This window comes from Marinomonas algarum, assembly GCF_020532605.1.
Taxonomy (GTDB): Bacteria; Pseudomonadota; Gammaproteobacteria; order Pseudomonadales; family Marinomonadaceae; genus Marinomonas; species Marinomonas algarum.
Window position 1 is genome coordinate 1 of sequence record NZ_JAJATW010000025.1, and the last position, 40707, is coordinate 40707.

39 protein-coding genes, 1 tRNA gene and 1 rRNA gene are annotated in these 40707 nt (G+C 44.7%); 31 read left to right on the forward strand and 10 right to left on the reverse strand.

What is annotated here, in order from left to right; translation table 11 throughout:
* Positions 1-6: 6 nt before the first annotated feature.
* A 5S ribosomal RNA gene (gene rrf / locus LG368_RS13145) occupies positions 7-121 on the forward strand.
* Positions 122-537: 416 nt separating this feature from the next.
* Here rrf and LG368_RS13150 read toward each other — a convergent pair.
* The 5 genes from LG368_RS13150 to flgA form a co-directional block, all read right to left on the reverse strand.
* Positions 538-614 (reverse strand) — tRNA-Arg (locus LG368_RS13150).
* Positions 615-759: 145 nt separating this feature from the next.
* Positions 760-1206 (reverse strand): methyltransferase family protein, encoded by a 447-nt coding sequence (locus tag LG368_RS13155; RefSeq protein ID WP_226755188.1) that lies wholly within the window; start codon positions 1204-1206, stop codon positions 760-762.
* A 16-nt stretch (positions 1207-1222) separates the two neighbouring features.
* Complete coding sequence (locus LG368_RS13160) at positions 1223-1702, reverse strand: flagella synthesis protein FlgN (protein ID WP_226755189.1); 480 nt, start codon at positions 1700-1702, stop codon at positions 1223-1225.
* A 39-nt stretch (positions 1703-1741) separates the two neighbouring features.
* A complete protein-coding gene (flgM, locus tag LG368_RS13165) occupies positions 1742-2056 on the reverse strand; it encodes a flagellar biosynthesis anti-sigma factor FlgM (RefSeq protein WP_226755190.1) in 315 nt (104 codons plus the stop codon).
* A gap of 111 nt (positions 2057-2167) precedes the next feature.
* Entirely contained in the window at positions 2168-2860 is a 693-nt protein-coding gene (gene flgA, locus LG368_RS13170) for a flagellar basal body P-ring formation chaperone FlgA (RefSeq protein WP_226755191.1), read from the reverse strand.
* A gap of 143 nt (positions 2861-3003) precedes the next feature.
* On the opposite strand from flgA, the gene LG368_RS13175 reads away from it, so the two are divergent.
* From LG368_RS13175 to pseG, 23 genes are all read left to right on the forward strand, one after another.
* Positions 3004-3936: a chemotaxis protein CheV gene (locus LG368_RS13175; protein WP_226755192.1), complete on the forward strand. Its 933-nt coding sequence runs from the start codon at positions 3004-3006 to the stop codon at positions 3934-3936.
* Between the two features lie 73 nt (positions 3937-4009).
* Positions 4010-4846, forward strand: a complete 837-nt coding sequence (locus LG368_RS13180; RefSeq protein ID WP_226755193.1) for a CheR family methyltransferase — start codon at positions 4010-4012, stop codon at positions 4844-4846.
* 223 nt (positions 4847-5069) lie between these two features.
* Complete coding sequence (gene flgB / locus LG368_RS13185) at positions 5070-5462, forward strand: flagellar basal body rod protein FlgB (RefSeq protein ID WP_226755194.1); 393 nt, start codon at positions 5070-5072, stop codon at positions 5460-5462.
* A 5-nt stretch (positions 5463-5467) separates the two neighbouring features.
* The gene (flgC, locus tag LG368_RS13190; RefSeq protein ID WP_226755195.1) at positions 5468-5917 is read left to right on the forward strand and encodes a flagellar basal body rod protein FlgC; all 450 of its coding nucleotides are present in this window, start codon (positions 5468-5470) and stop codon (positions 5915-5917) included.
* A gap of 10 nt (positions 5918-5927) precedes the next feature.
* Entirely contained in the window at positions 5928-6632 is a 705-nt protein-coding gene (locus LG368_RS13195; RefSeq protein ID WP_226755196.1) for a flagellar hook assembly protein FlgD, read from the forward strand.
* A 13-nt stretch (positions 6633-6645) separates the two neighbouring features.
* Positions 6646-8349: a flagellar hook-basal body complex protein gene (locus LG368_RS13200; protein WP_226755197.1), complete on the forward strand. Its 1704-nt coding sequence runs from the start codon at positions 6646-6648 to the stop codon at positions 8347-8349.
* 149 nt (positions 8350-8498) lie between these two features.
* A complete protein-coding gene (flgF, locus tag LG368_RS13205) occupies positions 8499-9242 on the forward strand; it encodes a flagellar basal-body rod protein FlgF (protein WP_226755198.1) in 744 nt (247 codons plus the stop codon).
* Positions 9243-9338: 96 nt separating this feature from the next.
* Positions 9339-10124, forward strand: coding sequence for a flagellar basal-body rod protein FlgG (gene flgG / locus LG368_RS13210; protein ID WP_226755199.1), 786 nt, complete (start codon positions 9339-9341; stop codon positions 10122-10124).
* Between the two features lie 14 nt (positions 10125-10138).
* Positions 10139-11002, forward strand: coding sequence for a flagellar basal body L-ring protein FlgH (locus tag LG368_RS13215; protein WP_226755200.1), 864 nt, complete (start codon positions 10139-10141; stop codon positions 11000-11002).
* A 54-nt stretch (positions 11003-11056) separates the two neighbouring features.
* Positions 11057-12145, forward strand: a complete 1089-nt coding sequence (locus LG368_RS13220; RefSeq protein WP_226755201.1) for a flagellar basal body P-ring protein FlgI — start codon at positions 11057-11059, stop codon at positions 12143-12145.
* Positions 12146-12149: 4 nt separating this feature from the next.
* Positions 12150-13136, forward strand: a complete 987-nt coding sequence (gene flgJ, locus LG368_RS13225; protein ID WP_226755202.1) for a flagellar assembly peptidoglycan hydrolase FlgJ — start codon at positions 12150-12152, stop codon at positions 13134-13136.
* Positions 13137-13253: 117 nt separating this feature from the next.
* On the forward strand, positions 13254-15233 hold the full coding sequence (flgK, locus tag LG368_RS13230; RefSeq protein ID WP_226755203.1) for a flagellar hook-associated protein FlgK: 1980 nt from the start codon (positions 13254-13256) through the stop codon (positions 15231-15233).
* A gap of 4 nt (positions 15234-15237) precedes the next feature.
* Positions 15238-16548: a flagellar hook-associated protein FlgL gene (gene flgL / locus LG368_RS13235; protein ID WP_226755204.1), complete on the forward strand. Its 1311-nt coding sequence runs from the start codon at positions 15238-15240 to the stop codon at positions 16546-16548.
* 21 nt (positions 16549-16569) lie between these two features.
* The gene (locus LG368_RS13240) at positions 16570-18135 is read left to right on the forward strand and encodes an HD-GYP domain-containing protein (RefSeq protein ID WP_226755205.1); all 1566 of its coding nucleotides are present in this window, start codon (positions 16570-16572) and stop codon (positions 18133-18135) included.
* Between the two features lie 300 nt (positions 18136-18435).
* Entirely contained in the window at positions 18436-19326 is an 891-nt protein-coding gene (locus tag LG368_RS13245) for a flagellin N-terminal helical domain-containing protein (RefSeq protein WP_226755206.1), read from the forward strand.
* 881 nt (positions 19327-20207) lie between these two features.
* Positions 20208-21095 carry a flagellin N-terminal helical domain-containing protein gene (locus LG368_RS13250; RefSeq protein ID WP_226755207.1) on the forward strand — a complete coding sequence of 296 codons (888 nt, stop codon included), beginning with the start codon at positions 20208-20210 and terminating at the stop codon, positions 21093-21095.
* A gap of 66 nt (positions 21096-21161) precedes the next feature.
* On the forward strand, positions 21162-21581 hold the full coding sequence (locus LG368_RS13255; protein ID WP_226755208.1) for a flagellar protein FlaG: 420 nt from the start codon (positions 21162-21164) through the stop codon (positions 21579-21581).
* A gap of 40 nt (positions 21582-21621) precedes the next feature.
* Entirely contained in the window at positions 21622-23274 is a 1653-nt protein-coding gene (fliD, locus tag LG368_RS13260; protein WP_226755209.1) for a flagellar filament capping protein FliD, read from the forward strand.
* 35 nt (positions 23275-23309) lie between these two features.
* On the forward strand, positions 23310-23744 hold the full coding sequence (gene fliS, locus LG368_RS13265) for a flagellar export chaperone FliS (RefSeq protein WP_226755210.1): 435 nt from the start codon (positions 23310-23312) through the stop codon (positions 23742-23744).
* On the forward strand, positions 23744-24037 hold the full coding sequence (locus LG368_RS13270) for a hypothetical protein (RefSeq protein WP_226755211.1): 294 nt from the start codon (positions 23744-23746) through the stop codon (positions 24035-24037). Before fliS ends, LG368_RS13270 begins: the two co-directional genes overlap by 1 nt.
* A complete protein-coding gene (locus tag LG368_RS13275) occupies positions 24027-26135 on the forward strand; it encodes a motility associated factor glycosyltransferase family protein (protein WP_226755212.1) in 2109 nt (702 codons plus the stop codon). Before LG368_RS13270 ends, LG368_RS13275 begins: the two co-directional genes overlap by 11 nt.
* A gap of 2 nt (positions 26136-26137) precedes the next feature.
* Positions 26138-27157: a pseudaminic acid synthase gene (pseI, locus tag LG368_RS13280; RefSeq protein WP_226755213.1), complete on the forward strand. Its 1020-nt coding sequence runs from the start codon at positions 26138-26140 to the stop codon at positions 27155-27157.
* On the forward strand, positions 27154-28125 hold the full coding sequence (pseG, locus tag LG368_RS13285; RefSeq protein ID WP_226755214.1) for a UDP-2,4-diacetamido-2,4,6-trideoxy-beta-L-altropyranose hydrolase: 972 nt from the start codon (positions 27154-27156) through the stop codon (positions 28123-28125). The genes pseI and pseG overlap by 4 nt, the downstream gene beginning before the upstream one ends.
* On the opposite strand, the gene pseF is transcribed toward pseG, so the two are convergent.
* The 4 genes from pseF to LG368_RS13305 all read right to left on the reverse strand — a co-directional run bounded on the left by pseF (position 28122) and on the right by LG368_RS13305 (position 31711).
* Entirely contained in the window at positions 28122-28820 is a 699-nt protein-coding gene (pseF, locus tag LG368_RS13290) for a pseudaminic acid cytidylyltransferase (RefSeq protein WP_226755215.1), read from the reverse strand. The two genes, pseG and pseF, sit on opposite strands and share 4 nt — an antisense overlap.
* Complete coding sequence (gene pseC / locus LG368_RS13295; protein WP_226755216.1) at positions 28821-30050, reverse strand: UDP-4-amino-4,6-dideoxy-N-acetyl-beta-L-altrosamine transaminase; 1230 nt, start codon at positions 30048-30050, stop codon at positions 28821-28823. It lies immediately after the preceding gene.
* Complete coding sequence (pseB, locus tag LG368_RS13300; protein ID WP_226755217.1) at positions 30037-31032, reverse strand: UDP-N-acetylglucosamine 4,6-dehydratase (inverting); 996 nt, start codon at positions 31030-31032, stop codon at positions 30037-30039. The genes pseC and pseB overlap by 14 nt, the downstream gene beginning before the upstream one ends.
* A gap of 103 nt (positions 31033-31135) precedes the next feature.
* Complete coding sequence (locus LG368_RS13305) at positions 31136-31711, reverse strand: DNA-3-methyladenine glycosylase I (protein ID WP_226755218.1); 576 nt, start codon at positions 31709-31711, stop codon at positions 31136-31138.
* A 69-nt stretch (positions 31712-31780) separates the two neighbouring features.
* Between LG368_RS13305 and LG368_RS13310 the strand changes: the two genes are divergently transcribed.
* From LG368_RS13310 to LG368_RS13330, 5 genes are all read left to right on the forward strand, one after another.
* Positions 31781-32401: an NUDIX domain-containing protein gene (locus LG368_RS13310; RefSeq protein ID WP_226755219.1), complete on the forward strand. Its 621-nt coding sequence runs from the start codon at positions 31781-31783 to the stop codon at positions 32399-32401.
* A gap of 1 nt (position 32402) precedes the next feature.
* Positions 32403-32885 (forward strand): DUF1249 domain-containing protein, encoded by a 483-nt coding sequence (locus LG368_RS13315; protein WP_226755220.1) that lies wholly within the window; start codon positions 32403-32405, stop codon positions 32883-32885.
* Between the two features lie 83 nt (positions 32886-32968).
* Positions 32969-33550 (forward strand): YqiA/YcfP family alpha/beta fold hydrolase, encoded by a 582-nt coding sequence (locus tag LG368_RS13320; protein WP_226755221.1) that lies wholly within the window; start codon positions 32969-32971, stop codon positions 33548-33550.
* Positions 33551-33699: 149 nt separating this feature from the next.
* Complete coding sequence (gene parE, locus LG368_RS13325) at positions 33700-35598, forward strand: DNA topoisomerase IV subunit B (RefSeq protein ID WP_226755222.1); 1899 nt, start codon at positions 33700-33702, stop codon at positions 35596-35598.
* 60 nt (positions 35599-35658) lie between these two features.
* Positions 35659-36273, forward strand: coding sequence for a UPF0149 family protein (locus tag LG368_RS13330; protein WP_226755223.1), 615 nt, complete (start codon positions 35659-35661; stop codon positions 36271-36273).
* Between the two features lie 108 nt (positions 36274-36381).
* Here the strand turns inward: LG368_RS13330 and LG368_RS13335 are convergent, their stop codons facing one another.
* Positions 36382-37578 carry an amino acid aminotransferase gene (locus tag LG368_RS13335; protein ID WP_226755224.1) on the reverse strand — a complete coding sequence of 399 codons (1197 nt, stop codon included), beginning with the start codon at positions 37576-37578 and terminating at the stop codon, positions 36382-36384.
* A gap of 166 nt (positions 37579-37744) precedes the next feature.
* Here LG368_RS13335 and LG368_RS13340 point away from each other — a divergent pair, with 166 nt between their 5' ends.
* Complete coding sequence (locus LG368_RS13340) at positions 37745-38944, forward strand: methyltransferase (RefSeq protein ID WP_226755225.1); 1200 nt, start codon at positions 37745-37747, stop codon at positions 38942-38944.
* A 105-nt stretch (positions 38945-39049) separates the two neighbouring features.
* Positions 39050-40495, forward strand: coding sequence for an HNH endonuclease (locus LG368_RS13345; RefSeq protein ID WP_226755226.1), 1446 nt, complete (start codon positions 39050-39052; stop codon positions 40493-40495).
* Positions 40496-40707: the final 212 nt, after the last annotated feature.

Genomic DNA, 40707 nt, shown 5'->3' on the forward strand with positions numbered 1-40707 from the left:
GAATTGCTTGACGATCATAGAGGCGTTGAACCACCTGATCCCATCCCGAACTCAGAAGTGAAAAGCGCCATCGCCGATGGTAGTGTGGGGGATCCCATGTGAGAGTAGGTCGTCGTCAAGCTTTAAATACGAGAAGCCCTGATAGCATACGCTGTCAGGGCTTTTTTCGTTTTGTACTATTTTTTATGCTGTGACTTATAAATAGCGTGAGAGTTTAAAGTCAGCGCTTTTCAGAAGAAGTGATACAGATGAGTGCTTCGATACTAATAAAATAGGGTTTCAAAGTTTTTACAGAACGTGTATTTTTATTAGTAATGTATTGAAAGAAGAAAATTAAAACATGAGGCAAGGGGACATTTCCGCCGCATCCTTGCAGCTCAGGTTCATCATGAAAGGCGACAGAGCCTCCATCTTGGAGGTAGTGGCAAGTCCTTTTGCCCTCTGTCTGATTTATAATTTAGTATAAAATATGAACGATTACAACCTTAAATGATAAAAAAATGCATTTTTTTAAAAATTTTAAAGTGACATAAAGAGTGGTGCCCCCGAGACGATTCGAACGTCCGACCTTTCGCTTAGGAGGCAAATGCTCTATCCGACTGAGCTACGAGGGCAATTTCATTATTTTATCAGGCGAGTCAGTTAAGTTGAATAGATTTCATCTAATTAATTCAATGAAATTAAGAGGTATTTTAGTAAAGGAGTAGAGTAATCTTTAGCCTTCAGTTTTGATGATAGCCAGTATGGTGAACAACTAAACTAGAACCAGCGACGAACGCTACTACAGTAGCGGTGATAATCATCATTGAATTTTTTGGCCAATATCTCTTCCTCAGGTTTTATTTGAAACTGAGTAATGTATAAAATAAAAGCTATGATTGGCACAAAAGTCCAGAAAGAAGAGAGTAAAAAAGCCCAGCCAATAAGTATGAGAAGAAGGGATAGGTACATAGGGTTACGTGAAAAGTTAAAAATTCCTGTAGCAATCAGCACACTGGATTTATCAGGATGATGAGGATCTACACTAGTTTTACACTTAAAAAAACACCAAATGGACGTAAGTGCAATTGCCATTGCAAGTAGCCAAATGACTAGGCAAATTGTGAGTCTCCATGGAGTAAGTTGCATTTGAAAATCGGATAGTGCGAACATGCAAAATCCTGATGCTGCAAAGATAATTGGTGGTGGGACTTTAAGTGCTAACATATTATTCCTTAAATATTTAAGCGCGCCCTAATGTGTGTTTACTGCTTATTGGGTGGGTTGATCCCTTTGCTGTATAGACTTTGTTTTTGCTGCTATGGCCTTGAAGTAGCTCATAAAGAGACTTGTTTCGTTTTTGAAGAGTGTTTAATACTCTAGCATTGGTGTTGTTTTTTATCTTACAAGCTTTTAAAAGGGTTTCACACTCTTGCATTAATAGGCGAACGTTATCTAGAGAGCTATCTTGAAGTCCTAGCCAGTGTTTAAACGCCTCTTCTGAAGGGGCTTTTTTGTCAAAGATGCCGAATTTGATTAAAATCTTAGTGCGTTTGTCGTTAAGTTGATTCATTTCATCGAGCAGTATCTGCTTTTTTTTAGCGATTTCGATGATAACTTCACTATTAAGTTTTCCATAGGCAGTGCGCTCTTCATCCAAAATGGATGAGAGCTGATGCAAAATTTCTTTATTTCTTTGGAAAATAGGAACGACAGGAATCATAAGGCAGCTGTGTGACGGCTCTATAGTGTTTGCTGTGGATTAGAACAATGAGTCCATCGAAGACATGTTACTCGCTAATTTTTGAGTATCTATCTTATACTCTCCAGCAGCGATTGCATTTTTTATTTGCTCTACTTTGTCCATATCAACGTCTGGTAACTCACTGATTCTCGTTTGCTGGTTCTGTAACGTTTGAGCCGTACCACTGAGTTTCACGGTGTCTTCTGCTAATGAGCCACTATTTTGTACAGAGCTCTGTTTTGTTGCCGTTTTGTTAGAGAGGCTTTCTTGCTGAAGCCGCTCATTCTTGTTGACTGCGCCTTGGTTTGATAGACCTGTAAATTGTATTGCCATTGGGTTTTCCGCCCTTTTAAGATTTGCCTGTCTATGATGTCGGCAAGCTAGAGAGAAACTTTAGTCAAAAGCCTTATAAAAGTCGATTATACGTTGTAATACTACGCGAAGTTAATAGTTTACAAGAACCTCACTGCTGGATACAACTTTAGCATATACGATTCGATCGGAGCTGGTATTTTTAACTCTTATTTGTTGGCCTGCCGTTCCATTTTCTAATGCAACGCCATTCATTTTTACAACAATGTTGCCGCTACTTGCTGTAATCAAGATGGCATCACCTTTTATTATGAGGTTTGGCTGGTCTGTTAGGTTGTCGGTGATAAAAGTGTTAATACGCAGATTTCGTGACGCTATTAGTCCATAAGGAGGATTTTTTTCTGTATAAACATGGCCTCGTAAGCCAGAAACTTCGACTTCACCAATGTCGGTATTTGTTAGGTTTATTTCTTGGCCGCGGTTAATGGGTGTGCGAGCTCTTATCGCTGATATTTTAATGGACTGAGTGATAGGAATGTAAGACTTCCAAACAGGCATGTCACAACGTATTTCATAGTTGGTTCGTCTTGTTGTGCCTGGTCTCTGATTGCGGATTTCAAGCGTTTCACTTTGACAAGTTGGTAAATAATTGAGCGCGGCCAAATTGTTAAGGGATATCTCTATTTCAGCGTCAGGGTAAAGCGCTATTAACCTTGGCTTTTCAACCTGTTCAATGAATTGGTTGATCTGCTCTTCAGTGTCTAGTGCAAAAACTGACGTTGATGTTATAACAAAAAAGGCAACGATGAGCCTTGTGGTGAGCATGATGCGTTCTCTTTGGTGATTATTGCAATGTTCCAAACAAGATAGTTAGTAAAATCCCATAAATCACTTTATCATTGGTTAATATATATTAACAATTCTGAGGTGAACCCTCAGAACAAAGTGAAGAAATTTTGGAGGCGTATATGGCTGGAGTTTTAGACACAGTTAACCAACGTACACAGTTAGTAGGCGAAAATCGGTTAGAACTGCTTTTATTCCGCCTTAATGGTAAGCAAATTTACGGCATTAACGTCTTTAAAGTGAAAGAGGTTCTACAGTGCCCAAAACTTACCACTATGCCGCACAGCTCACCTGTTGTTCGCGGTGTTGCTCATATCCGTGGCGGCACGATTCCTATTCTAGACTTAGGACTAGCGACGGGTGCGACGGGTATGGAAAACATCAGCCAATGTTTTGTGATCATTACTGAGTACAACCGTCGTATTCAAGGTTTCTTGGTGCGAGGTGTTGAACGTATTGTTAACATGAATTGGAGTGATATTCAGCCGCCACCAAAAGGATTACTGAATGACAATTATCTCACAGCGGTCTGCCAAGTAGACAAAGAGATGGTTGAAATTATTGATGTTGAGCAAATTTTGTCAGAAGTTGCGCCAACTCGCCAAGACATTTCAGACGGTATTGTCAATGCTGGTGTGACAGAGAACGCACAAAAGCACCATATCCTCATTGTTGATGATTCCTCTGTTGCTCGTAAACAGATTAAACGTTGTATGGAACAAGTTGGTTTCGCAACGACAGTGTTGTGTGATGGACGAGAAGCGTTAGATTTTCTGTTAGAGATGGTTGCAGAGGGCAAAGATGTAACGAAAGAGTTTTCTATGGTGATCTCTGACATTGAAATGCCTGAGATGGATGGCTACACATTGACAACCGCGATTCGTAATGACAGTCGTTTGCAAGATCTATTTATTTTGTTGCATACCTCTTTAAGTGGGGTGTTTAATGAGGCTATGGTTAAAAAAGTAGGTGCAGATGGCTTCTTGGCGAAGTTCCAGCCAGATGAGCTGGCTAGACTGGCAATAGAAACCGTGCATGTGCAATCGGACGAATAAAGCACTTTTTTGTCAAATAGAGTGTTGGATGTATTAGACCTCATTTCTATGGTCTATCACTTATGGAGTTGTGATGCTCAGTACTACAAATGCAATAACGCCGAATGGGTATATGAGGTTCAGGGAGTATCTGCAGAAAGTTTGCGGGATTTCATTGAGTGATAATAAGCAGTACTTAGTTGCTAGTCGTTTAGGGAAGCTGCTAGATAGAGAAGGCTTTTCACGTATTGAGCAATTGGTTGATAAGCTTGAACGAGGAGGAGGTTCAACGCTCAAGGAAGAAGTCATTAATGCGATGACGACCAATGAGACCTTGTGGTTTAGAGATATACATCCTTTCACAATATTAAAGGAAAAAGTACTGCCTGAAATGACGGGCTCACCTCTAAGAATTTGGTCCGCAGCCTCTTCAACTGGCCAGGAGCCCTATTCCATTAGCATGGTTATTGAAGAGTTTAAGGCTGCTCGGCCCGGCGTACTGAAGTCAGGCGAGAGGATTGTTGCAACAGACATTTGTACCAACATCTTAAAGCATGCTAAACAGGGTGAGTACGACAGTCTGGCGATAGCAAGGGGTTTAGGTCCAGACTTACAGCGTCGTTATTTTGATAAGGTTAACGATTCAACCTGGAAAATTAAAGCCAGTATAGGCGCTCGAGTTGAGTTTAAGTATTTGAACTTGATTGATTCTTTTTCTTCGTTAGGTAAATTTGACATCATTTTTTGTCGAAATGTGCTTATTTATTTTACCGTCGATCTCAAGTTGGATATTTTGAAGCGAATGCATGCTTCACTCAAACCAGGTGGTTACCTCTTCTTGGGCGGATCTGAGGCGCTGAGCGGTCTTTCTGATTATTTTGATATCATTCAATGTCACCCTGGTATTGTTTATAAAGCAAAGGCGCGTTAAAAATATCCTCTCCTTTTATCTTGTTGCTATTCATTTTTTCCTCTAAAAGCTCGCACTATTTTACATAGGCGAGTTTTTATCTTTATATCTCACGTTTTCCTTTGCCGCTTTTTGCCGTTTTCACTTTTAATTTTTTAAGTCTTTGAATTGTATGGGTTTTTTTGTTGGCACTATAATTGCTTTGTTAATGTAAACTTATTTATAGCAATCAGTTGAGGGTTCGATGGCAATTTCTTTTGAAAATGCATTTGCTGGGTACGATAAAACGTTACAGTTTCGCAGTGATAGAGCTGCAGTTCTAGCAAATAATATCGCGAATGCCGATACGCCAAATTTCAAAGCGAGAGACATATCGTTTGATTCTGTTTTCAATAATGAAAGCAATAAGCTGTCTCTTTCCAGTACAGATTCAAAGCATATTTCAACTTCTGGTTCTATGGGTGAACCAGCCGGCTTGTTTTATCGCAACGCCAGCCAGCCTTCTTTAGATGGCAATACAGTGGATATGCAGCGTGAGCAGGCTGAGTACGCACAAAATGCTATGCAGTTTGATACAAGCTTTATGTTGCTAGATAGAAAAATTAATGGCATGAAAAAAGCACTTAGTGGGAATTAATAGTTATGTCTCTGAGTAATATTTTTGCGATATCTGGTTCTGCCATGAGTGCTCAAACTGTGCGTCTTAATACGGTTGCCAGTAATATGGCAAACGTAGACAGTGCCGCAAGTTCCGTTGATCAGACTTATCGAGCGCGTAAGCCTATCTTTTCACAAATGATGAACGACAGCATGCAAGAAAATGGTTGGGGGAATGTACGCTCCGACGGCAGTGGTGCCGGTGTGGGTGTTAAGATCGATGGTATTGTTGAGTCAGACGCTCCGCTGCAGCCAAGATATGAGCCAGATCATCCAATGGCAAATGAAGAAGGCTATGTCTTCTATCCAAACGTGAATCCAATGGAAGAGATGGCTGACATGATGTCTGCTTCTCGGTCGTTTCAAACCAATGTGGAAATTATGAACTCAGCAAAAAGTATGATGCAGAAAATGCTCACACTTGGACAGTCATAGGAGCTGACCCATGGCAAATATATCAGACACGAAGGGGTTGGGTGGATTAATTTCCCAATATGGTACGGAATCAGCTAAATCAAAAGCCGGTATTGAAAAGCCAGAAGCGGAAGAGCAAAGCACAGCGTTAGCGGATCAGAATGTCTTTCTTAAGTTGTATATTGAGCAACTAAAAGGACAAGATCCGACCGCGCCACAAGATACCAATGATATGGTCGCACAAATGTCTCAGTTTAGTTCTTTAGAGCGACTCACCAGTATTTCTGATCAATTGGAAAATATGGCGTCATCGTTGACATCGAATCAAGCATTGAGTGCATCAACCTTGGTGGGTAAATCGATATTGATGGAAGGTGATAAGGCTAAATTAGCCGAGGGCACCGATTCAGTAGAAATACGTACCTTGCTTCCAGAAGAGTCGAAAGCGGCAACACTGAAAATATTTGACGAAAGTAATCGCTTAGTTCGCACCGCAGAGTTAAAAGGCAATGATTATAAGTGGGATACGTTGGATAACGAGGGAAAGGTTTTGCCGCCAGGTGAATATCGCCTTGCCGCCTCTTTTGTAAATGAGAAGGGAGAGACATCGGCTCTAAGTACGCGTATTCCAACGCGGATCCAAGGTGTGACCATTAACGGTGAGAATGGTACAGAGCTCAATGTGGAAAATCACGGCAAAATCAAACTCACAAATGAATTAGAAATATTAGGGTAGTTGGAGAGAAAATATGGGATTTAATACAGCGCTGTCTGGCATTAAAGCGTCGGCTGATTATTTAAGTGTGACAGGTAACAACATTGCAAACTCCGATACCACTGGCTTTAAAAAGTCGCGTATTGAATTCGATGATCTCTACAATACCAGTGTGCTTGGTGCAGGAAGTGGTAACAGTATCGGCTCTGGTGTGAGTGTGAGTGGTGTTTCTCAGCAGTTTTCATCAGGGACGCTGTCTTACACAGACAGTAACTTAGATTTGGCTATTGATGGCGGCGGCTTCTTTGTGATTGATGCGGGTGTTACGAATGCTTATACAAGAGCCGGCAACTTCAAGCTAGACGAAGATGGCTTTTTAGTGACTAACTCCGGCAATAACGTTCAAGGTTTCAATGCCGTAGATGGCGTGGTAGGGGGGAATCTTGAAGACATGAAGATTCCTACCGAGCGTATTCCTCCAGAGCCAACCTCTGATATGAGTCTACAAGTCAATTTAGACTCCAAGACAGAGGATGTTCCCCCTGTTATGCGTATGGATTTTGATCCAGCCGATCCTGATACTTACAATTTTACACAGACTCAGGGTATTCAAGATGCAAATGGTGGGTCACATATTGTGACGTATTATTATGCCAAAAGTGATTTGCCCAATACCTATAAAGTACACGCTACTGTCGATGGTAATGTGACGGATGATACTGGCGCAAAATTTTTAGGCGACACCTACGCAACTTACAATTCGGCTGATGGTGGTTTAGATTACAATGGCGACGGTATTGAAGAAGAGCCTTTTCAACTGCTCTACATAGGAAGTACTGAGCCCAATGCTGTGGATATCTCCACTGGTGTCGGCTTGACAGCTCCTCTTACCGTTTCGGGTACTTTAGGTGGGCAGGCGGTTACGTCGACTTTAGCGCCAGCAGATGTCCGTGATTCTCGTATCTCTGGACGAGAAGCTTTTAGCCCCTTAAATCCTGACTCTTACTCCTATGGCAATACACGAACTGTTTATGATTCGCTGGGTGAGGCTCACACACTTGGATACTACTTTATCAAGCAAGGTGAGAATAATACCTACGAGATGCGTGTGACCATGGACGGTGAGGAAACATTCATTGATCCGTTAAGCGGCGATGAGACTCGATATCTGGAGCGTAATACAGCAGTTACCTTTGATGCGGCCGGTAATCTCATGGGGACTTATCGTGGTATTCCGCCTCTTGGCGAGGAAGAGCCAATCAACTTAGAAATAAGAGGTTTAGACCCGACAAATAGAGGGCGAATCTCTCCTCTGGACCTTGGTGGCTCCACTCAGTTCGCTATCGATAACACAGACTCGTTTGAGCAAAACGGTTTCTCCGCGGGTGAGTTGCAAGGCGTTTCGTTTGATAGCGATGGGTTGCTAGTGGCAAACTACACAAACCAACAAACGGCAACACTTGGCCAGTTAGCTTTGGCTACGTTCGACAGCACTGACGGTTTGGTGCCGAATGGGCATACGGCATGGCTTGCGAGTAAGACATCAGGTCCTGCAGACATTGGTCGTCCAAATTCCGGTACGTTCGGTAAAATTGCCGGTGGTGCATTGGAAGAGTCAAATGTAGATCTGACCTCTGAACTAGTGGCATTGATTGAAGCACAGCGTAATTATCAAGCGAACAGTAAGACGTTAGAAACAGAAAATACGGTAACACAGACCATTATTAACCTGCGTTAACCGCTTAAAAGCAGAATAAATACATTAGCCGATGCTGGTTTCAGCATCGGCTTTTTTGTTTTCTTATTGTTTTTTTACGATTTGGTACGGTTTTTGTATTGATTATAGTCATTAGTATTTTTGGCGATAAATCTGTTGGAGGAATCGTAGTGGATAAGGCCTTATATTTAGCAATGAGTGGTGGTGTACAAACCATGAATGCTCAAACGATACATGCGAACAACTTGGCAAACGTAAGCACCACAGGTTTTCGTTCTGACTTTGAGCAGGCTCGTGCCATGCCGGTTTATGGCAATTACCATCCAAGTCGTGTATATGCAATGACGGAAAACCCTGCTACGCGGTACACCCAAGGCGATATGATTCAAACAGGTCGAGACTTAGATGTAGCCGTTGCAGGTGATGGATTTATTGCTGTTTTCGACGAAAACGGCCAAGAGGCTTACACTCGAGCGGGCGACTTTCAGATCAATGCCGCAGGACAGCTTGTAACAGGAAGAGGTTTGCCGGTGGTGGGTATGTCAGGTCCAATATTTTTACCACCCTCTGACAGTATCACCATCATGTCAGATGGCTCTATCTCTATTGTTCCTCAAGGGGGAGCCGGTAATGAGGTGGCTGTATTAGATCAAATTAAATTGGTTAACCCAGACCAGCAGAATTTACGCAAAGAAGAAGACGGTTTAATACACTCCCGAGACGGCCAAATTTTTCAGCCTGATCTGAATGTTACGTTAGCGACGGGTTTTATAGAAAGTAGTAATGTGAACGCTGTCGAAGAAATGACGCATATTATGAATCTAGCACGACGCTTTGAAATGAATGTGAAAATGATGGACTCCATTCGTAACAACGCTGATTCGTCAGCACGCATACTACAAAGAACATCTTAATCGTATTGACACGTTCAATAGTCGATTAACCTAATACGTATTTTTTAAAATTGCACATTCTTTCGTTTAACAACGATTATAAGACAGAGGCGTGATATGAATTCAGCACTATGGGTCAGCAAAACCGGTTTAAGTGCCATGGATAAACAGCTTAATGTGGTTGCCAACAACTTGGCAAACGTTTCCAGTACCGCGTTTAAAAAAGATCGAGCTGTTTTTGAGGACTTGATGTACAAAAATGTTCGAGCGCCAGGTGGCTTGAGTGCTCAAAACTCAGAATTACCGTCTGGTCTGCAGTTGGGAACAGGGGTAAAAGTCGGTGCAACGCAAAAAGACTTTTCTAATGGCGATTATAATATGACAGACAGACAGCTTGATATTGCCATCCAAGGAAAAGGCTTTCTTCAGGTGCTTCAACCCGATGGCACCATTGCTTACACTCGTGATGGTAGTTTACAGCTTAATAGCCAAGGACAAATTGTCACTGCAGGTGGTTTAGTATTAGAGCCTGGTATTCAGGTTGATCGAGGATCTGTTGAAATTTTAATTTCTGAAGATGGTGTTGTGTCAGTGCGTAATTCAGAAGACGCTGACGCCCAACAGGTTGGTGCGATCAATATTGCGACTTTTATTAACCCAACGGGGTTAAATGCAGAAGGGCAAAATTTATATACTGAGACAAATGCGAGTGGTCCCCCAGTTGTTGGAGTGCCCGGCACAGAGTCACTGGGGAGAATTGCGCAAGGCATGTTGGAAGCGTCTAATGTGAATTCGATTGAAGAGCTGGTTAACATGATTACAACGCAAAGAGCCTATGAAATGAATTCCAAAGTGATCTCCTCTGCCGATGGTATGATGAGCTTTGCGATTCAACAGTTATAAGTAGCGTATTAACGATGAATATAAAATTTTCGTACTGTATTTTATTAAGTCTCAGTTTATCTGGGTGTCTTGCATGGGATGTAAACGAGCAAGCAGTCGCCAATGCCGCAGCGGCTGGCGCGGCAAATGCAGTGGTTGATGCGGTTGTGGATGCCGCAGCAGAAGAGAACGAGAACGAAGAAGAGGAGGCAGAAGATGAAGAGGTTGTTGAAGAAGCGCCCCGTAAAGGTTATGTCCCAGACCCTAATGATCCTTTGAATGGACCTAAAATGAGAGCCTCTGTTCAGTCTGATGATCCTTATTACGCTCCTGTGTATCCTAATGGTATGGCGCCTTCGCAGGCCCCAACGGGAGGAATTTATCAGGCCAGCATGGGGGATGTGTTTTTTGGGGATCAAAAGGCAAACAAAGTGGGTGACATCCTTACTATTAATTTAAACGAAACCACCGCTTCGACAAAAGCCAATGCGGCGACGATATCGAAGTCTGCGTCGGCTACGTTAGAAAATCCCACTGTGTTAGGGCAAGAATTGAAGGTGGATACGACATTACCTCAGCAAGGTACGGATTTTTCTGGTAATGCCTCCGCCAATCAAAATAACAGCTTAACAGGTACGATATCGGTTACTGTGTTGAGAGTGTATCCTAACGGCCAGCTAGCGGTTCGTGGTGAGAAGTGGCTGCGTCTCAATCAAGGTGATGAATACATCCGTTTTTCAGGTGTTGTGCGCAAACAGGATATTTCTCCTGATAATACGGTGGATTCTGAACGTGTAGCCGACGCTCGCATTACGTATTCCGGTACTGGTGAAGTGGCGGCAGGCAGTGAACAAGGCTGGGTCAGTCGATTACTGAATTCGAGCAATATGCCGTACTGATTTTTAAGTGCGTCATTTTTTATTTAACAAGTTTTTGTATTCACAGGTGCTCCAATGAAACACATAGTGTTAATGTTTTTACTCTTTGCCTCTTTTGTGGCGCAAGCAGAACGTTTAAAAGACATTGCCAGTGTCCAAGGGGTACGAGATAACCAGCTATTCGGTTATGGTTTGGTGATTGGCTTAAACGGCACTGGGGACAGTACGCCTTTCACAAACCAAAGTTTTGCCAGTATGTTGTCAAAGTTTGGTGTGACCTTACCTGATGGGGTAACGGCTTCTTCGCAAAATGTGGCCGCGGTGTCTTTAACCGCGACCTTGCCTGCTTTTTCAAAGCCAGGTCAAAAAATCGATGTAACAGCGTCTTCTATTGGTAACGCAAGCGCACTTCGTGGTGGCACCCTATTGTTGTCTACGTTGAAAGGGGCAGACGGTGCAGTTTACGCCATTGCACAAGGAAACCTTGTTGTGGGCGGCCTGGGTGCGAATGGTACGGACGGCTCACGAAACTCCGTCAATGTGCCAACCGTTGGTCGAATCCCAAATGGGGCAAGTGTTGAGCGTACTGTTCCAAGCAGTTTTAATACGGGCGATACCTTAACGTTTAACCTTAATCGACCGGACTTCACAACCGCAAAACAGGTGTCAGACAGTATTAATAACCTTCTGGGACCGGGTGTTGCAACAACACTTGATGCAACCTCCATACGCGTGTCAGCTCCTAGAGACCCAAGTCAGCGAGTGACGTATCTATCGATTTTAGAAAATTTAGAAGTCGTTGTGGCAGAAGAGCGTGCTCGTATCGTGGTGAATTCTCGAACCGGTACCATCATTATTGGTCAGCATGTGAGAGTGTCTCCGGCCGCGATTACTCACGGCAGTTTAACGGTCACTATTAAAGAAGTGCCACCGGTGGCCGGGCAAGATGGCACCTTGACCGGAGGAGAGACGATTATTTCTCCCCGTGAAGGTGTGGATTTATCCCCAGGCAGTGGTCGAATGTTTGTTTTTGATCCTGGTGCATCGTTAAACGATATTGTGCGTGCAGTTAACCAAGTGGGTGCTGCGCCGGGTGATGTGATGGCAATACTCGAAGGATTAAAGCAAGCTGGTGCCATCAATGCGGATTTAGTGGTGATATAGGTCAATGATGAATTCTGTTCCATCAAAACAAGATTTTTTTGCCGACTTTTCTTCTTTAACAGATTTGAAAACGCGAGCACAGAAAGACCCTGATGCCGCGGTAAAAGAGGTTGCTCAGCAGTTTGAGTCTATTTTTTTGAATATATTGCTTAAGAATATGCGCAGCTCCAATGAAGCGATTGGTGGCGGCTTATTCTCAAGTGCTCAAACAAAGCAATATCAAGAAATGATGGACTCTCAAATGGCTCAGAGTATGGCCAAGTCCGGCGGTATTGGTTTGTCAGATGCATTAATTCGCCAATATCAAACACAACAGCAGGCCAGTGTGAGTTCACCAGAAGCGAAAGCACGTGGCGACAGTGACTTTTTAAATCAAGTGGCTAAACAAGACCTTGTTAGAATTCAGGCTCTCGCCAAGCAGGCTTCAACCGAGTTCGCTCAGTCTGTCCAGCAGGAGGCCGTTTCTCAATCGAGTGGTACCTCCTCACAGGATATTTCTTTACCATCAGCGGTGTCTGTTGTCTTTGACTCTCCTGATGAATTTGTTCAGCAGCTTTGGCCTTATGCACAAAAAGCCGCGGATCTTCTGGGTGTGAATCCTAAAGCGGTTTTAGCGCAAGCGGCCTTAGAAACAGGATGGGGGAAATTTCCCATTGCAAAAGAAGACGGTACTGCCAGCTTTAACCTGTTTGGTATCAAAGCTGATAATCGTTGGCAAGGCGATCGTGCGGTTGTCAGTACGCTAGAGTTTCGAGATGGTGTTGCAAAACGAGAAAAAGCCGCCTTTCGTGCTTATGACTCTTTCGCGCAAAGTTTTGAAGACTACGCTGATTTTTTATCGACCAGTGAACGCTATCAAGAAGCACTTCGCTCTGGAAAAGACGCAGCGTCCTTCGCGTATTCTTTACAGCAGGGCGGTTATGCAACCGACCCGAATTACGCTCAGAAAATAGATCGTATTGTATCGAGCTCTTGGCTAGATGCGCTGTAAAAACCAATTTTTGATCAGGTAAAGTTTTCAGTTCGATGGTCGATAACATTACCTTAATGATTCTTTTTGTATCAGCAAGAATACCATTCTTAAGAACACCTAGCAGAGGTATGGGCGATGGGCTCTAATTTATATTCAATTGGTTTGTCTGGGCTACAGTCCAGTAATGCTCGTATTAATACAACGGGGCAAAACACGGCCAATGTGAATACTGAGGGCTACAGCCGTCAAAGAACCGATACCGTAAGTTCGCCCGGAGCTTCCGGTGTGTTGGTTCGAGATACTGCGCGTCTTGTTGATAATTTTGTTAGTGCTCAGGTGCGATCTGATGCCTCTGAGTTTTCTTATTACGATACGTTTCGCTCCTTAATGACCGCTTCAGATAGCCTATTATCGGAAGACAGTGTGGCGCTAACGGGCTACCTCGACAAGGCGTTCAGTGCCTTACAGGCTGCTAATGATGATCCAACGTCCTCTTCTTTACGCCAGCTGGCTCATTCAAGTTTAGGAAGTGTGGTTAACCAGTACAAAACGCTGTCCACGGTCGTGACTCGCCAGCAAGACTTGGTCGACGATCAATTATCTTCTTCTTTGACGGAAGTGAATGCCATTACCAGCAAAATTTCAGACTTAAACAAAAAGATTCTTCGTGAAGAAGGTTTGTCTACTTCTCCCGCGAATGAGTTAAGGGATCAGCAAGAGTTGCTGGCAAAAGAGTTGTCTGAGTTCGTGACGGCAAAAACACAGTTTGATGATCGAGGACTGATGACCGTCTCTTTTGCAAATGGACAGCCTTTGGTTATGAGTGAGCGCGCACCGGAGTTAAAGGTCGTTGCAAACTCAATGGACCCTAAAAACATTCAGTTGGCGGTGAATTTTGGCGACCATGATGTGATGCTAAAAACAGAAGGGATAGGGGGCAGTGTTGGCGGTTTGCTTGATTACCATGCTGAATTTGGTGTGTACGCTGATCGTACATTGGGTCAGCATGCTATTGCCTTGTCTGATGCCATGAATGTGCAAAATGCAAAAGGCTTAGATGCAAACGGCCAATTTGGTAAGGATTTGTTGTCATTTGGAGAGATCAAAATCCATACGAAAGCAGACAGCCAAGATAAGTTGTCGGATATTTCAGTAAGAGTGTCAGCAGGCGAAGGGGCTAAAATTACAAAAGACACCTATGAACTCTCTAAAACGGACGATAATCGCTTTACAATAAAGCGTTATGATTTGAATGGTGTTTCTACGGGTCCCGAAGTGCTCTATGACCCCAGTAATATGACCCCTAACCGTGACGGTTATGTGAAGATCGATGAACTTGGGTTAGAGATACGAGTTACTGAGTCAAACACTATTAATGCAGACGATGTTTTTAGTTTTACGCCAACAGAAGACGCCGCTGTTAATTTACAACTTGAAGCGAAAAATGGTGATGATTTTGCATTAAGTGCGCCTGTCGGAGTATCAACGCATTCTGATAATTTATCAGAAGCTAAAATGACCTTATCATCGGTCACAAATACGCAGCCAGACTCTTCTGCCTTTGCTGCAAATGGTACGCTATACCCAAATGCGCCACACAGTGTGTATTTTACGTCGCCGGATTCGTTTGTTGTGCGTGATGCGTCTGGCGCAGATTTAGCGAGCGTAAACAACGTGTTTGAGTACAGTGACCTGCTTGAGCAAGCAGGGTTGGCAGAGAAGGCAGGATTTGATGTGTCTTTATCATCGTCTCCTAAAATAGGGGATGAGTTCTCAATCAGCACCGAGGAAGTCGGGCCTTCGGACAACTTTAATGGTCTGGCGCTATTGGGACTACAAAGTGCTTCTCTAGTAGAAGGCGAGGCCAGCTTAACCAAATCCTTTGCCAGCTTTATTTCGAATGTTGGAACAAAAACCGCTGAAATTGCGGGTCACGCAGCCTCAAGTGAGGTGATCATGAACGACAGCGCTAATCGACGTGACCGGTTATCCGCCGTCAGTTTGGATGAGGAAGCCGTGAATTTGCTAAAGTACCAGCAATCTTATTCAGCATCCGCTCAAGTGGTAACGGCTGCCCGTACTACGTTTGAGACACTGCTTGGAATTATGAGGTAGATTTATGCGAGTCACCAACAATCTAATTTACGGACAGTCTAGTCGTGCTATTACTCAAGCCAATGAGAAAATGCTGACAGTCCAAGATAAAATTACGGCGCAGACTGAGATTGTGAAACCCAGCGACAACCCAGTGGGTGCAAGTCAGTTAATGATGTATGAAGGCAGTAATCGTCAGTTGAAGCGTTTCGATGAAGCGATCGACATGGCAACCAGTAACCTAGAATACCAAGAAGTCGCTTTAGACAGCCTTAACGACTCTCTCGATGAAGTGCGCACTTTGTTTGTTCAAGCGCAAAATAATATTAACTCCCAAGAAGACCTCAATGCCATTGCGCAAGAAGTGTCGTTGATCACCGAGTCCATGGCCGAGCTCATGAACTCCCGTAGCGCAGATGGCAGTTATATTTTTGCCGGAACAGACACAAAAAGCCCACCATTTACTTTGGACACAGAAGGACGCTATCAGTGGTCAGGCAATGAGGGCATAAAATATGCTCAGATCTCCGAAGACATGAAAGTGCCTGTTACCGATTCTGGCAAAAAGCTATTTCAAGATATTTGGACGAATCGAACGTTTTCCTCTCAGCGTTTGGCCGGGGACATATCTTTGTCCACAGAAGTGAAAAATCAAGGGGATTTTAATGAGTTCATGGAGACTTATTATGACCCAACAAACCTTGCAGCGAACACCTTCTTGGTCACAACCTTACCCATCAATGCAGAAGAAGGGACGTTACCAGACATTGATCTTAGCGTGTTGCAAGCTGATTCAACGGAAGATAACCTAAGACGTATGCAGTTTGATGGTGATCCTGGTAAATACGCCATTATGAATAGCTTGGGTGAAGTCGTTTCTTCAGGCAATTACACGGCAGGTGAACCGATCAATTTTTCTGGCATGTCATTGACGTTGCGTGGCCAGCCAGGGGCAAGCGTGGGTATTTCTCTTGATAAGCCACGACGTGACAATGTATTAAACGAAATCAACGATGCTTTAGTGGTGTTAAAAGATCGTAATGCTTCTCCTGAAGCACGTTCTGAAGCCTTTCAAAATGCGACAGTGAGTATCCAAAACACACAGCGTTCGGTGAGTGAAGGGCGTTCGGCTGTGGGTGGTCGTCTAAATACTTTGCAGGATAGGGGCGATTTCAGTGCGGCCAATCAGCTTTCAAATGTTATTGCTCAGGATAGAATTGGTGGGTTAGATCTTGCTGCTGCGGCAACGGAGTTGTCGATGAATGAGTCGGCTTTAAACGCTTCTCAGCAAGTGTTTACGCGCATCAGCAACATGTCATTGTTTAATAAAATATAAGGTTGAGGTAATAGAGTCGCGATGTCAGCATTTAAGATTGAGTCCTGTTTTGGCGCTGACATTAATGTAGGGTATTTTAATATTTATGAAATATTAGATATCTTAGACATTCAAAAAGAAGTAACTTCTCATAAGCGCGTACAAAATTTAGTAAAAAAGCATGGCCATGATGAGCGTATCGTCGCCGTTGCTATGCGTCAGGTCATTTTTGATATTGTTGGCCCCACGTTAGACGAACCTTTTCTTCCCTTCGATCCTTATTTTTCAGATGAAAAGCTTTTAACCAGTAAGAAAGAGCGTTTGTATGATGCTCAAGAACGATTTCTGATGTTGTGCCTTTCTGTCGCAACAGGGCGTTCCGTGCGAAGCCTTAGAAAATTAACACCTGATCTAAGCACAAAAGAATTTAGAGAGAAGCGTAAGCATGGCTTGAGCTTGTTTCGCTATTTTCGTCAGGAGCTCAACGACCATACCCGTGAATACATCCTCAGTTACAAGGCAAGGATGGAAGCGTCGGGTGTGGGGGAAAATAAGCTTTCAAACAGCACGTCCAATGAGGTAAAAGACAAAAATTCTGACGTTGCTGATAGGGATATTAAGTCAAAAGTGGCTAAGAAGAAGGCCGCTTCCGCTGTTAAATTAGCCCCTACTTCGTTCAATGATGAGACGGTAACGGCCCTAAAACTGTTTGCTGAGGGTCATAAGTTAATATCCAATCAAGTTGAACGCTACAAGCGTGGGGAATTATTAGAATTGCCTTCCTTAATGATGTTTTGTCGGCGTCTCATTGATTCTCATACCCGCAATAATGCTTCAATTATGGCCATTCGTCATATTAAAGATGCGTCTATTTACCTAGAGCAGCATGCAATTGGTATGGCAGTCCTAGCCATTCACTTCACTAAGGCAATGAAGCTTTCTCAGGTGTACATAGAGGTGGTGTGTTTAGGGGCTTTGTTGCTTGACCTTGGACGATTTCGTTTGCCTCCAGCAATGATTACTAAGACAACAAAGATGACAGAGGCTGAGTTTGACCTATTTCGCAAACATATTTACTTTGGTGAGCAGATACTGAATAAGTGTGAGGGAGTACCAAAAGCGGTTTATCAGATGCTGATAGATCATCATGAAAAAATCGATGGGTCAGGCTATCCCGCAGGGAAGCAAGATCAAGAGATTTCGACATACGGTAAGGTTGCGGCGATTATAGACGCTTACGATGCCATGACGTCAGCGCAAGCGCATAAAGAATCGATGACACCGATTAGCGCAATGCAAAAGATGCGCAAAGAATCAGGGTTGGCGTTTGATAAGCGTCTCTTGTCTGTTTTTCTAAGCAGTATTGGTAAAATCCCTGTTGGATCTTGTGTTCTGTTATCAAATGGTCGTGTTGGCTTTGTATTAACCTTAAACAAAGAGGCCCAGCCCTCTCTCATACGACAAGTGTATAGCATGACCAATAAAGCCTTTATTGAGTCTACGGATATTGAGATCAACAAGGTCTCCCAACTGGATACCGACGTAAAAATTGAAAAAGAAGTGAATCCGCAGCAATTTAATTTGAAATTTATCAACCATCTCTCCTAACCTTCTTTCTTTTTTCCCCTCCCTTCCCTTTTTTTTTCTTTCCAGAAACAGACAAAATCGTGCACCTCTTCATTTTTTTTCTATTTAATTTCAATAATTTTTAAAGTTATTAGAGTAAGGATCGATAAGAGTCAGTAACGTTTTTTTGAGGTCTGTGCTGTTGCAAATACAGATCAAATAAACGAAAAAAATATTAAAGCTTATGGCTTCCTTGTCGATAACTTTAATAAGAGACAAAAAACCAAATAATTAATTAAATCAAAAGGTTGTCTCATTAAATTTTGTTTTTAGGAGAGAAAAATGTCTTTATTTGTTAACACTAATATTTCTTCGCTGAGTGCTCAGCGTTCACTAGCGGGTTCATCTCGTGACCTAGATACGTCCTTTCAACGTTTGTCTTCTGGACAGCGTATTAATAGCGCTGCAGACGATGCCGCAGGGTTACAAATATCAGATCGATTAACCTCGCAAATTAATGGTTTAAATCAATCAGTACGAAATGCAAACGATGGTATTTCATTGGCACAAACAGCGGAAGGTGCGTTGGATGAAACAACCAACATGCTTCAACGTATGCGTACTTTATCTATTCAGTCTGCCAACGGTTCTAACTCTGAGAAAGATCGTATTGCCCTTCAAGAAGAGATGGCACAGCTGTCTACTGAGATTAACCGAATTGCTGACACCACAACATTTGGTGGTTCTAATTTGCTAGATGGTACTTTTAACGGTGTCTTTCAGGTGGGTGCGGATTCCAATCAGACAATCAGTTTTACTTTGGAGTCTGGTGGTTCAAATAACTCCATTGATTACACTGGCAACGGCGGCTTCACTATGTCCGGTTTGTCTGCGAACTCTGCAACCACGGTTCAGGTCAGTGTATCGACTGCTTCTATCTCTACTGTTGCGAATGCACAGAGCATGATCGATGTGTTGGACACCATGATTGCAGCCGTTGACTCCAAGCGTTCGGAGTTGGGTGCAATACAAAACCGCTTTGGCTCAACGATTAACAACTTAACAAATATTTCTGAAAACGTGTCTGCTGCCCGAGCTCGTGTGCGTGATGCTGATTTTGCTTTAGAAACGGCAAATTTGACCAGTGCTCAGATCCTGCAACAAGCCAGCAGTACTATTCTTGCTCAAGCGAACCAACGTCCACAAACCGCTTTGTCCTTGTTAGGAGGCTAATAGGGACAGAAGAGTGGATGTCTTGGTAATGCAAAAAGATATTCGAGACTTTCTCGGAATATAGGCTACTTCTCTCTCCTAGAGGTGCCTTTTCAGCCGAGTGATGGTTATCACTCGGCTTTTTTTTGCCTAAATTTTGTATTGTTGAGCGTTGAATCGGCCACGCTTTTCTATGTTTAAAAGAAACGATAGGAGTATGTCAAAGACGGTGATTTTCAACGGTGTTGAGATCGGCTTTGAGATGCGCTTTTTAACGATTTGATCATGGTTTTTAGCCGTGTCGATGAGTGGTGAGTGTTGCGGGATAGTCATAATGAGGTTCTATTGAAATGTATTGAGTTTAGTCAGTAATAACAAATTTGCCGGTTGATCTGATGTGATCACTTATTGCTGAAAAGTGATTAGCTTTCTCTGTTTTGGTTGTTTTTGCTGCCTTAAGCAGTGATCAGTCTCTGCACTTATTCGTTTTTTATGTCCGTTGTAAGCGAGGCATTGTTACGCCTATTTTGCGGCAATTTTTTGCTTGCCTGGTTGCCGGTATTTGCCTTTTTTAAGGCGTTTTTGCCGTAGCAAAGCCGTAGCAAAGTGGCTGGTTAAGGGAGAGCACCTTAGTACGGCCAATTAAACTCATTTAGTGCTGACTTTAGGGGAAAATGACGTGGCAAGCACCGATAAAGTAACTTTTTGAAAATAATTCACGTTTTTTTATTCTGTTTAATATCTTTTAAAACAATGTGTTAGGAATTTTTTTGCCGTTTTTTGGGTATTTTTTTCCTCTTTAAGGAATAAAAGTGCCATAGCAAGCTAAAGGTTTTTATTTCTGTGCCGAAAACCTTGTACGATCTGCTTTTTGCAGGGTTCAATAAAATTAGGAGGCTATTATGGCTCTTTACGTAAATACAAATACTTCATCATTAAGTGCTCAGCGCCAATTGATGGGTTCAGCCAATTCTTTGGATACTTCTTTTGAACGTTTGTCTTCTGGTCAACGTATCAACAGTGCGTCTGATGACTCAGCAGGTCTGCTTATTTCTAACCGTTTAACTTCTCAGGTGAATGGTTTAAATCAATCTGTACGTAATGCCAACGACGGTATTTCTTTGGCGCAAACGGCAGAAGGCGCGTTAGACGAAACAACTAACATGTTGCAACGTATGCGTACCTTGTCTATTCAGTCTGCCAACGGTTCGAACTCTGATAAAGACCGTGTTGCGATTCAACAAGAAGTTGAGCAGTTGTCTACTGAGATCAACCGTATTGCCTCTGATACCACTTTCGGTGGCGAAAACTTGTTGGACGGCACATACAATGGTGTTTACCAAGTCGGTGCTGACTCTAACCAAACTATTAGTTTTACGTTGGCGTCTGGTGGTACTGCAAACTCAATAGATTATGCTGCAAACGGTGGCTTTACTATGTCCGGTTTGTCTGCAAACTCTGCGACAACACCACAGGTTAGTCAGTCAACGGCTTCTGTATCAACCGTGGCTAACGCACAAAGTATGATCGATGTGTTGGATACCATGATTGCAGCAGTAGACTCTAAGCGTTCTGAGTTGGGTGCGGTACAAAACCGTTTTGGTTCCACTATTACGAACCTAAGCAACATCACTGAAAACGTATCGGCTGCCCGTTCTCGTATTCGTGATACTGACTTTGCTGAGGAAACTGCTAAGCTAACCAGCTCTCAGATTCTTCAACAGGCAAGTTCATCTATCTTGGCGCAAGCCAATCAGCGTCCACAAACTGCTTTGTCTTTGTTAGGCTAATCCAGTAAGTGGTAGCGAAAAGCTGGGGTTTTGCCCTGGCTTTTGTCTACTTGGAGGAACTCTGTTATGACCATCAATGCCAGTGATTTTTCTAAGCAAGGCGTCAGTTATTCTTTGGTGAGACCCGAGCAACGTGTATCCGATGATTTTATTGCTCAGCGTCAGGAGAATGCTAAAGTAGTGCAAGATACAGAGGGTGCCAGTAAAACTGACAAAGACGATAAAAGTCAAAGCGATTCAAAAGTGATCGTAGAGGCAAGCGACATCGAAACGGCCAATCAGAAAATGGCTCAATTAAATGTGCGTTTAACCTTTGAAATGAGTGAAGATCAAAAGCAAAATATTGTTAAAGTATTAGATCAATCGACTGGGGATGTGGTGAGACAAATTCCAACAGAAGAATTCCTTAAAATGTCTGATAGAATCGATGCTATTATGAGTCAACTCAGTGATATCAAGGGCACCTTGGTAAACAGTGAGGTGTGATTCACCCTAAAAGATAATGCACAGTGTTAGGAGATAAGGTATGTCGGTAGGCTCATTAGGCGCAGGGTCGGGTATGGATCTCGAATCCCTTGTTAAAGAAATGGTGAGCGCTCAACGAGACACCAAGGTCAAACTTTATCAGAACAAAATTCAAGGCTATGAAGCCGAGCTCTCTGCAGTGGGTCGGGTCGGTTCCGCTATCGATGGCTTCAAATCGTCCGTCAATGCACTGAATGATGATGAGCTTTTTACCGGTCGGAACGCAAACATTGCGCAAGATGAAGGTAAAGAAGCCATCGCCATCACCACAGACAAAACAGCATCAAACGGTTCTTACTCGATTGATGTTAACCAGCTAGCGAAAGGTAGCCGGGTGATGTCTGCCCAAGGTTTGTTTTCTTCTACTGATGATGTTGTTTCTAAAACGAACTCTGAATTGACGTTTCAAGCCGGCGATAAAGCGTTTTCTATTGATGTTAAAGCAGGCACCACATTATCTGAGCTACGCAACCAAATTAACACAGCAGAAGACAACTTTGGTGTTTCTGCCAATTTAGTTGACGATGGTAACGGCAATCTCTTTTTCACAGCAACTTCCTCTATTGAAGGTGCTGGTAATTCCCTTCGAATGATTAACAGCGCCCCAACACTTGACGAAAGCGGCCAAGCTATAGAACAAGACAATACGCCAGCTGACGACATCAATGACCCTGCCAGTGATATTATTGAAGACGAGCCAGAAATCAAAGACGATACGGACCCGCTTGATATTCGAGGGGACGATGTTGATTTTGCAAACGACGGCCCCATCCCTGCGGATGTCGAAAACGATGCGAATGTCACGGAAGATGACACAACAGAAACAGTGCTTAACTCCGCACAAGCGGCGTCACCATCAATACAGGCTAACGAGCAAGGTCAGGCTTCTTCCGTCATACCGACGTCTATGTTGGACAGTTTGACAACCGAAGGGGCATTTGCCGGTATGTATACGCCGATCGGCGATGAAGCCCAAGATGCTGTTATTACGGTGGATGGCATACAAATCCGTAACGACACCAATACCTTTGATGAAGCGGTCGCAGGCTTGTCGATAGAGGCTCTGGCACCGACAGAGAAAGCGACCAAGGTAGACATCAGCTTTGATAAAGAGACTGTTCAAGAGACAGTACAAGGCTTTATTGCTTCTTACAACGACCTTGTCGGCCTGCTAAAACAAAGCTCTGATAAAGGCGCTGTATTAAATGGTAATAGTATGGTTCGTAATCTGCAGTCTTCCCTATCGACAGAGCTGATGACGAGCCGAGGTGATACCAGCACCTTTACCTCTATTTTTGACCTCGGTGTCAAAATGGACAATCAAGGTATGCTGGAGTTTAACCGTGTTAAATTCGATGATGCGATAAAAAATGGCTACAGCGACATTGCGCCACTGATTGCCGGTGAAAAAGGTTTAGCCAAATCATTAGAAAGCCTTTTATCTAACTACACTGGCTCAAATGGCATGACAAATACATTAAAGGATTCGCTCCAGCGGTCGATAGATAGTACAGAAGGAACGTTGGAAGCGTACGAAGACCGAATGGTCAAATATGAAGACTCCCTCCGTTCTAAGTTTGCAAGTTTGGATTCTCGTCTCGCCAATATGAATGCACAGGGCGGTTACTTGAACTCCGTGTTAGCTAACTTGTAAACCCGTTTATTGATGACTGACTAATGGGGTTGTTTATGTACAAAAGTAAAGGAATCCAAGCTTACAGAAAGGACTCACTAAAGTCTGATTTGGCATCGGCTGATCCTCACCGAGTGATTCAGTTACTGATGCAAGGAGCACTAGAGAAGCTGGCATTAGGCAAAGGTTGCATCGAACGATCTGACCTTCCTGGTAAAGCAACGGCCTTGACTCATGCTGTTGAAATTATCAACGGTTTGCGTGACGCTTTAGATCGCGACGCTAACCCTGAATTGGTTGATAATCTTGAGTCCTTGTATGAGTACATGGTGGTCCGTATCACAGAAGCCAGCGTCACCAAAGACACTCAAATTATTGATCAAGTAATGGCGTTGTTGTTGCAGATAAAAGGTGCTTGGGATCAGATCACACCGTCGCGTAATCAGGCGGGCTATACCGATCAGGTTGAAGCGCGTGTAGGGGCAGTATAATGCTCGATATGTCACGCTTAATGACGTTAAGTGTGGCATTAGAGGAGGGGGTTAAAAGCCAAGATTTAGAGGCAATTCAAGCGCTTTGTGACGCGAATAGTGCCTTTATCCTTTCCATTGTGCCGCAATCTAATTCTGCAGATAACGATGTTATCCGCCATTTTATTGCGCTGCATAGAGCGGCCACCCTCCTCGTCCGTGATGCTCACTCCGAGTTGCAGCAACAGCTGCATCAGACCCATAAAACCCGTAAGGGTGTCAGTAAGTACAAAGGCGTAAAAAATGCAAAATGAAGACTTTTCTCCTTCTCTTGAGCAGGCAGAAGCGTTTTTTTCTGTGTTTGAGCGTGGCACAGAGCGCCTAAGAGAGCACGACGAGGAATTGACAGAACGTTATCTTCGCAATATGTCCGTGTTTGCTCAGATCATGCCGCATATTTTTGAATCTTTCCAAGACTATCAACCACAGAAGCGCCATATTTATATGGAAGAAAGCGGTGAGCTTAATCTTTATCGAGAAGACATCGGCGCGCCCCTTTTTTCCCATCAACCTAGAGCGCAGGCCGCTAAAAAGGTGGCAGAAGCGTTAAAAACGCCTAATAGAACGCTGCTAAACCTTGATCGAACAGATGATCACCCAAGTCGTCATGTTTATTACAGTAATAAAATGTTGGATCAAATCGCACTGCAAGCAGACGGCTTGACACCTCAGGAAGGGTGGCCGGACTTTGTGGGGTCAACGATTTTATTTGGCATTGAATTCGGCTATCAGTTAGAAATGATTCTGGCTCAGCGCGACATCAAACACCTGTATTTGTATGAGCGTGATTTAGACTTTTTTTACTATTCTTTATTCGCTATTGAGTGGGAAAGCATTCTAGAAACCTTCAACCGCGATGGCCGCACCATCCATTTTTTCTTGGGTGTGGGGGCAGAAGAGTTTACCGAAACCTACCTACGTCAATTAGAAGAAAACGGCTACTTCATGGCACCCGAAACCATGTTGCATGTGTGCTATGGCAGTCCAGAAAACAACCTGGCCATTGAGTATTTTAAAAAACACTATGCCCGCCAAGTCATGGGGTGGGGCTTTTTTGATGATGCTTTAATCGGGATTGCTCAAGGGCTTAAATCACTGACCAACACTAAGGTTGCCCACCTTCCTACGGACCATGCCTTGCCTAAATGGGTGACAAACACACCGGTCTTTATTTTGGGCAATGGCCCTTCGTTGGATCAGGGTATCGAGTTGGTAAAAGCCGTCCGTGATCAAATATTGGTGATTTCGTGTGGTTCCACGATTAACACTTTAAGAAAACTCGGCGTGACGCCAGACATTCATGTAGACATTGAACGTTTAAAGCTGACAGTGGATAAGTTTAAATTCATTGATCAAGATTACCTCGATAAGATCTGGGGGTTATCGGTGAATGTTATGCACCCGGGTTTCTTTGATTGCTTTAAACGTTCTGGTATGGCGATGAAACCTGGGGAAGCCATCACTTCCTTGATGTTGAATCAAGCGCGTGCCCACGGCGACGATAAGGAATACATTCAGCTTAATTATTGCAACCCCATTGTGGCGAATTTGGCGTTATCGTATGTGCATTTATTTGGCTTTAACAATCTGTATTACTTAGGGGTTGATAACGGCTTTAAAGACACCGGCAGTCATCACTCGGTTCACAGTGGTTATTACAAAGACGGCAAAGAATCCGGCTTTCAAACCTTTCACGATGCGAAATTGGTTGAGCGCGAGGGCAATTTTGGCGGTACGGTATTCGCCACCGGCATTATGGATGCGTCCCGTGTACAACTCGAAGCCATGACACGACAACTGAATAAGCGTCGTCACTTTGCCAGCTTTAACTTGTCTGATGGTGCAAAGATAGAAGGCGTAACGCCTTTGCCGCTGGATGATCTGCTCATCATGGACCCGAAAGTTGACCATAAAGCGTTGATCGATGCCTTAGAACGTCATTTCTTTACCGATGCGCCGGCGTCTGTTTTAGGGCAAGGTGCCGATACTTTGATTTCGATCGATGACTTTTGTAAGGTCAGCCGCTCATTACAGCAAGGTTGGGACGACAATATCACCACCCGCCAACAGGTATGTGATTTGTTGTGGTCGCACCATCGCCAAATCTACTTTCTTAAAGGCAGCATTCATCGCCATATTTATGACTTATTAATAGGCTCTTTTACCTATTCGGCCTTCTTAATTGTTCAGTTTATTTTTAAGTATCAAGATGAATCGGAAGTGGTCGCTCGTGCGCGGCATGTTTTTGCCCCTTGGCGTGAGTTTCTTGACGAAATGCCGAGCATGTTGCAACAAGCATCGGAATACGTGGACCAAGGCAACAATCATCTTATTAATTTTTACAACGGCTAATTATGTTTTCGCAGACGCCCTTTATTATTGCCGAGTTATCCGGCAACCACGATCAAGATTTTGAATTGGCCAAGGCCATGGTTTACGCCGCCGCTGACGCTGGTGTTGATGCGATTAAGCTGCAAACTTACACGCCAGACACCATGACGTTGGATGTTCGTCATGGGGAATTTATGGTGTCGGAAGACGACAGCCTGTGGCGTGGTCATAATTTGTATGATTTGTACGCCAAAGCGTCGACGCCGTGGGAATGGCATAAACCTTTATTTGAACTGGCGGAGTCGCTAGGGCTGGTGGCGTTTAGTTCACCTTTTGACTTGAGTGCTGTGGCGTTTTTAGAGTCGCTTGAGGTGCCATTGTATAAAATTGCTTCCTTTGAAATGACTGATATCCCGCTGATTCAAGCCGTCGCGCGTACTGGAAAGCCCATCATTATGTCTACTGGCATGGCGACGTTTGAGGAAATCGAAGAAGCGGTGGCGACCATTCGAGCAATCGGTGATAACCCGCTGACCTTACTCAAATGCACTAGCACTTATCCGGCGAAAATAGCCGATTCCAATTTAGTGACCATGGCCGATTTAGCTGCGCGAACAGGCTGCCAAGTCGGCTTGTCGGATCATACTCAGGGCTTGGGCGCAGCGGTGGCGGCCACAGCTTTAGGCGCAACCGTGATCGAAAAACACTTTGTGCTGGATCGCAGTGCGGGCGGCGTCGATGCGGCGTTTTCCATGGAGCCCGTTGAGATGAAAGCCATGGTGGAGGCCTGTCGCGCGGCAAAACAAGCCCTCGGTTCTGTGACCTATGGTGGCTCAGACGCTGAGCAAGCCGCGAAAAAGTACCGCCGCTCGATTTACGTGGCGACGGATCTACCGGCAGGGACGGTTTTAAACGAAACGCACCTGCAAATCATTCGCCCTTCCTTCGGCTTGGCACCAAAACATTGGTCAGATGTGCTGGGCAAGACTTTATCGGTTGATGCGCAAAAAGGTCAGCCTTTGGCTTGGGATATGATGGCGTGAAAGCGCTGATTCGTGCTGATGCGTCTGTCGATATCGGCATGGGGCATAGAGTACGTTGCCAAGCGTTGGCTCAGGCGCTTGTTGAGTTGGGCTGGACTTGTTGTTTCGTGGTGGATCGCCGTTATCAGGCGTTTGCTGCCGCAAATGATTATTTTATTGATAGCGAAGCAGAGTGCCTTGCGTTAGCCAGTAACGCAGATCTCATGATTCTCGATCATTATGGCTATCTAGCCGATGACATTACTGCCTTATTTCAGGCTCAGCCCAACTTATTAGTGCTGGACGATATGAATGACCGCGGTGACTTTTCGGCTAAATGGGTGTTAAACCCGATTAACCAAACCTATTCGGCCAATGTGGAACACGCACTTATTGGCAGCCAATACGCCCTGTTGCGACCTGAATTTCTAGCTCGATCTACTCAATTTAACCATGCCTCAAACCAACTATTGATTACCCTTGGTGGAACTGATCCGCTAGCGTTAACCTTGCCGATTCTGCAAGCGCTCAACGCTCGTGGCTTTTTGATGACAGATATTCAAGTCTTATTGGGCAGCAGCGCAAAAAACGCCGATGCAGTAAAACGCTTTTGCCAAGATCATGCGATTGCCTTGGAACAAGGTCTGTCCGACGTTACGCCTCTAATGGGTCGGGCAAAGATGGCCATTTCTGCGGCGGGAAGCACCTTATACGAATTAGCGTGTTTGGGGGTGCCGACGATTTTCGCTCAAGTGGCGGATAACCAAACTCGTTCGTTACAGCAGCATGTGCCTTTGGGCTGGTGCGATTCGATGCGCTTCGATACCTTGTCAGAAAACGAGCGACGGGCTCAGACAGAAGCCTTGGTTAAGACCGTTGTAGCAAAATGGCAGGACGACAGATGGCTGCGAACGGCTCGCGATACCGCCTTGAGTCTCGTTGATGGCCGTGGCGCAGCGCGCGTGGCCAACTGTGTGACCAGTTCTTAATAATGTAACGCCGAGGCTTTTTTCAGCAATATAAGCTGCGTCAGTCGTAACCAATCTTCCTCAGTATCTAAATCTTGAATGCGATGTCTTGGCAGCATGAGTGGCGTAGAATCGGGGCCAAAGATCGTCTTATCAAACCAATCTTGTGTACGTGCCCAGTAAAATTGCCCAGCATCGTGGATGGCTTCGACTAAATCTTGTGAACGTGAGACTATGTGCTCAGGGAACATGGGGGCCAGTTCGCCATTGGCCGTGATATGCAAAGCACGCTGAATAGGAAAGGCAAAGGTGGTGGCGGAAAAGCAAAAGCCGCGAGTGTTTTGTAACATTTCATACCCCAGTTGCACATCGTTTGAGGTCAGCAAAGGGCAGGTGGCGTACATCAAACAGGCTTCATCGGGCGCTTCACCTTGATCGATCAAATACTGCAAAGCATGCTGCATCACAGGCGTCGTACCTGTCATGTGGTCGGCTAAATCCGCAGGGCGTAAAAAAGGCGTTTCCGCGCCGTATTCGTTGGCGATGCGCGCAATTTCTTCGTCATCGGTGGAGACAATAACGCGATCAAATAAGCCTGATGCCAAGGCCGTTTCAATAGAATAAGCAATCAGCGGTTTGCCATCGAGCAAGCGAATATTTTTCTTCGGAATGCGTTGGGAGCCACCACGGGCAGGGATAACCGCGACACGCGTCATTTACAGCATTCCTTGTTCGGCCAAGGCGCAGGCTAACACCGCGACCACGCGCTCTTGTTGCTCAGAGGTCAGGCCAACAAACAAAGGCAAACTGAGCGTGCGTTGGTAGTAGTCTTCTGCAATGGGAAAGTCGCCCCAAGCAAAGCCTAGCGCCTGATAATAAGGTTGGGTGTGTACCGGAATGTAGTGCACCTGGGTGCCAATATTCGCGGATCGTAAAGCATCAAAAATCGCCTTGCGTGCTGACGGCTCGACTTTTTGCCCGTTTTTTATGTTGCTTGGCAGTAAAATAGGGTACAGATGTAAGGACGAGTGACCGGAATCTTGCTGAAAAGGTCGTGTGATCGGTAAGTTGGCCAAGAGTTCGGCGTACAAGGCAAACTGCTGGTGGCGTTGATCAATAAAAGCGTCCAACTTTGCCAACTGTGATAAGCCCAGCGCCGCCTGCATTTCTGTCATGCGGTAATTGAACCCCAGAATGTGCTGCTCGTAATACCAATCCCCTGGCGTTTGGGTCAGTTCATCGGCGCACTTTGTTGTCCCTTGGTGAGCAAAGGTGCGTAACTGTTTGGCGAGATGAGGCTGGTTGGTCAGCGCCATACCGCCTTCCCCTGAGGTGATGATTTTTACCGGATGAAAACTAAACACACAAATATCACTGTACTGACATGCCCCAACATACGCTTGCTGGTACGTCGCGCCAATGGCGTGGGACGCGTCTTCAATAATACGAAAGCCGTATTCTTGTGCCAAACGATGAATCGCCTGCATATCACAAGACTGACCCGCAAAATGTACGGGAATCACCACCTTAGGTAGGGTGTTATTGTGTTTGGCGTGGGCTAATTTTTCCGCCAGTTTGTCGGCACACAGGTTATAGGTGTGTGGGTCTATGTCGACAAAATCGACCTCGGCACCGCAATAACGGGCGCAATTGGCCGAGGCTATAAAGGTATTGGGTGAGGTCCAAACGCGGTCACCTTCCGTTACCCCCAGCGCCAAGCACGCCATGTGCAATGCCGAGGTTGCGCTGTTCGCTGCGACGGCGAAGTGAGCGTCCACTTTTTTAGCAACCGCCTGCTCAAACGCTTCAACGCAAGGGCCTTGCGTTAAAAAGTCAGAACGCAATACGTCGACCACCGCATTGATGTCGTCTTCGCTAATCGACTGGCGTCCATAGGGAATAAAGGCGTCGGGCATCGAGTCAGTGTGTTTTTTACTGTGCGTCATCGAAGGTTAAAATCTCTTCAATCGTTAAAAAGTGCGGATTATTACCCGATTGGTACTCATAGCCCGGTTCGACCAAGGTGCCGATTTCACCCAAACGACTGCGGCCAAAGTCCATGTCGTCCTGATAAAACTTGATGCTCGGCGCAATTACATAATGGTGCTCAAATTCATAGGTATGATAGGAGTCGTCGGTAGGGCACATCACTTCGTGAAGCTTTTCACCTGGGCGAATGCCGACGTTTTTGGTCGGTAAATGCGGCGCATACGCCTTAGCCAAATCCAAGATGTGAACGGACGGGATTTTTGGAATAAAGATTTCACCGCCGTGCATGCGCTGGAAATTTTTTAGCACAAAGTCGACGCCCATGGGCAAGGTGATCCAAAAGCGCGTCATGTCTGGGTGGGTGATTGGAATGGCTTCCGCCCCATCGCTGACCAGTTTCTGAAAAAACGGCACCACCGAACCACGAGAACCGACCACATTGCCGTAACGCACCACAGAGAATCGTGTGCGACCTTGGCCGACCATGTTGTTGGCGGCAACAAACAGCTTATCGGAAGCGAGTTTGGTGGCACCGTACAAATTAATGGGGGCGGCGGCCTTATCGGTGGATAGGGCAATGACCTTTTCGACGTTATTGGCGATGGCCGCGGCAATGACGTTTTCCGCGCCATGAATATTGGTTTTAATGCACTCCATCGGATTGTATTCCGCAGCGGGCACTTGTTTTAGTGCCGCAGCGTGGATGACAAAATCCACATCGCGCATGGCTTGTGTCATGCGGTCTTTGTCGCGCACATCGCCAATAAAGTAACGCATACAAGGGGCGTCAAAGTCTTGTTGCATCTCGTATTGTTTGAGTTCATCACGGGAATAAATCACCAGACGTTTGGGTTGGTAATTGGCCAAGAGTGTTTTGACGTACTGGCGGCCAAAAGAACCGGTTCCGCCTGTAATCAGGATGCTTTTGTTGTTGAACATAGTGTTGTACCAAACCAAAGGGTGAAAAGTGTCGAGATTAAATCAAGATTGTACAAAGAATGCTTCTAGGGTATCGACCTTTTTTGTAAAAACATTAATGAAATCAATCGTGCTTTGTTGGGTTCTGTCGAGCTACACAACCCTCAATATGGTCGTTGACCATGCCGGTGGCTTGCATAAAGGCGTAGCAGGTGGTGGGGCCAAGAAACTTAAAACCGCGCTTTTTTAAGTCTTTGGCGAAGCGTGTAGACAGCTCGGTCACAGCAGGCCCATCGGTGTGGTGTTTGAGTGGATGATCAATAATGTTATGGTCACTAAAGGCCCAGTAATAGTCACTAAAAGAACCAAACTTGTCGACAATTTTTAAAAAAGCCTTGGCGTTGTTGATGGTGGCTTCGATTTTAGCGCGATGACGTACGATGCGTTCATCGAGTAATAAGCGTGCTACGTCGCCCTCTGTCATCGCCGCGACTTTTATAGGGTCAAAATGATGAAACAGGGCACGGTAGCCCTCGCGTTTACGTAAAATCGTAATCCAACTGAGGCCAGCTTGAGCGCTTTCAAGTACAATGCATTCAAACAAGGTTTTATCGTCGTAGACGGGCTTGCCCCACTCATTATCGTGGTAGTCAATATAGTCTGGCGATCCTAAACACCAAGCACAGCGTATTGTTTGCATACATTCACCTGTTATCTGCAATGACATCAACACAAGATAGCGTCTAAATAAATAGGCTAAAAAAACACTATGACCTTTAAACCAACTTATAGCAAAAAAGACGTGGAAATTTTAAAAGACGAGTGTCTTTATAAAGGCTTTTTTGAAATGCGCAAATTGACCCTACGCCATCGCCAATTCAATGGTGGCTGGAGCCAACCCATGCAACGGGAAATGATGGTGCGTAACGATGCTGTGTGTGTTTTATTGTTTGATCCGGTGGCGGATAAGATTTTGTTGATTGAGCAGTTTCGTCCGGCGGTGACAAGAAGCGAATCGCCATGGTTGCTCGAAGTGGTGGCGGGCATGGTTGAAGCGGGCGAAAGTGACGAAGAGGTGGCGCGACGTGAGTCTTTTGAAGAAGCCGGTGTTACCGTAAAACGTTTGCAATACATGTTTAAGTTTGTGCCGTCTCCTGGTGGGTTGATGGAATACCTGCGCATGTATTTGGGCGAATTCGATGCCAGCCAAGTGGATCTGGCGCAGTCTTACGGTTTGGACACGGAGAACGAAGACATTAAACTGCATTTGTTGGACGCGGACGAGGCGGTTGAACTGCTGAAGCACGACATTGAAAACGCCAGCACCATTATGGCGTTACAGTGGTTTGCTTTGAACAAGGCTGAGCAGCTGCAAAAATGGGGGCCTTGATATGTCGGGTACGCAATATTCGCTGAAGAAAAATCGCCAATATGTGCCGGATCTGGTCAGTCTGCAGCAGTTAGGCGAGTTGAATTATCGTCGTATGAACCGGTTGATTCGTGGCGAAGAAGAGATGGACACTTGGCAGTTTGCCGTGCATACCTCGGGCGATCAAGAGAGTCGTTTGCGATTGACGTTAGGAAAGGAAAGTCGTTTTACCTCGGAGATTGCTTTAGAATTTGGTCCACAAACGGACAAAAAATTGTTGTTTAAGACCACTTTATCCATGACGGTGCGCCTGTATCATGATGTGGGTATTGCGGAAATCACCGATGGCCATCGTCAATACCGCGGTGTTTATCCTTATCCTAATGATGCCATGTTGCATCGGGATGAGAAGTTTCGTTTGAATCAGCAGTTGGCGGATTTATTAGAGCTTTGTTTGAAACATGGGCACCGTTTAAACGCCACGTCGATTTTTCAATTTGCTTGAGTGCCAGAAGCGTTAATCCGTTCTTTTTCTGCTTTTTTTCTGCCAATAACACGTTTTATATCTTTTATTAATAAGAGCCTTTCATGCCAGTACTTCTTTACATTCATGGGTTTAACAGTTCAGAACGTTCCCACAAAGCCAATGTGCTGGTGGAAGCGGTGACGAAAATAGGTTTGCCAGGGGCGGTTATGTCACCACGTTTGTCATGGCAGCCCAGTAAGGCCATCGCGCAATTAGAGGCGTTGATTGAAACGCATCTAGCAGAAGGGGTGACTCTGGTTGGCAGTTCATTGGGCGGTTTTTATGCCACTTATTTGGCCGAGAAGTATCAACTCAACGCGGTGTTGGTGAACCCCGCGGTAGAGGCGCCTACCTTGTTAACGCGTCATTTGGGGCCGCAGGTGAATCCGTATACGGGAGAGTCTTATACATTGACCGCTGCGCACATGACGGAGTTGCAAGCCTTGGTAGTGCCTCATCCAACGGCGTCTTTGTATTGGCTTATGTTGCAAGAAGGGGATGAGGTATTGGATTACCGTGCCGCTTTGAGCGCGTTTCCCGAGACAGTGCGTTTAACGCAAGAACTGAATGGTGACCACCGCTTTGTCGACTTTGAGCGTTTTATCCACGATATTTTACGTTTTGCTCAAATAATCACCGACTAATCTGGGCTTTCACGGCCCTTTTCCTACCCTTTGTCTAGAGCATTTCACAGGATACAAAACCAGTGATAGACTCTGTGCCATCATTTTATATTCAAAATGCCATGGGCTTTTTTTAATCGCCATGGCCGATCATATTGGAAACCACACGCATGTCAGCAAAAGAATACAACGCTGGATCAATTGAAGTCCTCAGCGGTCTAGAGCCGGTCCAAAAACGCCCAGGAATGTACACAGACACCACTCGGCCCAACCACTTAGGGCAAGAGGTAATCGATAACTCGGTCGATGAAGCCCTAGCGGGTCACGCCGATCGCATTGAGGTCGTTTTATACAAAGATGGTTCCTTGAGCGTGGAAGACAATGGCCGCGGTATGCCGGTGGATATTCACCCGGAAGAAGGCGTGTCGGGCGTTGAGCTGATTCTCACCAAGTTGCACGCGGGCGGTAAATTCTCGGGTGATAATTACCAGTTTTCCGGTGGTTTGCACGGTGTGGGTGTGTCGGTGGTGAATGCCTTGTCGACCTCGTTAGAAGTGTGGGTACGTCGCGGTGGGGTTCAGTATCACATTGGTTTTGAGCATGGTTTTAAAACCTCGGAACTGAAAGAAATTGGCACGGTGGGCAAAAAGAACACGGGCACCAAGGTGAAGTTCAGTGCCGACGGTAAGTATTTCGACAGTCCTAAGTATTCTTTATCACGCTTAAAGCACCTTTTAAAAGCGAAGGCGGTGTTGTGTTCTGGCCTTCATGTGGTGTTCATCGATCAAAGTGGCGCCAAAGAAGTCCGTGAAGAGTGGTTTTATCAAGACGGGCTGAAAGATTATCTCGCCTTGGCGAATGAGGGTTTTGTGCTCTTGCCCGATGAGCCTTTTATTGGCGGTTTGAGTGAAAAAACACAAGGCGTTGATTGGGCCGTGCAGTGGCTACCGGAAGGCGGTGAGTTGGTCACAGAAAGTTATGTGAACCTAATCCCAACCGCGCAAGGCGGCACCCATGTCAATGGTTTACGAACTGGCTTGTTAGAAGCGATCCGTGAATTTTGCGATTTTCATAATTTGTTGCCGCGTGGCGTTAAGTTAACGGCGGAAGACGTGTGGGATCGGTGCAGTTATGTGTTGTCTGCGAAAATTCAAGAGCCGCAGTTTTCAGGTCAAACTAAGGAGCGTTTGTCTTCCCGTCAAATCGTGGCTTTTATTTCGGCGACGGTAAAAGACGCCTTTAGTTTATGGTTGAATTCCCATGTGGAAGACGGCAATAAAATCGCTGATATTGTTATTAATAGTGCGCAAAAACGCCTTCGTGCCAGCAAAAAAGTGGTGCGTAAAAAAGTCACGCAAGGCCCGGCGTTACCCGGTAAATTAGCCGACTGTTCCGGTCAAGATTCTTCTCGCAGTGAGTTGTTTTTGGTGGAAGGGGATTCAGCCGGTGGTTCGGCTAAGCAAGCGCGTGAAAAAGATTTTCAGGCGATTTTGCCTTTGCGCGGTAAGATCCTTAACTCTTGGGAAGTGGATTCTAATCAGGTGTTGGCGTCTCAAGAGATTCACGATATTTCCGTGGCATTAGGGGTGGACCCGGGTGAAGAAGATTTGAGTGGTCTACGTTACGGTAAAGTGTGTATTTTGGCTGATGCTGACTCGGATGGTTTGCACATCGCTACCCTGATTTGCGCTTTGTTTGTACGTCATTTTCCTGCTTTAGTGAACAATGGGCATGTGTTTGTTGCCATGCCGCCCTTGTATCGTATTGATCTGGGCAAAGAGGTGTATTACGCCTTGGACGATGAAGAAAAAGACATCACTTTGCATAAGCTGGCTAAAGAAAATAAACGGGGCGTGCCTAATGTGCAGCGCTTTAAAGGCTTGGGTGAGATGAACCCGTCACAACTGCGTGAAACCACTATGGCACCGGATACCCGCCGTTTGATTCAGTTAACCATGGAGGATAAGCCAGATACGGATGAATTGTTGGATAAACTTCTGTCGAAAAAACGGGCTGGCGATCGAAAAGGCTGGTTAGAAACCTATGGTAATTTAGCGATTGTAGATTGATCTTGGCCTCTTACAACGTAAGGCATCGCCAACCTCTTAATATAAAATGGAAACAATGTAATGTCCCAAGAACAAGATGACAAAATTATCAGTGAAGATGTCCTTTATGAAAAAATTGATCATTATTTGATGGCGTTTGGCACGGATCGCTCTTTGCTGTGCGTGTCAGAGTTGGATGGCTTTTTAACCGCATTGGGTTGTTCCATGCAAGAGTTAGAGCCTGATACCTGGTTAGGGGCGATTTGGGGCGCGGATGAAGACCAGCCTGTTTGGGAATCTACTGAGCAAGAAGATGAGTTTTTGAGTCTGGTGCTGATCATGTATATGGAAACCATGAACGGTCTGTTGTTTGGGGATTTCTATCCTGTTTACTTAGAACAAGAAGTGGACGGCGAGTCTACCTTGTTGGTGGAAGAATGGTGTGTGGGTTTTGTGCGTGGTGCCAAGTTGATTGGGCTAGGTATCGGTGGTGACCGTGCCTTTTTTGATGAGGTGTTGGCGCCGGTTCGTTTGTTTGGCACGGAAGCGGGCTGGGACAAGTTAGACATGATGGTCGATGAAGAAGTGGCTTTTTGGCGCGAGAATTTAGAGCCGTCTATTTTACGTTTGGTGCAGCACTTTCACCCAGAAATACAAACAACCACGAAAGACGGACAAACACGGGTTTTGCATTAATCGTTTTTGTATTCGTTCTTGTACTAATTATTTTTATATAAATAAGTGCGATAAAAAACGTGACCTTTTGAGTCACGTTTTTTTGTTTAGTGCTTGAGCGTTGCTGTATTAGCCAACCACTTTGGCGATGCTTTCACACAGGTAGTCAATGTTGGTATCGCTGACGCCCGCTATGCTGATGCGTCCGGTATCGGCCATGTAAATGGCATACTCATAACGCAATGTATGCACTTGTTCTGGTGTTAAGCCAGAGTAGGAGAACATTCCGCGTTGTTTTTTGATAAAACCAAAGTCTCTGCTAACGCCAGAGGCAGCCAGTTTTGTGACCAATTTCTCACGTAAGTTGTTAATGCGATCGCGCATGGCGGCGACTTCCAGTTCCCATTCTGCTGCCAATGCGGGGTCACTCATAATGGTGTACACCACTTCAGCACCGTGCGCCGGGGGCATGGAGTAGTTAGCACGGATTGCTTGGCCGATAATGGAAAACGCTGTGTTGGCGTCTTCGGCGGTTTCGCCAATCACACTCAACCCACCACAACGGTCACGGTAAATGCCAAAGTTTTTCGAGAAGGAGTTGGCAATCAACATATCCGATACGTTGTCTGCCATGTAGCGAAACCCTTCGAGGTCTTTGTTTAGGCCGTCGCCAAAGCCTTGGTAGGCAGCATCGACTAGTGGCAATAGGCCGCGTTCGTTGACCAGTTCGGTGAGTTCTTTCCAGTGGTCAAATTCTAGGTCAACGCCCGTTGGGTTGTGGCAGCAAGCGTGTAAGAGCAATACATCGCCGGGTTTGGTTTCGGCTTTTAGGGTCGCCATCATGTCGTCGAAACGCAGGCCGCTGGTGGCTCGATCGTAGTAGGGGTACTCTTTTACTTCCACGCCAACATATTCAAAGATGGACGTATGGTTTCCCCAGGTTGGATCGCTGACCCAAAGTCGGGCATCGGCGAAGCTGGCATGGATAAAATCGGCCGCGATTCTTAACGCGCCTGTGCCGCCAGGGGTTTGTGTAGAGCGAATACGACCTGACGTGGTGATGTCATTGTTTTCCCCAAGCAACAAATTTTGAATAACGCCTTCAAATTCTGCTGCGCCGTAAATGCCTAGGTAGCTTTTTGAGCCTTGTTGTTCCAATAAGATGGCTTCGGCTTTTTTAACGGTATTCAGCACGGGGGTGTGGCCGTTGTCATCTTTGTAAACGCCTACGCCCAAGTCAATTTTTTTGGGATTAGGATCTTGTTTGTAGGCCATGATAAGGGCGATGAGCGGGTCGCCAGCAACAGCGTTTAGGTGTTTGAACATGATGGGTACGGAGTCCTTGTTGTGAGCGAAGTCGCTTGGTTGGGGGCTGTATTTTTTCGTTTTTATGACAAAATACAATGTAACAGAAAGGGAATTTCTTCTTCAACTGGAAAAACCTCAAGCGACTTCATGTTAGTGGTTTGATTTGATTGCCAAGAGTGTATTTATGACTGCTTTTTCTCTGCGTTTTCGCGCGCTCGATGCTTGGTTAGCCGAGCACATTGCTTTGTGGCAATTTGATACGTTTGCTGAGGTGGATAATCCTTGGCGGGCGATGTATCCGGCGTTGGCGTCGTATCTTGAGCAGGTTGATTTTGATGCACTTCACAGCGACGATTTTTACGCGACGGTGTTTCGCTTGTGTCCGAGTTTGTTGGCATGGGGTGAGGCGGCTGTGTCAGGTCAACCAGCGTTAGCCGCGTTAGACGACCGGTCGGAGCAGTCGGTTTCTCTTCCTGGTTATGTTTCCACGGGAATTAAGGGGCGCAAGTGGTCACAAATTCAGGCATTTGTGGCGCAAACGCCGGTGGTGTCTGATTATGTTGAGTGGTGTGCCGGTAAAGGTCATTTGGGTAAGGTGTTGGCGTTTCAGCAGCAAGCTAGGGTGCAGAGTTTGGAGTGGCAACAGGTCTTGTGTGAAGCGGGGGAGCAGGAAGCAAAGAGGTTGGGGGTTGATCAGAGGTTTGCTCATGTTGATGTGTTGAAGCAGCAGGGTAGGGCGGCGCTGTTTGATGCGGATTGTGTGGTGGCGTTGCATGCGTGTGGGGATTTGCATCGGGTGTTGTTGCAGCAGGCGGCAGAGGCGAAGACGTCGCAATTGTGCCTTGTGCCTTGTTGTTATCATTTGACGCAAGCGGCGGTGTATGTGCCTTTGTCTGGGGAGGCGCAGGGTTCGGCGTTGTGTTTGCGTCAGGCGGATCTTAAGTTGGCGGTTAAGGAGGTGGTGACGGCGGGGGCGCGTGAGCAGCGGTTGAAGCGGCTTGAGTTGACGTATCGTTTGGGGTTTGATGCTTGGCAACGTGAGGTTCGTGGGGAGGATGGGTATTTGCCGGTGCCGTCTTTGCAGAAGGCGTTGTTGGGGCAGGGTTTTGTGGGGTTTTGTGATTGGGCGGCGGAGCAAAAGCATTTTTCTCAACGTATAACGAAAGCGGAGGCGGTGCATTTTGAGCGGGTCGGGCAGGCGCGTTATGAAACGGTGCAACGGCTAGAGGCGATTAGTCAGTTGTTTCGGCCAGCGTTGGAGCAGTGGCTGGTGCTTGATCGGGCGATGTATCTTCAAGAGCAGGGGTATCACGTTGAGATCGGGGCATTTTGTGACAAAACACTCACCCCAAGGAACTGGATGATACGCGCAAAGCGTGATTGATGGCGATCTTGGAACGGGGAGAGGATTGGGGTACATTGGAGGAAACCTCAAGGAAGTGTGTTTATAATTAATAGATGGTGAGTTATTAGACTGCGAGGGAGTGTAATGAAGATTATAGATAAGCCAACGAAAAAGGTCCTTGTATATTTTGATGGTATTAATTTACTGAATGGAGAGTACGTTACTAGTGATGGAGAAATTATAAGTCAAGAGTTTGACGAGCAGAAAGATAAATTTATATTCCATACTCCATTCGGCTATTTTGAATATGCAAAATTCATTTACTATAAAGAGTTAAAGGTCTGGCCATCTGAATTATTTTATTTAGATGGTGATAGTGAAAATACTGATATATCAAATTTAGCTCAGAATCTTTATACGTTCACTTCTTTTGATGATCTAAAAAATAGATTGTGTGAAATCTTTATATATGATGCTGGTGGTTTTTACAGCAAGTTGTCAGATGAGAAAATTGACTTTATTTTTGTCGGTGAAAAAAAGATTCCAATAGAAAATTTATTCTTCTATGTTTTAAATGAAGATCTGGATACTATTGTTTTCCCTAAATTATTAGATTTTTCATTTATATCTGATAGTGATCTCGTATATGGAAATATAATCGAAAACGATTTTTTAGAGCGTATTAGTTTTGATTTTGATGATTTATTTAAATATATCCACTATGATTCAGAGGAGTCAGTTTTAAGGTGGAAGTACTGTAGTAAATTTAGTGGTCTAAAAAATAATATACTAGAAGGTATGCCCATTAATATAGACTTTATTGGTTATCGCGTTGTATATTTTAATGGTTGTTATTATTTTTATGAAGAACTAGAGGAAAGATATTTTCGTCATAACGATATTGCTCCTACAGGAGATAATTTGAGTGATTTATCCTCTAATTTTCGACCAGTCAGGATAAAGAAATGTTTTTATTGTGGTGATGATTCATCAATGACTAGAGATCATGTTATTCCTATTTCAAGTCTCAGGTTTAAAAGAGATTATAAACAAAGCGAAGTTGTAGATTGCTGTCTTGAGTGTAATCTTCTTTTAGGTGATAAATACATTACAACTGTAGAGGAAAGGGCAGCATTTTTAGCAGAAAGAATTAGTAAGCGATATAGAAGTGTTCTCAGTACAGGAAATTTTGATAATTCAGAATTAGATAGCTACGGTGATAGGGTGCGTAGTTATATAAAAGCAAATATGTTCAAGAAGGCCGTAGTTCTTAATAGAATAGATCATTGTCATAAAATTTCAGGTGAATTATACGATAAAGCAGAAGTTGCTCATTTAACAGGTATTACTACATTGAGTAAAAAACGTGCTTATCTTCTGATTGAAAGCTATCTAGGTAAATATATCTCTGAAAGTGATCTATCTTTCTATAAGGTTGCATCACAAGAGTATTCCCTTAATGAAAGTGAAGTGAAAGACATAATCAATGAAAAGAAGCTTTTTGATGTTTCAATACAATATAAATTTGATCGAAGCTTTGATTGCTCTCACTCTCTTAAAGTGCTTAAAAAATTACTTGCTAGAAAGTAAATCATTATATTAATGAACTGTCTTCAAAACATATGAAATAGAATGCTCGCCTCAATGATTTATAATAGAGTTTATTGCTTAATATAGTCGTCCCTGAATAATGGCGTTTCAGACAAGAAACGCCATGGTATTTTTAGGCTTTTCCATTAAAAACGTTATTTTTAGCCATATGCGCTGTAAAAAAGACCCAAAATATTGGGCACAATAAAGCC

Bases quoted from the DNA above. Each gene is read 5' to 3' on its own strand.
- LG368_RS13270 (WP_226755211.1), top strand. From the start codon at position 23,744: ATGCTCGATATGTCACGCTTAATGACGTTAAGTGTGGCATTAGAGGAG.
- fliD (WP_226755209.1), top strand. From the start codon at position 21,622: ATGTCGGTAGGCTCATTAGGCGCAGGGTCGGGTATGGATCTCGAATCC.
- LG368_RS13220 (WP_226755201.1), top strand. From the start codon at position 11,057: ATGAAACACATAGTGTTAATGTTTTTACTCTTTGCCTCTTTTGTGGCG.
- LG368_RS13315 (WP_226755220.1), top strand. From the start codon at position 32,403: ATGTCGGGTACGCAATATTCGCTGAAGAAAAATCGCCAATATGTGCCG.
- LG368_RS13340 (WP_226755225.1), top strand. From the start codon at position 37,745: ATGACTGCTTTTTCTCTGCGTTTTCGCGCGCTCGATGCTTGGTTAGCC.
- flgB (WP_226755194.1), top strand. From the start codon at position 5,070: ATGGCAATTTCTTTTGAAAATGCATTTGCTGGGTACGATAAAACGTTA.
- LG368_RS13255 (WP_226755208.1), top strand. From the start codon at position 21,162: ATGACCATCAATGCCAGTGATTTTTCTAAGCAAGGCGTCAGTTATTCT.
- fliS (WP_226755210.1), top strand. From the start codon at position 23,310: ATGTACAAAAGTAAAGGAATCCAAGCTTACAGAAAGGACTCACTAAAG.
- pseI (WP_226755213.1), top strand. From the start codon at position 26,138: ATGTTTTCGCAGACGCCCTTTATTATTGCCGAGTTATCCGGCAACCAC.
- flgA (WP_226755191.1), bottom strand. From the start codon at position 2,860: ATGCTCACCACAAGGCTCATCGTTGCCTTTTTTGTTATAACATCAACG.
- LG368_RS13345 (WP_226755226.1), top strand. From the start codon at position 39,050: ATGAAGATTATAGATAAGCCAACGAAAAAGGTCCTTGTATATTTTGAT.
- LG368_RS13195 (WP_226755196.1), top strand. From the start codon at position 5,928: ATGGCAAATATATCAGACACGAAGGGGTTGGGTGGATTAATTTCCCAA.
- LG368_RS13180 (WP_226755193.1), top strand. From the start codon at position 4,010: ATGCTCAGTACTACAAATGCAATAACGCCGAATGGGTATATGAGGTTC.
- LG368_RS13310 (WP_226755219.1), top strand. From the start codon at position 31,781: ATGACCTTTAAACCAACTTATAGCAAAAAAGACGTGGAAATTTTAAAA.
- LG368_RS13330 (WP_226755223.1), top strand. From the start codon at position 35,659: ATGTCCCAAGAACAAGATGACAAAATTATCAGTGAAGATGTCCTTTAT.
- parE (WP_226755222.1), top strand. From the start codon at position 33,700: ATGTCAGCAAAAGAATACAACGCTGGATCAATTGAAGTCCTCAGCGGT.
- flgK (WP_226755203.1), top strand. From the start codon at position 13,254: ATGGGCTCTAATTTATATTCAATTGGTTTGTCTGGGCTACAGTCCAGT.
- flgJ (WP_226755202.1), top strand. From the start codon at position 12,150: ATGATGAATTCTGTTCCATCAAAACAAGATTTTTTTGCCGACTTTTCT.
- LG368_RS13250 (WP_226755207.1), top strand. From the start codon at position 20,208: ATGGCTCTTTACGTAAATACAAATACTTCATCATTAAGTGCTCAGCGC.
- LG368_RS13175 (WP_226755192.1), top strand. From the start codon at position 3,004: ATGGCTGGAGTTTTAGACACAGTTAACCAACGTACACAGTTAGTAGGC.
- pseF (WP_226755215.1), bottom strand. From the start codon at position 28,820: ATGACGCGTGTCGCGGTTATCCCTGCCCGTGGTGGCTCCCAACGCATT.
- LG368_RS13215 (WP_226755200.1), top strand. From the start codon at position 10,139: ATGAATATAAAATTTTCGTACTGTATTTTATTAAGTCTCAGTTTATCT.
- flgC (WP_226755195.1), top strand. From the start codon at position 5,468: ATGTCTCTGAGTAATATTTTTGCGATATCTGGTTCTGCCATGAGTGCT.
- flgM (WP_226755190.1), bottom strand. From the start codon at position 2,056: ATGGCAATACAATTTACAGGTCTATCAAACCAAGGCGCAGTCAACAAG.
- LG368_RS13245 (WP_226755206.1), top strand. From the start codon at position 18,436: ATGTCTTTATTTGTTAACACTAATATTTCTTCGCTGAGTGCTCAGCGT.
- flgL (WP_226755204.1), top strand. From the start codon at position 15,238: ATGCGAGTCACCAACAATCTAATTTACGGACAGTCTAGTCGTGCTATT.
- LG368_RS13275 (WP_226755212.1), top strand. From the start codon at position 24,027: ATGCAAAATGAAGACTTTTCTCCTTCTCTTGAGCAGGCAGAAGCGTTT.
- LG368_RS13240 (WP_226755205.1), top strand. From the start codon at position 16,570: ATGTCAGCATTTAAGATTGAGTCCTGTTTTGGCGCTGACATTAATGTA.
- pseB (WP_226755217.1), bottom strand. From the start codon at position 31,032: ATGTTCAACAACAAAAGCATCCTGATTACAGGCGGAACCGGTTCTTTT.
- LG368_RS13320 (WP_226755221.1), top strand. From the start codon at position 32,969: ATGCCAGTACTTCTTTACATTCATGGGTTTAACAGTTCAGAACGTTCC.
- LG368_RS13335 (WP_226755224.1), bottom strand. From the start codon at position 37,578: ATGTTCAAACACCTAAACGCTGTTGCTGGCGACCCGCTCATCGCCCTT.
- LG368_RS13305 (WP_226755218.1), bottom strand. From the start codon at position 31,711: ATGCAAACAATACGCTGTGCTTGGTGTTTAGGATCGCCAGACTATATT.
- LG368_RS13200 (WP_226755197.1), top strand. From the start codon at position 6,646: ATGGGATTTAATACAGCGCTGTCTGGCATTAAAGCGTCGGCTGATTAT.
- pseC (WP_226755216.1), bottom strand. From the start codon at position 30,050: ATGACGCACAGTAAAAAACACACTGACTCGATGCCCGACGCCTTTATT.
- LG368_RS13155 (WP_226755188.1), bottom strand. From the start codon at position 1,206: ATGTTAGCACTTAAAGTCCCACCACCAATTATCTTTGCAGCATCAGGA.
- flgG (WP_226755199.1), top strand. From the start codon at position 9,339: ATGAATTCAGCACTATGGGTCAGCAAAACCGGTTTAAGTGCCATGGAT.
- LG368_RS13160 (WP_226755189.1), bottom strand. From the start codon at position 1,702: ATGATTCCTGTCGTTCCTATTTTCCAAAGAAATAAAGAAATTTTGCAT.